The 57671-nt window shown below is 34.4% G+C and carries 46 protein-coding genes and 1 other RNA gene (2 of these 47 running past the window's edge); 18 read left to right on the top strand and 29 right to left on the bottom strand.

What is annotated here, in order from left to right; translation table 11 throughout:
* Nucleotides 1-1335 carry the 3' portion of an alpha-ketoacid dehydrogenase subunit alpha/beta gene (locus tag ACFO3N_RS04370; protein WP_379795494.1) on the top strand. Its footprint begins 1080 nt before the window's first position, so only the last 1335 of its 2415 coding nucleotides appear in the window; the start codon falls outside the window, past its left edge; its stop codon occupies nucleotides 1333-1335.
* A 382-nt stretch (nucleotides 1336-1717) separates the two neighbouring features.
* On the opposite strand, the gene kdsB is transcribed toward ACFO3N_RS04370, so the two are convergent.
* On the bottom strand, nucleotides 1718-2452 hold the full coding sequence (gene kdsB, locus ACFO3N_RS04365; RefSeq protein WP_379795492.1) for a 3-deoxy-manno-octulosonate cytidylyltransferase: 735 nt from the start codon (nucleotides 2450-2452) through the stop codon (nucleotides 1718-1720).
* 3 nt (nucleotides 2453-2455) lie between these two features.
* A complete protein-coding gene (locus ACFO3N_RS04360; RefSeq protein ID WP_379795490.1) occupies nucleotides 2456-2980 on the bottom strand; it encodes a hypothetical protein in 525 nt (174 codons plus the stop codon).
* A gap of 113 nt (nucleotides 2981-3093) precedes the next feature.
* Between ACFO3N_RS04360 and ACFO3N_RS04355 the strand changes: the two genes are divergently transcribed.
* On the top strand, nucleotides 3094-4431 hold the full coding sequence (locus tag ACFO3N_RS04355; protein ID WP_379795488.1) for an outer membrane protein assembly factor BamB family protein: 1338 nt from the start codon (nucleotides 3094-3096) through the stop codon (nucleotides 4429-4431).
* A 458-nt stretch (nucleotides 4432-4889) separates the two neighbouring features.
* Here the strand turns inward: ACFO3N_RS04355 and ACFO3N_RS04350 are convergent, their stop codons facing one another.
* Nucleotides 4890-6299 (bottom strand): ATP-dependent DNA helicase, encoded by a 1410-nt coding sequence (locus ACFO3N_RS04350; protein WP_379795486.1) that lies wholly within the window; start codon nucleotides 6297-6299, stop codon nucleotides 4890-4892.
* A gap of 346 nt (nucleotides 6300-6645) precedes the next feature.
* On the opposite strand from ACFO3N_RS04350, the gene ACFO3N_RS04345 reads away from it, so the two are divergent.
* Complete coding sequence (locus ACFO3N_RS04345; RefSeq protein ID WP_095931550.1) at nucleotides 6646-7467, top strand: DUF3822 family protein; 822 nt, start codon at nucleotides 6646-6648, stop codon at nucleotides 7465-7467.
* Nucleotides 7464-8069 carry an RsmD family RNA methyltransferase gene (locus ACFO3N_RS04340; protein WP_379795484.1) on the top strand — a complete coding sequence of 202 codons (606 nt, stop codon included), beginning with the start codon at nucleotides 7464-7466 and terminating at the stop codon, nucleotides 8067-8069. Before ACFO3N_RS04345 ends, ACFO3N_RS04340 begins: the two co-directional genes overlap by 4 nt.
* Nucleotides 8070-8130: 61 nt before the next feature.
* Here ACFO3N_RS04340 and ACFO3N_RS04335 read toward each other — a convergent pair whose 3' ends face one another.
* The 3 genes from ACFO3N_RS04335 to ACFO3N_RS04325 form a co-directional block, all read right to left on the bottom strand.
* A complete protein-coding gene (locus ACFO3N_RS04335) occupies nucleotides 8131-8808 on the bottom strand; it encodes a hypothetical protein (RefSeq protein WP_379795482.1) in 678 nt (225 codons plus the stop codon).
* Between the two features lie 79 nt (nucleotides 8809-8887).
* Nucleotides 8888-10999: a TonB-dependent receptor domain-containing protein gene (locus tag ACFO3N_RS04330; RefSeq protein WP_379795480.1), complete on the bottom strand. Its 2112-nt coding sequence runs from the start codon at nucleotides 10997-10999 to the stop codon at nucleotides 8888-8890.
* A 32-nt stretch (nucleotides 11000-11031) separates the two neighbouring features.
* On the bottom strand, nucleotides 11032-11919 hold the full coding sequence (locus ACFO3N_RS04325; protein WP_379795478.1) for a hypothetical protein: 888 nt from the start codon (nucleotides 11917-11919) through the stop codon (nucleotides 11032-11034).
* Between the two features lie 136 nt (nucleotides 11920-12055).
* Here ACFO3N_RS04325 and ACFO3N_RS04320 point away from each other — a divergent pair, with 136 nt between their 5' ends.
* The 3 genes from ACFO3N_RS04320 to ACFO3N_RS04310 all read left to right on the top strand — a co-directional run bounded on the left by ACFO3N_RS04320 (nucleotide 12056) and on the right by ACFO3N_RS04310 (nucleotide 14403).
* Complete coding sequence (locus tag ACFO3N_RS04320) at nucleotides 12056-13414, top strand: sensor histidine kinase (protein WP_379795476.1); 1359 nt, start codon at nucleotides 12056-12058, stop codon at nucleotides 13412-13414.
* A 10-nt stretch (nucleotides 13415-13424) separates the two neighbouring features.
* On the top strand, nucleotides 13425-14111 hold the full coding sequence (locus ACFO3N_RS04315) for a response regulator transcription factor (protein ID WP_379795474.1): 687 nt from the start codon (nucleotides 13425-13427) through the stop codon (nucleotides 14109-14111).
* A 97-nt stretch (nucleotides 14112-14208) separates the two neighbouring features.
* Nucleotides 14209-14403: a hypothetical protein gene (locus ACFO3N_RS04310; protein WP_379795472.1), complete on the top strand. Its 195-nt coding sequence runs from the start codon at nucleotides 14209-14211 to the stop codon at nucleotides 14401-14403.
* 61 nt (nucleotides 14404-14464) lie between these two features.
* On the opposite strand, the gene ACFO3N_RS04305 is transcribed toward ACFO3N_RS04310, so the two are convergent.
* Both ACFO3N_RS04305 and rnpB read right to left on the bottom strand, forming a co-directional pair.
* Entirely contained in the window at nucleotides 14465-15715 is a 1251-nt protein-coding gene (locus ACFO3N_RS04305) for a cation:dicarboxylate symporter family transporter (protein WP_379795470.1), read from the bottom strand.
* Between the two features lie 31 nt (nucleotides 15716-15746).
* An RNA gene (rnpB, locus tag ACFO3N_RS04300) (RNase P RNA component class A) lies at nucleotides 15747-16074 on the bottom strand.
* Between the two features lie 124 nt (nucleotides 16075-16198).
* On the opposite strand from rnpB, the gene ACFO3N_RS04295 reads away from it, so the two are divergent.
* Entirely contained in the window at nucleotides 16199-16492 is a 294-nt protein-coding gene (locus tag ACFO3N_RS04295; RefSeq protein ID WP_008467915.1) for an SH3 domain-containing protein, read from the top strand.
* Between the two features lie 166 nt (nucleotides 16493-16658).
* On the opposite strand, the gene ACFO3N_RS04290 is transcribed toward ACFO3N_RS04295, so the two are convergent.
* Both ACFO3N_RS04290 and ACFO3N_RS04285 read right to left on the bottom strand, forming a co-directional pair.
* Nucleotides 16659-17030: a LysM peptidoglycan-binding domain-containing protein gene (locus ACFO3N_RS04290; protein WP_379795467.1), complete on the bottom strand. Its 372-nt coding sequence runs from the start codon at nucleotides 17028-17030 to the stop codon at nucleotides 16659-16661.
* Between the two features lie 7 nt (nucleotides 17031-17037).
* Nucleotides 17038-17514, bottom strand: coding sequence for a BON domain-containing protein (locus ACFO3N_RS04285; RefSeq protein WP_379795465.1), 477 nt, complete (start codon nucleotides 17512-17514; stop codon nucleotides 17038-17040).
* A 184-nt stretch (nucleotides 17515-17698) separates the two neighbouring features.
* On the opposite strand from ACFO3N_RS04285, the gene ACFO3N_RS04280 reads away from it, so the two are divergent.
* A complete protein-coding gene (locus tag ACFO3N_RS04280) occupies nucleotides 17699-17980 on the top strand; it encodes a hypothetical protein (protein WP_379795463.1) in 282 nt (93 codons plus the stop codon).
* Nucleotides 17981-18042: 62 nt separating this feature from the next.
* On the opposite strand, the gene ACFO3N_RS04275 is transcribed toward ACFO3N_RS04280, so the two are convergent.
* From ACFO3N_RS04275 to ACFO3N_RS04260, 4 genes are all read right to left on the bottom strand, one after another.
* Complete coding sequence (locus ACFO3N_RS04275; protein ID WP_379795461.1) at nucleotides 18043-19245, bottom strand: DUF1963 domain-containing protein; 1203 nt, start codon at nucleotides 19243-19245, stop codon at nucleotides 18043-18045.
* A 193-nt stretch (nucleotides 19246-19438) separates the two neighbouring features.
* Nucleotides 19439-19810: a LysM peptidoglycan-binding domain-containing protein gene (locus ACFO3N_RS04270; protein ID WP_379795459.1), complete on the bottom strand. Its 372-nt coding sequence runs from the start codon at nucleotides 19808-19810 to the stop codon at nucleotides 19439-19441.
* A gap of 8 nt (nucleotides 19811-19818) precedes the next feature.
* Complete coding sequence (locus tag ACFO3N_RS04265; protein WP_379795457.1) at nucleotides 19819-20295, bottom strand: BON domain-containing protein; 477 nt, start codon at nucleotides 20293-20295, stop codon at nucleotides 19819-19821.
* 232 nt (nucleotides 20296-20527) lie between these two features.
* A complete protein-coding gene (locus ACFO3N_RS04260) occupies nucleotides 20528-21322 on the bottom strand; it encodes a hypothetical protein (protein ID WP_379795455.1) in 795 nt (264 codons plus the stop codon).
* A 141-nt stretch (nucleotides 21323-21463) separates the two neighbouring features.
* Here ACFO3N_RS04260 and ACFO3N_RS04255 point away from each other — a divergent pair, with 141 nt between their 5' ends.
* The 3 genes from ACFO3N_RS04255 (at nucleotide 21464) to ACFO3N_RS04245 (ending at nucleotide 23953) form a co-directional block, all read left to right on the top strand.
* Complete coding sequence (locus ACFO3N_RS04255; RefSeq protein WP_379795454.1) at nucleotides 21464-22123, top strand: hypothetical protein; 660 nt, start codon at nucleotides 21464-21466, stop codon at nucleotides 22121-22123.
* 61 nt (nucleotides 22124-22184) lie between these two features.
* Entirely contained in the window at nucleotides 22185-23270 is a 1086-nt protein-coding gene (dnaX, locus tag ACFO3N_RS04250; RefSeq protein ID WP_248727475.1) for a DNA polymerase III subunit gamma/tau, read from the top strand.
* Nucleotides 23207-23953: a DNA polymerase III subunit gamma/tau gene (locus tag ACFO3N_RS04245; protein WP_379795452.1), complete on the top strand. Its 747-nt coding sequence runs from the start codon at nucleotides 23207-23209 to the stop codon at nucleotides 23951-23953. Before dnaX ends, ACFO3N_RS04245 begins: the two co-directional genes overlap by 64 nt.
* Before the next feature lie 86 nt (nucleotides 23954-24039).
* Here the strand turns inward: ACFO3N_RS04245 and ACFO3N_RS04240 are convergent, their stop codons facing one another.
* The 6 genes from ACFO3N_RS04240 to ACFO3N_RS04215 form a co-directional block, all read right to left on the bottom strand.
* Nucleotides 24040-24618, bottom strand: coding sequence for an NAD(P)H-dependent oxidoreductase (locus tag ACFO3N_RS04240; protein WP_379795450.1), 579 nt, complete (start codon nucleotides 24616-24618; stop codon nucleotides 24040-24042).
* A gap of 205 nt (nucleotides 24619-24823) precedes the next feature.
* Nucleotides 24824-25384, bottom strand: coding sequence for a Crp/Fnr family transcriptional regulator (locus ACFO3N_RS04235; protein ID WP_379795449.1), 561 nt, complete (start codon nucleotides 25382-25384; stop codon nucleotides 24824-24826).
* Between the two features lie 3 nt (nucleotides 25385-25387).
* A complete protein-coding gene (locus ACFO3N_RS04230; protein WP_379795448.1) occupies nucleotides 25388-25969 on the bottom strand; it encodes a TMEM175 family protein in 582 nt (193 codons plus the stop codon).
* 13 nt (nucleotides 25970-25982) lie between these two features.
* On the bottom strand, nucleotides 25983-26873 hold the full coding sequence (locus ACFO3N_RS04225) for a Ppx/GppA phosphatase family protein (RefSeq protein ID WP_379795446.1): 891 nt from the start codon (nucleotides 26871-26873) through the stop codon (nucleotides 25983-25985).
* A gap of 34 nt (nucleotides 26874-26907) precedes the next feature.
* Nucleotides 26908-28986: a polyphosphate kinase 1 gene (gene ppk1, locus ACFO3N_RS04220; RefSeq protein ID WP_250836703.1), complete on the bottom strand. Its 2079-nt coding sequence runs from the start codon at nucleotides 28984-28986 to the stop codon at nucleotides 26908-26910.
* Between the two features lie 5 nt (nucleotides 28987-28991).
* Nucleotides 28992-29477: a SixA phosphatase family protein gene (locus ACFO3N_RS04215; protein ID WP_379795444.1), complete on the bottom strand. Its 486-nt coding sequence runs from the start codon at nucleotides 29475-29477 to the stop codon at nucleotides 28992-28994.
* Between the two features lie 496 nt (nucleotides 29478-29973).
* Between ACFO3N_RS04215 and ACFO3N_RS04210 the strand changes: the two genes are divergently transcribed.
* The 4 genes from ACFO3N_RS04210 (at nucleotide 29974) to ACFO3N_RS04195 (ending at nucleotide 44045) form a co-directional block, all read left to right on the top strand.
* Nucleotides 29974-30606 carry a hypothetical protein gene (locus ACFO3N_RS04210; RefSeq protein WP_379795442.1) on the top strand — a complete coding sequence of 211 codons (633 nt, stop codon included), beginning with the start codon at nucleotides 29974-29976 and terminating at the stop codon, nucleotides 30604-30606.
* Nucleotides 30607-30659: 53 nt separating this feature from the next.
* Complete coding sequence (locus ACFO3N_RS04205) at nucleotides 30660-41033, top strand: T9SS type B sorting domain-containing protein (protein ID WP_379795440.1); 10374 nt, start codon at nucleotides 30660-30662, stop codon at nucleotides 41031-41033.
* A 138-nt stretch (nucleotides 41034-41171) separates the two neighbouring features.
* On the top strand, nucleotides 41172-42089 hold the full coding sequence (locus tag ACFO3N_RS04200; RefSeq protein ID WP_379795438.1) for a PorP/SprF family type IX secretion system membrane protein: 918 nt from the start codon (nucleotides 41172-41174) through the stop codon (nucleotides 42087-42089).
* A 12-nt stretch (nucleotides 42090-42101) separates the two neighbouring features.
* Entirely contained in the window at nucleotides 42102-44045 is a 1944-nt protein-coding gene (locus tag ACFO3N_RS04195; protein ID WP_379795436.1) for an OmpA family protein, read from the top strand.
* 119 nt (nucleotides 44046-44164) lie between these two features.
* Here the strand turns inward: ACFO3N_RS04195 and ACFO3N_RS04190 are convergent, their stop codons facing one another.
* From ACFO3N_RS04190 to pyrR, 6 genes are all read right to left on the bottom strand, one after another.
* Complete coding sequence (locus tag ACFO3N_RS04190; RefSeq protein WP_379795434.1) at nucleotides 44165-44671, bottom strand: CAP domain-containing protein; 507 nt, start codon at nucleotides 44669-44671, stop codon at nucleotides 44165-44167.
* A 184-nt stretch (nucleotides 44672-44855) separates the two neighbouring features.
* Complete coding sequence (gene pdxH / locus ACFO3N_RS04185) at nucleotides 44856-45500, bottom strand: pyridoxamine 5'-phosphate oxidase (protein WP_379795433.1); 645 nt, start codon at nucleotides 45498-45500, stop codon at nucleotides 44856-44858.
* A 246-nt stretch (nucleotides 45501-45746) separates the two neighbouring features.
* Nucleotides 45747-46652, bottom strand: a complete 906-nt coding sequence (locus ACFO3N_RS04180; RefSeq protein WP_379795431.1) for a ribonuclease Z — start codon at nucleotides 46650-46652, stop codon at nucleotides 45747-45749.
* Nucleotides 46653-46747: 95 nt separating this feature from the next.
* On the bottom strand, nucleotides 46748-47080 hold the full coding sequence (locus ACFO3N_RS04175; RefSeq protein ID WP_379795429.1) for a ribonuclease Z: 333 nt from the start codon (nucleotides 47078-47080) through the stop codon (nucleotides 46748-46750).
* Between the two features lie 272 nt (nucleotides 47081-47352).
* Nucleotides 47353-48279, bottom strand: coding sequence for an aspartate carbamoyltransferase catalytic subunit (locus ACFO3N_RS04170; protein ID WP_029273654.1), 927 nt, complete (start codon nucleotides 48277-48279; stop codon nucleotides 47353-47355).
* A 151-nt stretch (nucleotides 48280-48430) separates the two neighbouring features.
* The gene (pyrR, locus tag ACFO3N_RS04165; protein ID WP_008468864.1) at nucleotides 48431-48970 is read right to left on the bottom strand and encodes a bifunctional pyr operon transcriptional regulator/uracil phosphoribosyltransferase PyrR; all 540 of its coding nucleotides are present in this window, start codon (nucleotides 48968-48970) and stop codon (nucleotides 48431-48433) included.
* A 256-nt stretch (nucleotides 48971-49226) separates the two neighbouring features.
* Between pyrR and ACFO3N_RS04160 the strand changes: the two genes are divergently transcribed.
* Nucleotides 49227-50948 carry a DUF262 domain-containing protein gene (locus tag ACFO3N_RS04160; protein ID WP_379795427.1) on the top strand — a complete coding sequence of 574 codons (1722 nt, stop codon included), beginning with the start codon at nucleotides 49227-49229 and terminating at the stop codon, nucleotides 50946-50948.
* 147 nt (nucleotides 50949-51095) lie between these two features.
* Nucleotides 51096-51269 carry a hypothetical protein gene (locus tag ACFO3N_RS04155; protein ID WP_008468862.1) on the top strand — a complete coding sequence of 58 codons (174 nt, stop codon included), beginning with the start codon at nucleotides 51096-51098 and terminating at the stop codon, nucleotides 51267-51269.
* A 181-nt stretch (nucleotides 51270-51450) separates the two neighbouring features.
* Here ACFO3N_RS04155 and ACFO3N_RS04150 read toward each other — a convergent pair whose 3' ends face one another.
* From ACFO3N_RS04150 to chiA, 3 genes are all read right to left on the bottom strand, one after another.
* The gene (locus ACFO3N_RS04150) at nucleotides 51451-53070 is read right to left on the bottom strand and encodes an ABC-F family ATP-binding cassette domain-containing protein (RefSeq protein ID WP_379795425.1); all 1620 of its coding nucleotides are present in this window, start codon (nucleotides 53068-53070) and stop codon (nucleotides 51451-51453) included.
* A gap of 378 nt (nucleotides 53071-53448) precedes the next feature.
* A complete protein-coding gene (locus tag ACFO3N_RS04145) occupies nucleotides 53449-54249 on the bottom strand; it encodes a TlpA family protein disulfide reductase (RefSeq protein ID WP_379795423.1) in 801 nt (266 codons plus the stop codon).
* Nucleotides 54250-54634: 385 nt separating this feature from the next.
* Nucleotides 54635-57671, bottom strand: partial view of a T9SS-translocated chitinase ChiA gene (gene chiA, locus ACFO3N_RS04140; RefSeq protein ID WP_379795421.1) — the 3' portion only. The gene runs 1700 nt beyond the window's last position; the window shows 3037 of its 4737 coding nt (coding positions 1701-4737); its start codon lies off the right edge, out of view — the gene reads right to left on this strand; it ends in the stop codon at nucleotides 54635-54637.

Below are 57671 nucleotides of genomic sequence, written 5' to 3'. Positions count from 1 at the left end.
ATTATTGAGGATCAAAAAAACCTTCTTACTTTATTAGAACAAATTGCTGATGCAAGCATTAACCATAAAGATAGGATCAAAAAATTAATTTCTGAATTAAGTGCCATTAAAGCGCCACTTAAAAAGGAATTATTAGTTTACGCTAGAAAGATTCTTCGTTTTATCGAAGTTCCAAACAGCAAAGTTCTTTTATCAAATTGGATTACAGATTTTATAGCAGAAACTCAGGAAAAATTTAGCAGTAATTTACATTCTGAATCATCTAAAAATGTATTTTCAGTACAGGAAGTTCTTCCTAAATATGCAGAAAATGCAAAAGCAGATTTAGACGGAAGAATGATTCTTCGTGATAACTTTGATGCTTTATTTGCAAAATATCCTGAAACTTTAATTTTCGGTGAAGATGTTGGAAACATTGGAGACGTAAATCAAGGTCTAGAAGGCATGCAGGAAAAATACGGAGAACTTCGTGTTGCCGATGTCGGAATTCGTGAAGCGACTATTATTGGTCAGGGAATCGGAATGGCATTGAGAGGTTTACGTCCGATTGCTGAAATTCAGTATTTAGATTATTTATTGTACGCTATTCAGATCATGAGTGATGATTTAGCTACATTACAATATAGAACTGTTGGAAAACAGAAAGCACCATTAATCATTAGAACGCGCGGACACCGTTTGGAAGGAATCTGGCATTCTGGTTCTCCAATGGGAATGATTATTAACGCTATTCGCGGAATCCACGTTTTGGTTCCTAGAGACATGACACAAGCGGCTGGTTTCTACAACACTTTGTTGGAATGTGATGAACCTGCTTTGGTTATTGAATGTTTAAACGGATATCGTTTAAAAGAAAAAACGCCACTGAATTTTGGTGAATTTAAAACGCCAATTGGAGTTGTAGAAAGGCTAAGAGAAGGTTCTGATATTACTTTAGTTTCTTACGGATCAACTTTAAGGTTGGTTATGCAAGCGGCTAATGAATTGGCAGAAAAAGGAATTGAGTGTGAAGTTATTGATGTTCAATCTTTACTTCCGTTCGATATTAACAAAGACATCGTAAAAAGTGTTGCCAAAACAAACCGTCTTTTAGTAATTGATGAAGACGTTCCTGGAGGAGCTTCAGCATTCATTTTACAGCAGATTTTAGAAGAACAAGATGCTTACAAACATTTGGATAGCAAACCACAAACTTTAGCAGCAAAAGCGCACAGACCTGCATACGGAACTGACGGCGACTATTTCTCTAAACCTTCTGCAGAAGATATTTACGAGAAAATCTACGATATGATGCACGAAGTAAATCCTTCTAAATTCCCTTCTTTATACCAGTAAAATAAGAATTTTAGATATTAAAAACGCTCCAAGAATTTGGAGCGTTTTTGTTTTTATTTGTCATCCTGAGGAACGAAGGATCACACTAGAAGCTCCGCGTAGAATGTCGCCAATCTTTGTCGGTTTACAAGTGCGATCCTTCGTTCAAGATAACAAGATTGTTTTTTATCAACTTTGTCAAAGTTTAAAACTTTGACAAAGTTCTTTACGTAATCTTTGTCGATTTACGAGTGTGATCCTTCGTTCCTCAGGATGACAAGATTGTGTATATTTACTTCGTGGGCTTCGACTTCGCTCAGCCAGACAAAAACACAAAAATCAGTTTAAATCCGCGTCTTCGCGAAAGCGAATCCGTTAAATCCGCGTTCCAAACTACGGGTAGTTAAATATCTCGCAACATTGCTCGGGCTCTTTCCAAATCCTCGGCCGTATCAATTCCAATTCCAACGTGAGTTGTTTCAACCATTTTGATGCGTTTTCCGAACTCTAAATAACGTAACTGCTCTAACTTCTCAGAAGCTTCTAAAGATTTCATTGGAAGACTGTAAAAGTCTAATAAAGCCTGTTTTCTAAAAGCATAAATTCCGATGTGCTGAAAATATCTCACACCAACATTTTTCTCTCTAGGATACGGAATTACAGATCTTGAAAAGTACAATGCAAACTGCGACTGGTCTACCACCACTTTTACATTATTCGGATTATTGATTTCGTCTTCATTTGTAATTTCACGCATTAGCGAAGCTAAATCAATCTTTTTATCTGAATCATTTTTAAAAACCGATAAAACCTGTTCTAATGGTCCAGCTTCTGTAAAAGGCTCATCACCTTGCACGTTCACTACAATATCAACATCTAGATTTGCAACGGCTTCTGCAATTCGATCACTTCCAGATTCATGTTCTTTAATGCTCATAATGGCTTTTCCTCCATTAGAAACAATTTCATCAAAAATCAGATCAGAATCGGTTACTACAAAAACATCATCGAACAATTTTGTCGAAACTGCTGCTTCGTAGGTTCTCAGAATTATTGTTTTGCCTCCCAAATCCTGCATTAATTTGGCAGGAAAACGAGTTGAAGCATATCTGGCTGGAATTACCGCTATTATTTTCATTTTTTAATTATTTATCAATTTTGAACTTATAGATAAAACTTGACCTTTTTTATCTTGCATTTTTTGAATATCACTTTCTATTGATTGTACTATCTTTTTAGGAAGCCCTTCTATAACATAATCATCCGTATAAAATTCTTTATTATAATACAGTTCCCCGCCTTCATAACTGCTGTCACTAAACGAAAAACAATCTCTTCTTCGATTTTTATACATTATTACAAATCTTCTTTCAAAGTAATACCGGCTCAATGGATACTTTTTTATTTCCACTACATTTCCTAGAAAATTTATTTTTTCAACAGTAATTATTTCTTTTTCAGAATCAATTATAAACTTTAAATTCATTGAAGCTACAAAAGCAATAGCTCCAATAATCAAACAAAATACAAACGTAAAAAGCACTCCTATTATTGAACCGCTAAATGCAAAAAATACAATTATAAGCAATGCAATAATTACAAAAAGTATAAATTCATCTTTTTTAGATGATTGATAAACTTTGACGTTTTCGTTTACTATTTCCATATCAAAACAAATATACTATACATCAAGACCTTTCTAAAATATATTTATAACATATTTCTCAAAGCATTGTATTTTAACATCTTATAAATATTTTTACTTTTATAAGAAAAACCATGAAAAGAAACTTTACTTCTCTCCTGCTCTATTTCTTTTTAATCTTTACTTCCAACACTTTTTCTCAGAACAAAACGCATGTTTTAAATGCATTTTCAAATCGCATTTTTGCTGGAAAAGATTATCAGCCCATACAAGATTTAAAATGGAAATTTAAAACGGAAGGTAAAATCTTTTCTTCTCCAATCGCACAAAACGGAACTGTTTACATTGGTAGCGAAGACGGTTATTTTTATGCTGTCGATGAAAAATCTGGAAATCCGAAATGGAAATTTAAAACGAATGGAGCCGTTCATAGTTCCGTAAGTCTTTACAATGATATTGTTTATTTTGGAAGTTTTGATGGATATTATTATGCTGTGAATACCAAAACAGGAAAAGAAATTTGGCGCTTTAAAACCAAAGGCGAACATTGGTATAGCGAAATCGGAATGTGGGGCATGAAACCAAGTGATTTACTCATGGCTGATTTGTGGGATTTTTATCTTTCAACACCTATTATTTATTTAGACAATAAATCGGCATTAGTAATTTTTGGAAGTAGTGATGGGAATCTGTATGCTGTTGATGCTAAAAAAGGAAGTTTAATCTGGAGTTTCTCCACAAAAACGGCTATACATAGCACTCCTGTTTTAGAAAAAAACACAGTGTATTTTGGCGGATGGGATGGCGTTTTTTATGCTTTGGACTGCAAAACAGGAAAAGAGAAATGGAAATTTTCTACCGAAGTTAAAACAGGTTTTACAGGAATTCAAGCTTCTGCAGCTATTTCCGACGGTATTGTTTATTTTGGTGCAAGAGATCCGTATCTATTTGCACTTGATGCCGAAACAGGAAAAGTAATCTGGAAATACAATGCCGAAAACTCTTGGATTTTGAGTTCGGCTGTTATTAAAGACAATACCGTTTATGTTGGAACATCCGATACTTACGCTTTATTGGCATTGGATGCAAAAACTGGAAAAGAAAAGTACAGATTTAAAGGCAATGGCTACGTTTATTCTTCGCCAGCAATTGCAGGAAATACGATTTATTTTGGTGATTTTTCGGGTAATTTCTTTGACTTAAACTTACTTTCTGATGGAAAAGAATCGCAGATAATTCCAACCGAAAATAGAACTAAATATGCTGCAAGTATTCTTAACAACAATCTTTTAGATTTTGGTTTCGCTGCCAAACAAGCCGATTTATCTAGTTATGCCGAAAACAAAAAGGTGATGGATGAATTTTATAAATTAGGTTCAATTGTTTCTTCTCCATTCATAAGCAATAATGTTATTTTCTACGGAAGTGCAGATGGATATCTGTATGCCTATAATTTGAGAAAAGAAAAATAATCTCTTTGCGAATCTCCGCGTAAATCTTTGTGAGTCTCTGTGTAATAATTATACCGCAAAGATTCTCAAAGGCCTCGCAGAGATTCGCAAAGATTATTACATCAGTCTTACCGAATTCATACTTAAGATCTTGCTAGTAATTTATCCGCATTAAACAGACTTAAATTGTCTGTTTAATCGGTATTCGAAAACGCCGATGAAATCGAATGTAAGTCGTTAAGCGTTGTCATTTTTATTTTTTTTCTGCCACAGATTAAAAGGATTTTCCACAGATTTTCACTCATTTTTAAGTTAAAATGGTGTGATGCTTAATTTTTGTTTCACGCAGATTTTGCAGATTGATCAGATTGTTTGATTGAGTTTTTTAAATTAATAATCCGCTCAATCTGCAAAATCTGCGGGAGAAATTTAAACGCATTCAAAAAATCTTTTTAATCCTTTTAATCTGTGGCAAACAATTACTCTTCAAAGCTCTCGTCTTTAAATCCTATCAAATATAACTTATTTTTAGCACGAGTCATCGCCGTATAAAGCCATCTAATGTAATCTGTATCAATTCCGTTTGGAAGAAATGGCTGTTCGATAAAAACAGTATTCCACTGTCCACCTTGCGATTTATGGCAGGTTATCGCGTAGGAGAATTTAACCTGTAATCCGTTGAAATATTCGTTTTCTTTTACCTTTTGAAATCTTTTATATTTGGTTGGCTCATCTTCATAATCTTTCATCACTTCTTCGTACAAACGATTCGATTCTTCATAGGTTAATGAAGGCGATTCGCTAGTTAAGGTATCTAGAATTAAAACTGTTTCAAAAGGTTTTTGTTCCGGATAATCGACCATTCTTATTTTTACTTTCGCAAACTTAAATCCGTACAATTCTTTGATTCCGAAAAGTTCTAAAACTTCAATAATATCTCCGTTGGCAATAAATCCAGCTTCGTCTGTTTCTTTCAGCCAGAAATAATTGTTTTTTACCACCATCAAAAAATCTCCAACCGAAAGTTCGCTTTCTTTAAATAAAATTCGGCTTCTAATTTGCTCATTGTATTGATTGGCACGTTTGTTAGAACGAACAATAAAAGCAGTATCCTCAATGCTATAATTGCTGTAGGCGGTATTAATCGCATCTTGAATATCGTAACCGTCTGTTAGTCGAACAATGTCTTTAAACTTCTTTACATTAAATTTAAATTCGGTTATGAAACTTTCTTTCAACAATTCGCGTAATTCTGTTGCGTTGTATAAAATTCCTGAACTTTCTTCCTGACGCATTACTTCGTCCAATTCGATATGTTCAATTTCTTTGTCATAATGAATGCCCAAAGTCTGAATATCTAGTGCTGGACTAATATCTAAATTTACTGGAGGCAACTGGGCAGTATCTCCCAAAAGAATCATTTTGCAATTGCTTCCAGAATAAACGTAATTGATCAAATCGTCTAGAAGCGAACCGCTGTCTAATGTACTGTCTGAGATCATCGAAGCCTCATCGACGATAAAAATGGTGTTTTTATGTTTGTTGACTTGCTTGGTAAAGGCTACTCCACCTCCAGAAGATTTCTTCGGGAAATATATTTTTTTATGAATCGTAAAGGCTGGATTATTCGAATAATTGGCGATTACTTTTGCCGCGCGTCCTGTTGGTGCTAACAAAACATATTTTTTATTAATCTCGCTAAGATTATTAACGATAGTAGAAATAACGGTAGTTTTTCCCGTTCCCGCATATCCTTTCAAAACGAAAATCGTGTCGTTTTGGGGTTCGGTTAGAAAGATTGCAATTTTCTGAAAAAAAATATCCTGTTTGTATGTTGGAGCAAAAGGAAATCGCTTTTGTAAAGTACCGTAAAACTGTGCAGAATTCATAAAGTAGTATTGAAATACAAAGGTCGACTTTTTTAATGGCAATGGCAAAATTCAATTGCAATGGCAAAATTCAATATCATTAGTAATTTCAATGGCAAAGTCAAATTAAATATGAAAATTAAAATACTATCTAAAACCTAAATTTAATTACAACCTTAAATAATTGACAATAAACAGAATGATAATATTTTGCTAACTTTCTTGTAATATTAAATTTTGAAATTGCATATTAATTAAGTCTTTTTCATTGATATTGAAATTGACATTGTTATTTTTTTTATTTGTAAGTTTGTGGTCGCTTAAATTCTTTCTTGATTTAAAACAGGTAACGAATTGTAAATCAACTATGTCATTACAAAATACTAACATTACTTCAAAAAATTACAGAAAACTTTCTATTCAGGTTTCACTGACTGGATTTTCATATTGCTGTTTTGATACTTTAAATAATATCATCACTTCTTTTAAGGAAATAAAGTTTGATACTACCAGCAAAACATCGCGAATTGAAGATTTATTCAATGATGCTTTCAAAAGCAATCCTGAATTAAAAAATACTTACGATGAAGTAATGGTTATTCACAATAATAATCTTTCGACTTTTGTTCCGACTGCTTTGTTTGATGAGAATTATTTAGGAAGTTATCTGCAATACACTACAAAAGTGTTTGATACCGACTTTTTTACTTTTGATCAAATTCCTAATTATCAGATGAACTCGGTTTATATTCCGTTTGTGAATATCAACAATTTCTTAATCGATAATGTGGGGTCTTTTGATTATAAACACGCTAACAGTATTTTGGTCGAAAAACTTCTGGATAACTCAAGAAATAACGACGATAAGAAAATGATCGTCAATTTTAATCCAGAAAATTTTGAAATTATTGTAGTGCAAAATCAAAAACTTTTACTGTTTAATTCATTCGAATATAATACTCCAGAAGATTTCATCTACTATATTTTATTTACAGCAGAACAAATGAGCATGAATCCGGAAAGTTTCAAATTAGAATTATTAGGAACTATTTCAGAAAATGATCCGTTTTATGCTATCGCTTACAAATATGTACGCCACATTTCTTTTATGGATGTTTCAAAACTGAAAGAAAGAAACAGCTTTACAACCGCTCAAAATCAAAAACATTATATCTTATTTCAATCATGAGAATCATTTCAGGAAAATACAAAGGACGCCGAATTTTTCCGCCAAAAAATCTACCTGTAAGACCAACGACTGATATGAGTAAAGAAGCATTGTTTAATGTTTTGAATAATCATTTTAGTTTTGACAGTCTAAAGGTTTTAGATCTTTTTTCGGGAACTGGCAATATAAGTTATGAATTTGCTTCGCGCGGAAGTGCTCCCATTACCTCTGTTGATGGCGATTTTGGATGCGTAAAATTTATCAAACAAGTTTCATCAGAATATGATTTTGATATTGCTGCAACCAAAAGCGATGTCTTTAAATTCTTAGAAAATTCTAAAACTACTTACGATATAATTTTTGCAGATCCACCTTACGGATTAGATCAAGCGACTTTTGAAAAGATTGTTTTGACAGTTTTTGAAAGAGGTTTGCTTGAAGATGACGGAATGATGATTATTGAGCATTCAAAATATACAAAACTTGAGCACATGAGTAATTTCTCGTTTCAGAAAAGTTACGGCGGTTCTTTCTTCAGTTTTTTTGAACTAAATTCAACCGATGAGGATGAAGAATTACCACATGATGCTTCTAAAAAAGAATCTGAAGAAGATGAAGGATAAATTTACTTTATTTAAATATAAAAACCCTTGTAATAAATTTTACAAGGGTTTTCTTTTATGACTATTTATTTCCTTTCCTAATACCAAAATAATATGTTAGACCTGCCCCAACTCCTACAGTAGTATAATCAACATTGTTATACGGAAGTCTGTTTAACGTCTTACCAAAATTTATATTGCTTATATCTATGCTTATTGCTATAGAATTTGTTTCTGACACTGGAATCTCCATTCCTACAGAAAGACCAAAGGAATGTTGCCAATCAGCAATCTTTCGGCTTTCATAAAAATTATTTGAAGCATTATTATGATCAATAAATGCATAATTTCCAGTTGCTATTATTCTAGACATATTAACTTTTGGAGTTATGTAGTATATACATGACAGCTCATCTTCATCATCCTCACGACACCAAAAACATATTTTAGGGCCTAAAGAAAAATTTAAACCATAAGCAGACCCAGTATTAATTTCTGTGGTATTAGTATCAAAATCATATTGTTTTTGATCTTTTATTCCCATAAGAGAATAACTTATTGCTATTTCTGGTTTAAATATTGGATGAAATTCGAACTCTGCTCCTCCACCCAGATTTACTATGACGCCCTTTTTGAAATCACTACTAACACTGTAACCAGTAACATTTCCAAAACCTCTAATTGCTTGCGCATTTACAAAAGAAAATGATAACATCATAAGGATTAAAAAAATCCCACCTTTTAAATTATAAAACTTCATTTCTTAATTTTTTTTATTGTTCAATTTTAAAAACCAAACATTCAAAAACCATTCCTAAAACAAAGAATTATCTTACATTTTATCTAATTCTGTTTTCACTTTCATTTACGCTCTTTTGTTTGTATTCGGAATCTCTGATTTTTCCAAAAGAATAACGAACTGCAATAGAAATCTCATTGGCATCGACTAAATATTTAAACCTGGAATGGACATTATTCACCGTAAAAGTATCGGTATAACTTGTCGCTTTAAAAATATCATTGTAATTCAAGGTACAGCTCCAGTTTTTACCAAATGTTTTTGCTAAAGACATATCGACCACAAAATTAGCTTTACGCTCAAAAATCCCATCATTTTGTTTGGTCGTTCCCCAGAAAGAAAAAACGAAACTAAAATCTTTTGGCAATTTGAATGTATTGTTTGAGTAATAATACAGATAAGGTTTTGAAGGATGCAAAAGCGCTGTATCGTCTTCAACCTTGCTTTTTACAAAAATTAGAGAGTTGGTGGTTGTCCAAAATTTATACGTAAACGGAAGCGTGAAATCTATCGTAAAACCCGTTTCTCTTTTAAAATTAATGTCGGTAATCATTAATACATTGGTTTCCTCATTAAAAACAAAACTCGGATTGGTTACGTCTTTGGTCTGATAATAACTCAATTTTAACGTTTTGTCGTGATACTGAAATGAGCTTGAAAGTTCATCTACAAATGCCGGCCCTAAATTTATACTGCTCCCATATAAAAAATACGGATTTATATACGTGGCAATTTGGCTTAAAGCTGAATAATTAGGCCTCACGATACTTTTTGAGTAATTTACATTGATACTTTTTGTGCTGTCAATAGGAATTGTAAGATCGGCCTTGGGAAACAAATTGGTGTAGTTTTTATCTATAGAAGGCGAAACTTGCGTTTTAAACTTGGAATACACATTGGTGTTTTCTGTTCTTAATCCGAATGAAAAATCGATTTTTTTTAGCTTTCCCGAGAACTGAACATAAGCGGCAAGGTTTTCTTCTTTAAAATCATAATCAGAAACTTCGCTTTTACCCTCTTCAAAATCAAAAATGTCAGCGTTTGATTTTGATTTAGCCTTTAAATACAATCCGCCATATTCCAGGCTCATTTCATTTTTGAACTTTTTTTCCAAATCGATCCTTCCAGAAAAAACATCCACATTAAATTTTTGATCTCGGTTTTGCGACAATTTAAAATCGGTTTCATTAAAATTATTTTGCACCAAACTCAACAAATGCTGATTGTAGTTGGAACCCTGAAAACCAATAAACAACTTAGTATCAATAGCTTTTATTTTCTTCGAATAATTGATAAATGAATTCAAGAAATTTTTAGCACTCGAATTATCGCTAAAAGTGAAGACATTATTTATCTGATTCTGATTTTGATTAAAAGTAAATGTGTTGATATCGAAAGTATCATTTCGCATTTTACCATTTATATTAACCGACAAATAATCATCTTCATTTATTTTATAAAACACACCTCCTCCAAAAACATATTCCTTTACATGCGAATTTGCTGTCACATCATAATTGGAGACTATCGAAGCCTTCGGAATTTCATATTCCAAACTATGATTTTCCCACGGATTTCGCAGATTGTAATTAAAATTGGCTTTCCATTCTAATTTATCTTTTTTAAAGCTAGAATTAAAACCCAAATAATTATTGTAATTTCTTTTAAAAGAGGCCACTTCAGAAATTTCGGTTTTAAAACTATCTTTTTTACTTACTTTTCTAGTAATCAAAATTACAGCGCGACCTTCGGCTTCATATTTAGAAGACGGATTTTTAATAATTTCTACTGTTTTAATATCGGCAACAGATAAAGCATTTAAATCGCTTATGGTTCCTTTTTGACCATCGATATAAATTAACGGATTTCCTTTTCCGACAATCGAAATACTTTCGCGATCACTCCCTATTTGAACCGATGGCAGTTTTGAAAGCAAATCAATCGGATTTGGAATTGTACTGTAAACCGAATTAGCAACGTCAATCTTTACATTTCCGTTTGCATTGGTAAACATTTTTTTCTCCTTACTGATTACCACTTCATTTAATTCATTTGAAATCGAATCCTTTTGTGTTTCATTCTGAGCGTTTGCCATAAATGAAAGACAAAAAAGTAAAAGGGTAATAAGCAGTTTTAGTGGCAGATAATTCATTCTTGAATAGGGTTTAGATTAGATATTTTTCGTTAATTAAGAATCCATTTTATAAGATCTTCCCTTTCTATCAAAGTCCAAGAATGCGGTTTTTTATTTCCCTTCGCATCAAATCCTCTGTTTGAAGTCTTTATAAATTCTACTTTTTCTGCTCCTAAATTCAATAATGAATCATATGTTTTTTCTAAATGAAAGGCATTCAACTCTTCGTAAGTTCTTTTTTTGTTCGTCCAATACCATTCTAAATCTGGTTCGCAGTACAATCGAATTTTAATATCTTTTAAGTATTCTATATTTACTTTTGAATCGCTTGAAACCAAATAAGGAGACATTTTTTTATAGGTTTCGATATTAGCTTTTGGATTTCCGAGATCATCGTTGAAGAGCTGTATTAAATATTTTCCTTCTTCAACCGCTTCTTCACTAACATTCTTTTTCACATCCTCTTGTGCGCCATTGTACAGTCTTTCTAAATCTAAAGGAGAATCGACCACAACTAAACCTTTGGGCTGTATGGCATTTTTGGTCTGAATAAGATAATTAGAAAGCAAAAGCGCCAGATTGCCACCGCTCGAAAAACCACCAATAAAAATATTCTCTTTTGCTATTTTATTGCGATCAAAAATTGAATTTAGTGCTAACGAATATTCTTTTTTTTCTGATTCTGACAAATACAATTTCATGTTATAATTCAGCAACAAGGTAGTTATACCTTCCTGTTTTAAGTTTTTAAGAAATCGGGCTTCCTTTTTAGTGTTTTCGATATTGCATGGAAAGCACGGAAATAAAATTAAAACGGCCTTTTGTTTTGGAGCAATATTCAATTCATAATACTTTTCTTTAATCATTCCGTTTGCGTGACCATTCATAAAAAAAAGGAAAGCAATTAAAGCTCCTGAAAATCTTTTCGTTTGTATCATTTTATAAAATTTGGTTTTATGTCGCTGCAAAAATGCTTTGAAAACCCAGTTCTGAAAGTTAATCGTAGGTTAATGCAAGGTTAATCTCCTATTTGTTGGCTAAAAACTGTATTTTTGAAGCGTCATTTCAACCAATATGAAGCAAAGAATCAATTTATTAATCGGATTTTCTGTCGTAGCGCTATTTGTGCTTATGACCGTTCAATGCTATTTAGTAAAGACTGCTTACGAATATAAAGTAGCTCAGTTTCATACGCAGATTAAAAACGAAATTGCTCAAATTACCAATAATTACAGCGATATCGATTCGGCTTTGGTTTCTAAAAAAGAAGTGCTTTACAAAAGCCTTTCAGAAAAATACATGAAAGGAAAAAAAAGTAAATTGGACATTAAAAATGGGGTTTTGAATACGCAATCTCAAAACATCATAACTCAAAAAATCAAGCGAAGATTCGAGAAAGATTTACCCGATTTTAAAATTGATTTTGCCATTGTGCTAAACAAATTTATTCTTTATAAAAACGAACAGGAAGCCGATACAATTTTCTCTGAAAAACCTTTTATCCAGAATAAATTGTATGGAAATCTGGCTTCTTTAAATCATGCCTTTTTAGTAAGAAGTTATGTTGGAACAACAAACGGCACTTTTGAAAATGAGGAATATAAATTATTGACAGAAGATTCGATGTACGTTTCTGTTATAGACTGGGAAATGATTATTCTAAGAAGAATGACGTTTATTCTCATTCTATCTCTTTTATCAATTCTGACTTTAATTACGCTTTTTGTTATAGCTTTAAAAGCTTTAATCAAACAGAAAAAAGTCAGTGATGTAAAAACCGATTTCATCAATAATATTACGCACGAACTAAAAACTCCATTGGCCACTTTGGGGATTTCGACAAAGATTTTAGCGCAGAAAAACATTCGTGACAACGATGAAAATTTCAATTCGATTGTAAATACCATTTCGCGCCAGAATAACCGTCTCCAGAATCTGATTGATCAGGTTATGGCAAATTCTTTGGCTGAAAATGAAATTGAACTGCAAAAAGAAAAAATAGAAGCCGAAGATTTTCTGCTTTCTATCGCAAATGATTTTAAAATTACATTTCCTAAAATCAATCTTAAAACCGATTTTCAGACTGAGAAAACTATTTTGGTTTTGGATAAATTTCATTTAACAACTGCTTTCTTAAATGTTCTCGAAAATGCTGTAAAATATGGATCAAATACAATCACAGTAAAAACAAAAATTGTCGAAAAACAGTTTTCAATCAGTTTTGAAGATGACGGAATTGGAATTGCCAAAAACAAGCAAGCGTTTCTTTTTGATAAGTTTTACCGAGTAGAACAAGGAAACCTGCACAACACAAAAGGTTTAGGTTTAGGATTGTATTATGTTGACCAAATCGTAAAAGCGCATCAGGGCTCTGTAAACGTTAATAGCGATTTAGGAAAAGGAACTCAGTTTACTATTTTATTAAAAGTTTAATCCCTTTATTTTGAAAAGATTACTATTAGCCGAAGACGATTTTGACTTTGCGGCGATTTTAAAACAATATCTAGAATTGCATCAATTTGAAGTAATCTGGGCCGAAAACGGCGAAATAGCTTTGGACTTTTTTAAAAACCAAACTTTTGATATTTGTGTTTTTGATGTAATGATGCCCAAAATGGACGGATTTTCATTGGCTGAAAAAATAATTACCATTAATCCCGAAATTCCATTTATTTTTCTAACCGCAAGAAAGCTAAAAGAAGACAAAATCATTGGTCTAAAACTTGGCGCAGATGATTATATCGTAAAGCCGTTTGAAGTTGACGAATTGGTGCTGCGTTTGCAGAATATTCTAAAAAGAATCGAACAAAAGAGAAGTCTGGACGGAAATAACATAATCGAAATTGGTTCGTATATTTTTGATAATGAACGTCTGACACTTAACAATAAAAATCATGTGCAGCAGCTTACAGAAATGGAAGCTTCTCTTATCGAATACTTATATTTAAACCACAATCAGTTATTAAAAAGAGATCAGATTTTAATGTCGGTCTGGAAAAAAGACGATTATTTCTCCGGACGAAGCATGGATGTTTTTATCAGCAGACTTAGGAAATATTTTAATTCAGATCCGAAAATCAAGATTGAAAGCGTTCGAAATATTGGATTAGAATTTAAAATAGAAAAATAGCATCCTGTAAATCATATAATTTTATATAAGCAATTGTATAACAGCGATTAACTTATTGAAAATTAACTTTGTTAGAGAACTTTTAAATCTAACAATCATGAACCTAAAAAGATTTTTCGGTGGGTTGCTTACAATCCTCGGAATTGTAGGACTTATTTATACGGCAGTTATTTTTGCCGGCACATCTGGAGAAACCAGAGATATAAAATCGCTTATTATTTACGGAATATTAGGAATTGTCTTTTTCATGTCGGGCATTAGTGTGGTGCGAACAACGAAGGACGAATCGTAATTTTAAGTGACAAAGTAACATAGTGCCAAAGATGCAAAGTTCTGATTACTTTGTTACTTTGTCACTCTGTTACTTTGTAACTCAAATCTAACTCTGTAAAATCTCTTTCTGTTTTCGAGATTATTATTGTTGCGACTGTATTTCCTATTAAATTGGTAATCGCTCTGGCTTCGCTCATAAATTTATCCACTCCCAATAAAAAGGCTAAACCTTCAACAGGAATTTTATGCAAAGCTGTTAATGTCGATGCTAAAACAATAAATCCGCTTCCAGTTACGCCTGCTGCACCTTTAGAAGTAATCATTAAAATTCCAATAACCGTCATGATTTCAAAAAAGGTTAAATGCACATCATACAGCTGTGCAATAAAAAGCACCGACATCGAAAGGTAAATTGAAGTTCCATCCAAATTAAAAGAATAACCCGTTGGAATTACCAAACCTACAACCGATTTACTGCAACCCATACGTTCCAGTTTCACCATAATACTTGGCAAAGCAGCTTCAGAAGACGAAGTTCCTAAAACCAATAAAAGTTCTTCTTTGATATATTTTAAAATCGACAAAATATTTATTTTATAATATCTCAAGATGCTTCCTAAAACTAAAAAAACAAAAAGTGCCATAGTCAAATACACACAAAGCATCAGTTTTCCTAACGGAATCAAAGTAGCAAGACCAAATTTCCCAATTGTATAGGCCATTCCGCCAAAAGCACCAATTGGAGCTAGATACATTACATATTTCAAACCGAAGAAAACCACTTTTGAGAATCTTTCGAGAACTAAAATAGTCTGTTCTCTTTTCTGATAAAAATTCAATGCAATTCCGCATATAATAGCAGCCAATAAAACCTGTAAAGTAAAATTGGATAAGAAAAACTGCAACCACGAAAAATGTTCGGAAGCTCCTTTTGTATACTGACTTGCATCGCCAAATGTCAGTCCCGATTTATCAATTTTTCCTGGTTTAAATATATAAGCAACCGCGACACCAATTGCCAATGCAACGGTCGAAACCACTTCAAAATAAGTTAAAGCTTTTACGCCAATTCTTCCCACTTTTTTTAGATTTCCCATTCCCGAAATCCCTAAAACGATTGTCAAGAAAATAATGGGACCAATAAAAAGAGAAATTAGCTGAATAAACTTTTTGCCCAAAAATTCCATCTTCACACCATTTTCTGGAGAAAAATGTCCGAGTAAAATACCCGAAATAATAGCAATTAAAACCCAAAAAGTAAGATTGGTTACAATCGTTCTAAAAAGGCTTCTTTTAGATTTTGAAGAAGAATTTGGAGTGGCAATATTCATGAAAACAAGTTAGATAGTTTCACAAATATATAAAAAATGCAGACCTGTAAGCCGGATTCTGTTCTTGTCTCATTTTGCAACGATACAATACCTTATCATTTATCTAGATCCAGCATTACTACTGGACTCAATCTACCTACCCTTCGGCAACGAACGAGAAGCCCTTAAATGCCGATATACTTGGTATTTCACCGCATAGAGTTTACCTGGTTTCACTACAGCATTACCTGTACATACTTTCTGCTGCACTTGTCCTAATCCCTTTCGGAACCGACGGGCGTTACCCGCTATGCTTCTCTATGGTGTCCGGACTTTCCTCCCTCCCGATGAATCGGGACGACGATAAGGCGGTCTGCGGTGCAAAAGTAGGGATTTAAGCACTAACAATAACGATTTTAAATTTCAGATTTTATGAATTTTATCATAACATTTTAATTTTAAAATAGTTATCTTTAAAAATCTATAATTTAAATTCAGTTTATCATGAAAAGAATGTATCATTACGCAACTGTTTCAAAGGCTTTAGATCAATTGAATGAAAAAGGATTTACGTGCGATTTTAATCGAAATGCAGATGCGATTAAAAAGAATCCTGAGAAATTTGAAATTGTTCATGTGTATCGATACGAGGGTGAGTCAGACCCAGCGGATGAGGCAGTTGTATACGGAATTAAATCGACTTCGGGTAAAAAAGGAGTCTATGTTGCTGGCTTTTCGGCAGATTCAGATCAGGAAACAGCAAAATTTTTATTTGATTTAAGTATTAGGGGAAGGTAGTTTTTAGACGAAAATATCTTTCAAATCAAGTAAAAATAAACTGAAAACAAAAAACATTCAATAATCTATGTCATTCTTAGAAGCTAAATTCCTTTAATTTCTAAGAATGACATAAAAATAAAAATCTTTGTTGCTTTGCAACTTTGAACCTTTGCAGCTAAAAAAATTATGCTATTGGTATTTTCAATTTCCAACCTGGTTTAATCAAATCAGGATTTGAAATAATATCTTTATTCGCTTCAAAAATATCGTTCCATGATATACCGTAAGCTGCAGCAATTTTAGATAACGAATCTCCTCCCTTTACAATATATTCTTTTGTTGCACCTTCTGTAACAGCAATATTCATTACAACATCTGCCGATCTGTATTCAGGATCAATTTTTTCGTACGCATTCCAAAGTTTTTCTTTATCAGCCGCCGATTTCGCTGTACCATCAACATAAAGCACATTATCCTGTTCTCTTACTTGTAAATTAGCAATTCCAATTTCAGTTGCTAAATTTATCACTTCTCTGTATTTATCTTGTAAACTCATATCTTCCCTATTTAATAGTTAATTTATTGTCTACTTTTTTAGGATGCAACTCCTGAATACTTTGCATTAAAGGCTGCAATCTATTTTTTGCAATTTCTCCCGAAAGCGTAACAACGCCACCAACAACAGTTGCACTCACTCCATCGTAAGCATCGACTACTTTACTGACAGCTTTATCCAAATCGGTATCCGAATTAATAATAACAGTCGCCGCCGCAGGTTCTTGATTGGCTCTGGCGAGTTCGCAGGTATTGACAACAGATTTTACACCTTTGGTTGCTCTTACGCTTTTTTCAATATTTTTCTTGAACATTTCGTCGTCACAAATACCTGTAATTGTAGCCACACCTTCATGTACGGCAACTTGGATATCTGGATCATTTATTTTTTCATTAACTGCTTTTTCAATATCAGCATCGTTAGGTTTACAGGATACCAAAGCAACAGTAAGGCACATTCCTAATAAAATGGATCTCATTTTCATAATATTCTCTTTTAGTAATTTACATTTCTAAAATTAAAGAGATTAATTATCAAATGATTATAGGATATTGTGATTAGATTTATATGTTTTCCAGTAAAAATTCATATTTCAAATACGGATTACCATAAAATGATTTAAAGAGACAAACTTAACTTTCGAAACAATAATTTTAAATTTTTATAAAATGGCAAATTTTAAGCGAAGTGATTTAACACTTATTTATTCCTGGACTGCATCTGTTGAAAATGACAATGCAAAAATTACGGGAGAACCCGACAGTACACTACTTAGTAGACATGAGGGCTATGAAGTACTCCCATTCCTTAATCGTTACATGACAGCTAAAGGCTGGACAACATTATCAACTTTTAACAAACTGGAAAGATCTTTACGTAATGACTTACCAAGTGATGTAAGAAGTCACGCAAATGTAAAAAAATGGCTGAACAATAATTTCGAGTCATAAAAAGAAAAGTCGCTCAATGAGCGACTTTTTTTAATTATACATATAATCTGAATCATGGAAAATTAAGAACAATCCCAATAACTTTCAATACTCTTTTCTCCACAATTTGTACATATATAGTAATAGATATTCCCCCCATCCCCAATCATTATACCATGATCAGACCAATTAACTGGGTTACTATAATCAAATATATTTCTATTTTCTCTGTCATCACTTGAAAGCTGAAATAAAAATTCTTTAATTCTACCACATTTACATTTAGGGTAATATGACTCTTGAATAAAATTTGGATATCCTCCAATTTTTGTATCTGGTTTGGTGATATACTTTTCTATTTGCAGATTGCCTAGTTTAAATTTAAAATTATCATCTAGTTTTGCTAAATCTTCTTCTTTGTAATCATCATAATATGGATAATCAAACACTTTCAAGGGTTTTAAATAACAATCAGGAACTTCTTTCTCAATATCTTTTAAGTTAATACCAGTCTTCTTAAATATCTTATTTTGTACACATTCGACTTCTGAATAGTAGTGAAACATTTTATGATCAGAACGGGAATTTGTATACGAACTTCTACACTTGTTGCTAGGACAACGAAAAAGCTGAAAAATATTAGTATTTGAAGGAAAATAAAATTCAGGAAAATCTCTTTTGTAAATTTGAAAAACAAAATTTAAAGAACTTTTGCATACATTACATTTTGGATATGCTGTAAAAGATTCCATATTTGGATAACCTCCAAACTTACTTTCTTTCCAACTTATCTCATGTCCCGATTTTCGTGGCTGTAATAGCGTTGTACTCTTTTTGTATTTTTCCAGTATAGATACAGTGTCTTCTATAAAGAATGTGTCTTGATCTGATTTATTTTTGGATTCTATAATTTCATCTATGTCCTGAGAATCTTTATAATATTCCGATTGAGAAAAATTTAACCATTTAGGTCTAAATTTTGTACAATAATCTGCGCCAAAAAGAAACATAGCGAGCGCAGGAAAAATTAGAATTATGCTAACATATATTCTCCTCTCTCTTCTGACATTTCTAGTATGAGCTTCGTAGATATTAGTCTGATTGTTCAAAATTATAATTAATAATACTCCAATCATTAAGGCCAAAACTCCAAGAATTATCCAATAATAAGTTTCAGTTATTCCTATACCTCGATTTATTAAAAAATCATAAAGCCAATATACTATCAATGTAATCGAAACAAACCTAATTGTTTCTGTAATTCTAATTATCTGCTTCCCTTCCATTAATGCTCAAAATTTAAAGGAATCAAAAATAGTAAACTTTTTACTACAAAATAAAATATTTACAGTTTAAAAATTAAAAAGATAACCAACTTTAAATAATTGTAATCACATAAAATGAGAATAGATTTTGCGATTAAATCACAACAAAAAAGTCCATCACTTAGATGGACTTTTGCAACACACATAAGTAAAATTATGCTGTTGGTATTTTTAATTTCCAGCCCGGCTGTATGATGTCTGGATTTTTAATAATGTCTTTATTGGCTTCGTAAATAGTCTGCCATGAAACACCATGCGCTTTTCCTATTTTTGATAAAGAATCGCCACTTACAACAGTATATTCTGTCGAAGCTCCTTCAGAAACTTCAATATTCATTACTACATCAGCCGATCTAAAATCAGGATCTATTTTTCCGTAAGCAGCCCAAAGTTTTTCTTTATCATCTGCAGATTTTGCTGTTCCGTCAACATACAGCACATTATCTTGTTCTCTTACTTGCAAATCAGCTACTCCTAAATTAGAAGCTAAATCTGTTAACTCTTTGTATTTATCTTTTAAACTCATAACATCAATTATTTAATAGTTAATTTGTTTTCTACTTTTTTAGGCTTCAATTCCTGAACACTTTTAATCAAATTTTGCAATTGACTTCTTTTGATATCACCAGTAAGTGTAACCACGCCATCTTTAACTGTTGCCGTTACACCGCTGTACGTTTTTACTACCTCATTTACCGAAGTGGTTAAAACTGCATCGGGATTAATTTCTACAGGAGCCGCAACTACAGGTTCTGGAGCAGCAATCTCACAATTGTTCACGACCGATTTAACACCTTTTATTCCTTTTACAATACTTTCTGCATTTTGTTTGAAAGCATCATCTTTACAAGTACCCGAAATAGTTGCAACACCTTTCTCTACAGTTACTGAAACTCCAGGTAAATCGCTTAATTTTGCAGTAATTTCCTTTTGAATATCTGCATCTTTAGGTCCACAAGCCACTAATAAAAAAGCAAAACTCATTCCTAATAACATCGATTTAATTTTCATAATGATATCTTTTTTAAATTAATTAATCTTCTAAGTTAACGAATAAATCAATCGGATATTACAAAATAATCTTACATTTTTAAATATTATTGATTTCTTAAAATTAGCTCATAAAAAAAGTTTTGAATCTTACAATTCAAAACTTCTATGATTTCACAAAACACAAATAACTATTTATCAATCAATTACCAATAACAAAGATAAACCTCTAAATAGTTACTTTGCCCAAGCTTTACATTTTACCGTATTGCTGTTGTTCAGAAAAATAGATAATAATTGTTTTTCCGTTCTTTTTATATGGGTAAAACAATTCATAATTTCCTTTACGAGAACTATATCGCAATTCCTCACTATTTTTAGTAAAAACCTCATTCAGGTAAGCTCTTTCTTCTTTAGTCGTCTTATAAATATAATTTACCTTTTTTGGCTGTATGCTATCATTTGAGTCTAAACTTTCATTATAATAGGGATTAAAACCAAGAAAAACAGGCGAATCTTTAATAGAATCTTTTACAATTAAGGTTACACTCGGAAAGTTTTTATCTGTTTCAGACAAAACTCTTAAAATACCAGTGGTTTCCTTGATATATGCTTTAGAAAAAGTATAATTCAGAAGTTTATCACTATTTGACTTATTTGATTCTATGATTGATTTTGCAGAATCAATTAGCATTTTTTCTTTTTTAGAAGAAGTTAGATAATTACCTCCAAAAAGAATAATTAAAATTAGTGGAAAAATTAAAAGCAAAGTCAAAACCTTACGTCTAGTCGATTTGACATTTACTTCGTCTTCAGTTTTTCTTTCGGCAATTCTTGTCAAATTAAACATGAGATTCACTATAAGAGATCCTGCCATAAGAGCAAGAATTCCGAGAATGCTTAAATAAAAACTTTCGGTCATATTTTCTCTAAATACTTTTAACCCGAAAACTTCAATTACGATAAAAGTAAAAACCCAATACAATAATAAAAGTATAGACGTAATCCCGATAATATTGCTTAATCTGACAATTTGTTTTGCGTTCATGAATTATAAAAATTAAATTTTTTGGAAATAAAGCTATTTTAGTTTCGGATTAAAAATAGTACATTTTTTATTACAAAAATTCAATTTAGAGACGAAAAAATAAGCACAAAAAAGATTATTATTGTATTCAAAACTAACTTTATGAAATTAAACCCTATTCTGATTTTTTCATTTATTTTGATTTGGAATAATTGTTTCGCGTGCGATTGCAAACCTCCCGAAAAAGAAACATTGGTAGAAGATGGATTAAGAAAATCGGAGATTGTTTTCTATGGAGAAGTTATAAAAGTTGATACTGTTCTACAAACGTATACTTTCAGAATAATAGAGTTGTTTAAAGGAAAAAGTAAGTCCCAATACATTAACGGAAAAAACTTTTCTAGCTGTTCTTTATTCCCGCAAACAAAACAACTTTGGATTGTATATGCGGAATATCAAAATGATAAAATGATCGATATCGGTCTCTGCTCGCCAAGTAGAGGATTTATGCCTTATGAAAGTAATTATCCGCCACCACTACCTAAAAACATATATTCAAACACTGGTGACAAACAAATACAATCCTTATTTGAACAAGTTTATGAACTACAATATGAAAAGAATAATTTGACAGATTGGATTTATCAATTAGAAAAGTTGCGCGCTTATAAAAATGCTCAAAAAGAAATTTCTGATAAAGAAAAAACAGAAACAAAATTGGAAACTTACAGTCAATATATTATCATTTCTTTGATTGTCAACATCGTATTATTTCTGAGTTTACTCTTTGTTATTTTGAAGAAAAAGAATTTCGCCAAATAACTAAAATCGGTTTTAAACAACGAAACAAAAGTCATATATTTGCTATCGAATAAAAAAGAATATGGAACAATTTGTAGTATCGGCACGTAAATATCGCCCGCAGACCTTTAAGGATGTTGTGGGGCAAAAAGCCATTACCAACACTTTGTTGAATGCTATAGAAACCAATCACTTAGCTTCTGCTCTTTTATTTACAGGACCACGTGGAGTTGGTAAAACTACTTGTGCGCGTATCTTGGCTCGAAAAATAAATCAGCCTGGATATGATGATCCTACTGAAGATTTTGCATTTAATGTTTTTGAGCTAGATGCTGCTTCAAACAACTCGGTTGATGATATTCGTAACCTTATCGATCAGGTTCGAATCCCACCTCAGACTGGACAATACAAAGTATATATCATTGACGAGGTCCATATGTTGTCTTCGGCCGCTTTTAATGCTTTCCTTAAAACATTAGAAGAACCGCCAAAACATGCTATTTTTATTTTAGCAACAACAGAAAAACATAAAATTCTTCCAACGATTTTATCTCGTTGTCAGATTTTTGATTTTAAAAGAATTACAGTAAAAGATGCTAAAGAACATTTGGCAGATGTTGCTGAAAGTCAAGGAATCGTTTTTGAAGATGATGCACTCCATATTATTGCTCAAAAAGCAGATGGTGCAATGCGTGATGCTTTGTCTATTTTTGACCGTGTAGTTTCTTATTGCGGAACAAATTTAACACGTCAGGCTGTAACTGAAAACCTAAACGTTTTAGATTACGAAACTTATATTTCGATTACCGATTTACTTTTAGAAAATGAAATTCCGAAGCTTTTATTGGCTTACAACGATATTCTTGCAAAAGGTTTTGACGGACATCATTTTATTGCTGGTTTGGCTTCGCATTTTAGAGATTTATTGGTAAGCAAAACACCTTCTACTATTGCTTTATTAGAAGTTGGAGAACAAGCGCAGCAAATGTATGCCACTCAATCGCAGAAATGTTCTCAAGAATTTTTATTAAAAGGAATTGACATTGCAAATGATTGCGATTTAAAATACAAATTAAGTCAGAATCAACGACTTTTAGTTGAATTATGCTTGATGCAATTGGCCTCTATCAACTTCGATGGAGAAAAAAAAAAGCTGAGCAATTCATAATTCCGCCCGTTTACTTTAAAAACGGAGGCTATTCTATAGTTGAAGTTTCAAGTGTAAAACCCCAAACTCCAAGTTCGGAAGAAAAAAATAATGTCAATGCTAATTCAAATAGCAATGATAATCCTGTTGCTGTAAATATTTCAAATACAGCTCAAACTCCTGTTGAAACTCCAAAAGTTCAAACTCCAGAAGTTCCAAAAGCAGACACAAGCGGCGCTCCTAAAGTTTCTGCTTTTTCTCTTGCTAGTATCCGCAAGAAAAAAGAATTGGAAGCTAGCACAAAATCGTATGTTAAACCATCTTCTGTTTTGCCAACTGAAGAGTTTAACGAAACCGATATGCGTCTTCATTGGAACAAATATGCGGAACGCTTAGGTCAAAAAGGGCTTAAAATCATGGAATCGATTCTATTGATTAGTGATCCTGTTTTGAACGGTACAACAATTTCTTATGAATTGCCAAACGAAGGTTCAAAACTAGAATTTGAAAGTCAAATGAACGCTTTATTAGGGCATTTAAAAGGTCATTTACACAATCACGATATTACTATTGAAGTAATTGTAAATGAACAGGCTGAAATGAAACGAACTTACAACAACCAGGATCGTTATAATCGTTTCTTAGAAATCAATCCAAACATCGAGCTTTTGCGTTCAACATTTGGATTAGATTTGAAGGATTAATTTTTTTTAATAGCCACAAATTCACGAATTTTTCTTTTTAAATTCTATTTTTTTTCTATTTCATGTTATTAAAATAATTACTCAAATTATTTATTTTTGAACCCTAAATTGTAAACTTTATCTAGCCACTTTTTTCTTTGTTCATCATTCGAGCCTTTTACAATTCCGATGTAGCTTACTTTAACTGGTTTTACGCCGCAGAATTCTAAAGTAGATTTTTTTAGTTGATTAACACTTGGACTTCCAAAAAAGAAACGATAATACCAGCTTGGCTGATCTAGGGTTGTAATGATGTGAGCTGTTTTGCCTTTTAATAATTTATCCCACCAAACTGAATTTTCACGGTATTGAAAAGCCATTCCAGGCAAAAATAATCGATCGATAAACCCTTTCGTTATCGCTGGAAGTCCGCCCCACCAAACGGGATGAATCCAAACTAGATGATCTGCTCTTTTTATTTTCTCCCAAGATTCTAATAAATCTGGTTCTAAATCGGTTCGTTTTTGATAACCGAATTTAAGATTTGGGTTGAAGTTTAAATTGGCAATTGTGATGGTTTCTACTTGGGCACCAGAAGCAATTGCGCCTTTTTGATAGGATTCGGCAATTCCGAAATTGAAGCTTTCGTCATTTGGGTGTCCGTTTATTATTAGTATTTTTTTCATCTGAAAATGTTTTATCAAAAATACTATTAGTATACTTTCTTTTACTAGACAAATGTCCCATTCTTTTTTTTTCACGCAGATTTTGCAGATAAAGGAGATTTTGAAGACTGTCAAGATTTGCGCAGATTTTAATATCAGAATAAATAGAATTAAAAAAAAATCTGCTTAAATCATTTTAAATCTGCGTGAAACAAAAATTCAAAGTTTATAAAATAGCTTTACGAATTCGACTTAAATGTCTTGGCGTAATTCCTAGATAAGAAGCTAAATATTGCAACGGAATTAACTGAATATACTTTTGATGATTCTGGCGAAGTTCTTCGTAACGCTGTGCTCCAGATAATTTCTGAAAAGAAATCATTCTTTTATGCAGGCTTACAAATTCTAATTCGGTTAATTTCCTGCCTGTTTCCTGCCAATTGAGTCCTGATTGATAGAGTTTTTCTAAAGCTTTTCGGTCTAGAATTTGCAATTCTGTATCGGTTAAAGCTTGAATATTTTCTTCTGCTTTTTCTTCGGTAATAAAACTGGCAAAAGAAGCCATAAATTCATTTTCGAAAGCAAAACAATTGGTAATTTCGTCTCCTTTATGATTGACAAAAAAGGAACGGAGAATTCCTTTTTCTATAAAAACTATTTCGTTGCAAACCTGATTTTCAGTCAATAGAAGTTCTCCTTTTTTCAATGTTCGAAATGTAATTAAATCGTCTAAAAGACTTAATTCGTCAGCAGAGAAATCTTGAATGGACTGAAAAACAGATTTCATAAATTATTCATTTGAAGCAAAAATATTCTCGATTCTTTTGTCTGGAATAAGCCATAACATTGCCACTGTAAAGTAAGCGGCTCCAGAAATCCACTGATTGTAAAATGCAGTAACAATTCCGATTACATATAAAACTAAAGAGATTTTTCCTTTATAATCTTTTTTAAGCACCTTTCTTAAAGCAGAATCTTTTCCTTCGCTGCACATAATGGTGTATTGCAAAATAATGTAGGAGATTGCAGAAAGAAGCAGCACAACGCCATACATTGTCATTGCAGCCTTTTCAAAATTATGTTCTCCCATCCAAGCGGTAGAAACAGGGATTAAAGAAAGCCAAAACAAAAAATGCAGATTGCTCCATAAAATTTTCCCGTTTACCCTTAATAATCCATGAAGCAAATAGTGGTGATTATTCCAGTATATTCCAACATAAATAAAGCTCAAGATATAACTTAAAAACTTCGGTATAAGCGGTTTTAAATCTGCAAATTGATGTCCTTCTGGCGCTTTAATTTCCAAAATCATAATCGTAATAATGATTGCCAAAACGCCATCACTAAAAGCTTCTAGTCTGCCTTTATTCATTAAAAAAATAGTGTTAAATTTTACCGTAGTACATTGCTTTTACGATACCGTCAGAAAGTCCGATTTTAGGAACATAAATCTGGCGCGCACCACTCCATTTCATCGCATTCAGATAGATACGAGTGGCATGGATAATTACGTCGGCACGGTCAGAATTTAAGCCTAATTCGGCAATTCTCTGTTCGTAAGTCAACGAATTTAAAAATGCATACTGCGAGTTAACATAAATGTACGAAAGCGGTTTTTCTTGCTGTTTTCCAGACATTTTAAACAACTTATTGATGTTTCCTCCAGAACCTATCAGCGTAACCTCTTCATAATCGGCTGTATTGGTTTTAATCCATTTTTCGATTTCATCCCAAACCACATCGTGAACCATATTGTTCAATAAACGAACGGTTCCTGCTTTGAAAGACCTAGAGGTAATCATTTTTCCGTCAGAGAATAAGGTAAACTCGGTACTTCCACCTCCAACGTCAACAAAAAGATACGTTTCATCTGATTTAATTAAATGATGCAAATCTGTAGAAGCAATAATTGCGGCTTCTTTTTTACCGTCGATGATCTCGATTTTAATATCGGCTTTTTTCTTAATTAAAGCCACCACTTCTTTGGCATTATAGGCTTCGCGCATTGCAGAAGTTGCAAATGCCATATAACGTTCTACTTTATGTACTTTCATCAAAAGGTTGAATGCTTTCATGGCATCAACCATTCGATCTATATTTTCTGGTGAAATTTCTCCAACTGTAAAGGCATCTTGTCCTAAACGAATTGGTACACGAACAAGGGAACTTTTGTTAAACTGCGGTTCTTTGCCTTCTTGTTCCACAACGTTAGCAATCAAAAGCCTCATGGCATTCGAACCGATATCTATCGCTGCAAACTTCCTAATATTAATCATGCTCACTTTATGATTTGAAAATTGGTATTTATTATTAATTTACTTTTTGAGGAACCTCTTCTAATATTGCTACTTTATTCTGATAATATTTATAGGTTTCAAATTGTGCTCTAAATGGGGCATGATGATTTTTCGGCTTATATTTATTATCTAATTTATATGAATGATATCTTACTTTTACGTTTCCTTTCCACGCAATATTAAAGTTATCGATCAATTCTTTCTTAATTTCAAGGTCATAAATTGGACAAGTTACCTCTACTCTTCCGTCAAGATTTCTAGTCATAAAATCGGCAGACGAAATGTATACTTCAGTTAAACCTGCATTTCCAAAAATATAAACTCTCGAATGCTCTAAGTAATTGTCTACAATACTTATTGCTTCTATATTTTCGCTCATCCCTGGAATTCCTGGAATTAAAGAGCAAATTCCTCTTACTTGAAGCTGGATTTTTACTCCTGCATTACTTGCTTCGTATAGTTTATCGATCATTTTAAAATCAGATAAACTATTCATTTTTAATTTGATATGTGTTTTTCTACCAGCAAGCGCATGCAGAATTTCACGATCGATCAGTTTTATAAATTTAGTTCTTGTATAATGAGGAGAAACAATTAAATGCTTGTATCTGTGAACTCTATAATTGATATCGAAAAACTCAAATATTTTTGAGGTATCTTTTAGTATTCCTTGATGGCAAGTTAAAAGCGTTACGTCGGTATAAATTTTGGCTGTAGATTCATTGAAGTTTCCAGTTGAAATAAATCCGTAACGGCGGTTTTTACCTTCTTCTAATCTTTCGATTACACAAATTTTACTGTGAACTTTTAATCCTTTAATACCAAAAATAAGTTCAATGCCTTCTGTCTGCATTTGTTCTGCATAAGAGATATTCGAAGCTTCATCAAAACGTGCCTGAAGTTCGATTTGCACTACTACTCTTTTACCATTTTTAGCCGCATTTATTAGAGAACTAATTACTTGCGAATTTTTAGCTAAACGATACAAGGTTATTTTGATGCTTGTAACTTTTGGGTCTAAAGCAGCTTCACGTAAAAATTTGGTCAAATAAGAAAATGACTGATAAGGTGCATGAACTAAATAGTCTTTTTTACTGATTTTTTCTAAAATACTACCTTCTAAACTTAAACCTGGAACAGGCATAGGCTCATTTGGTTTGTATAATAAATCGTATCTGCCAAGGTTTGGAAAACTCATGTAATCGCGACGATTATGGTATCTTCCTCCAGGAATTATACTATCTGTTTCTACAATTTTCATTTTATCTAAGAAAAATTGAAGTGTGTCTTCTTCAATTAAATTATCGTAAATAAAACGAACAGGCTCTCCAATACGACGGTCTTTTACAGAAGAAGCGATTTTTTCGAGCATACTTTTACTCAAATCACTATCTATATCTAATTGTGCGTCGCGGGTAATTTTGATCATGTGCGCAGAAACGCTCTTATAATCAAATATGTTAAAGATGTTTTTCAGTTTGAAACGAATAACATCATCAATTAAAATAACATATTGTTTTTCATCATCAGAAGGAAGGACAACAAACCTGTTTATGGTTTTTGGAATTTCTATTAAAGCATAGCGAACCTCATCATTTGCCAATTCTAAACGAACAGCCAAATAGCCTAAAGTGTCTTTAAGAATTGGGAAAACGGCTAGATCATTTAAAATAATGGTTACTAACTCTGGACTTAATTTTTGGTTATAAAAGTCTTTTAAGAAACACTCTTGTTTTGGTGTAATCTGTGTTTCGTTTATAATAAAAATATTCTCAGACTCAAGCTCTGCTTCAATATTGCCTAGAATACGTAAACTTTCAGATTGTTGCTGAATTACGATTTCGGTAATATCTTTAATCAATTGATGCGCAGAAATACCGCCTAAATATTTTTCGCCAGAAATACCTGAAAGGCTTAATCGCCGAATGGCTGCATATCGAACTCTAAAAAATTCGTCTAAATTGTTTGAAAAAATTCCAACAAAACGCAGTCTGTCTAAAAGTGGCACCGTATTATCTGCAGCTTCTTGAAGTACTCTTGCATTAAACGCTAACCAGCTTTTTTCTCTATCGATATATTTCTGTTCGTACACTGTTATTATTTTAAATCTTTGGGGAAAATAGTTTTATGTGTTTTGCCCTTATGGATCGTATCCCAGCTTTCGGCATCAAATTGCAATGATACAAAGCCCGAAGTTGGAACATTTTCTATAAAAACATCCCCAAATTTATTAACAAAATTTGTAATAGCCTCGTTATGTCCGAAAAGAATAACGCTTTCAAAACTATTATCACACGATTTAATAACTTTTTCGAGTTGTTTTTCATCGAAAGTGTATAGATCGTCTCTAAAAATTATACTTTCTAAAGGATAAGATATGTTTTGCGCAAAAATTAAAGCAGTTTCTGAGGCTCTCGCAGCTGTACTGCTCCACATTATATATGTTTTAGGAAGATACTCTGAAATATTTAATGAAACATCATGCGCGTCTAAGATTCCTCTTTTCATTAAAGGGCGATCAAAATCTTTCAGCGGTGCTTCCCAACTAGATTTGGCATGACGAATTAAAATAAGATTTTTCATAAACAGCAGAATTTAAAAACCTGAATTGCAGGCTATTTTTAATTAAGTTCTAATTTACAAAAGAAATTTTAAACCTTCTCCTTTTTTTATTTCTGTTAACATTATAACTAAATTTTAACAAGAATAAACAATTCGCAATATGTTAACAATTGCCAAATCATAGAAATCCAAAAATTACATTTTATGTACTTCATCTATAAAATTAGTATTTAGTCGATAATGTGACAGTTCGCAATATTTTAACTAAATATTTGATTATTAGTTATTTATAATATTTCAAACAAACCAATTCTCGCTAATAAAGCAAAAAAATGTACGAAAAAATTTCACTTTTTAGAGTTAAAAAAAAATGTTTTTGAGTCAATTTTTGATAAAAAAACAACACTTCAACGAGTTTTTAGGTTAGTTATAGATAAAAAAATAATATTAGAAAAACTCTAATATAACTTTGATTCTGTTAAAATTTCATAAATACTTTAAAACTAAATCTTAAGTTATGAAAACAAAATCTACTCTTGAAAAAGCAGTAAAATTTGTAAGCAATTGTAAGTTTATTTTTTTCTCGAAGAAAAATATCTTTAGCAAAAACATTTTTAATCTGCTTTGCTTATTAATTACTTCAGTTGCGTTTTCGCAATCTGGTTCGTGTAATTCTGAGATAACTATTGACGGAGAGAATTATCAAAAGTACAATGGTTTTGAAGTTTCGTTTTTACTGCAGGTTAAAAATACTGGAAGTAATACGGATACTTATCAACTGTCTGCTGAGAACTTTTCAAATTTTGCAGAAAACCCAGATGGCAGTACTACAAAAAGCAATGTTTTAATGAATAATAGGCTGGAGAATAAAAATTATGCTCCGCTGAATAAAACACTCACCCTTGCACCTGGAGAAGTTGCAGAATTTTATGTCAAACTAAATTTAGCTGATCTCTCTTCGCTTGATCAATGGAACGGCACTGCGGTCACAGCAACTTCTACTACATGTCCTGACAGTAAAAGTCAAACTGTTGTGCATACTTATATTCCACCAAAAAAGACAAAGGGAATTGGCTTTACTGCGCCAGTATTAGATTTAAAAAACAATACAACTCCCAAAACATTTAGTGCTTTTTACTACTCTATGTAGGTGCGAATCGTTTTCAGTTAGTTAAAATATTACATCAATATTAAATTTTTAATATGAAAAACTTTACTTTCGAAAAAAGAATAAAAATCCTTCTAAGTTTTCTATTAAGCATTTTGTTTCTTAATGTTTATGCTGGAGAAGGAAGCAAACAAACAACTCCTGACATTAATCATAGGGCTTCACTTGCGATAAACAATAGCACTTATGGAAGTTTTGGTAGATATGGTTCGACAGATGCACAGAGATTGTACATTAGAATTCAAAATCCAAATAGCGAAAAAGTATATTTAGGTTTTAGTAGAGCTAGAAGATCAAGTCCAACTGGAACTGAAATTAATTCTAGATTTAGAATCATAAGACCTGATGGAAGTGTAGCATATGCAAACTACACTTTGGATGGTACCTCATCGAACATAAACGGTACTGAAAGCCAAAGACTTGCAAGAGCTCAAAATGGTCCAAATGGTATCGACGGAGTGACTTCTGCTGGATATACACCTATAGTTTTTAATCCAAATGGCATGCCTGCCGGTGATTACTATATCGAATTTGAGAGCACAACTGATGGTAGCAGTACCGAAATTTACTATAACTATTACGATATTACAGTTGCCAATAGTTCAAACAAATCAATTCCTGGACGTATTTATTCAAAACGTTGGGCTTTTGCAATGGATGATGTTGAAACTGATTTTAATGGTGCTTTTTATGTTTTCGCCCCAGATAACGGTTCTACAACTGGAGCTGTTACTCAAAACGGTTTTGTAAATAAAATTAATTTTAATGGTGCTGGTTTTAGACCTTGGTATTTTAATGTGGCTTTTAATAATACAGGCCCTGGAAATTCAGGAAATGCGGCTAATGATCAAAAAAGTATTTACAACGCACCGAATGCTACACAAATGAGTCCGAAATATGAGGTTTTCTTAAATGATCCTGATATTAATATATGGAAAAATGGAACTTATAACGGCAATATCCAAATTAACGGTATTACCAATTGTGGTATTGGTGAAAGTAACATAAACATCAGTGTTTTTAAAAGTGGAACTATCGAAATACTTCTTGACTTTAACGGTGGAGATGGAATTTATACTCCAGGCACAAAAGATGTATTAACTACCCAAACTGTTACAGCATCTGGAGCTCCTCCTTATGCCGTAAGTGTTCCTTGGAATGGAAAAGATGGTTTAGGAAACACTATAGCACAAGGCACCTCAATACCAATAGTAGTTACTTTTGGACAAGCTGCTTTCCATTTCCCGATATATGATGTAGAAGAAAATCAATATGGCTTCTCTTGTACTACGGTTAGACCTGCGGCTCCATCTGGATATGTTTTAAAATTCTATTGGGATGATAGCAACATTACTTATACTGGAGGTACTTTTGACTCAAAATTAAATCTTACTGGCTGTACGCCAAACGGTACTCCTCCAAGCAATTGCCACAGATGGAATGGGTTTAATGATAATAATAATGGTTCTCCTCAATATGGAAATTTAAATACCATAAACACTTGGTGGTATGCCAATCGAGACTTTGTAACTTCTAATATCGTTTTACCTCCATTTTACACTGTTGCTCTAGGAACAACAAGCAATGTTACTTGTTTTGGTGGTAATGATGGTAAAATTCAGATTAATGTAACAAACGGAACTGGTCCGTTTAAGTATTACATTAACGGAGAAACAACTGTAAATACTTTACAAAGTTTACCTGCTGGAACTTATAACATTAAAGTTGTTGATGCAAATGGTTGTTCTGCAAATATTAATGGCGTTGTCATTACACAACCTGCTACCGCAGTAACTGTTGCCAAAACCTCTCAAACTGATGTGTTATGCTTTGGAGCTTCAACTGGAGCTATTAACATAACAGCCACTGGAGGTGTGGGACCGTATACTTACGATTGGGCCGATCTTGCAGGAACAACCGATCCTGAAGACAGAACTGGACTTATTGCCGGAACATACACCGTAACCGTAAAAGATTCTAAAGGATGTACTTCTGCGCCTCTTACTGTGACCATAACACAATCAGGTTCTGCAGTAGCGGTCGCTAAAACTTCCCAAACTGACGTATTGTGTTTTGGCGCTTCAACTGGAGCTATTAACATAACAGCTTCTGGAGGTGTAGCACCTTATACGTACGATTGGGCTGATCTTGCGGGAACAACTGATCCTGAAGACAGGACTGCATTGCCTGCAGGAACTTATACCGTAATTGTAAAAGATGCCAACGGATGTTCTGCAGCGCCTCTTGCCGTTACAATTACACAGCCTGCTTCAGCAGTAGCCGTAGCTAAAACGTCTCAAACTGACGTATTATGCTTTGGATCTTCAACAGGGGCAATCAACATAACAGCTTCTGGAGGTGTAGCGCCATATACTTACGACTGGGCTGATCTTGCAGGAACGACTGATCCTGAAGATAGAACAGCATTGCCTGCAGGAACTTATACCGTAACTGTGAAAGATGCGAACGGATGTTCTGCCGCGCCGCTTTCTGTAACCATAACACAGCCTGCTTCAGCAGTAGCCGTGGCTAAAACTTCCCAAACCGATGTATTGTGCTTTGGCTCTTCAACAGGAGCCATCAACATAACAGCTTCTGGAGGTGTAGCGCCTTACACTTACGATTGGGCTGATCTGGCGGGAACCAATGATCCTGAAGACAGAACTGGACTTATTGCAGGAACTTACACCGTAACTGTGAAAGACGCAAACGGATGTTCTGCCGCTCCGCTTTCTGTAACTATTACACAGCCTGCTTCAGCAGTAGCCGTAGCTAAAACTTCCCAAACCGATGTATTGTGCTTTGGCTCTTCAACAGGAGCCATCAACATAACAGCTTCTGGAGGTGTAGCGCCTTACACTTACGACTGGGCCGATCTGGCGGGAACCAATGATCCTGAAGACAGAACAGCATTGCCTGCAGGAACTTATACCGTAACCGTGAAAGACGCAAACGGATGTTCTGCCGCGCCTCTATCTGTAACCATAACACAGCCTGCTTCAGCAGTAACCGTTGCCAAAACATCTCAAACTGATGTATTATGTTTTGGAGCCTCAACTGGAGCTATTAACATAACAGCCTCTGGAGGTGTCGGACCTTATACTTATGACTGGGCAGATCTTACAGGAACCACTGATCCTGAAGACAGAACAGGGCTTATTGCCGGAACTTATACCGTAACCGTAAAAGATTCTAAAGGATGTACATCTGCGCCTCTTACTGTGACAATTACACAATCAGGTTCAGCAGTAGCGGTCGCTAAAACTTCCCAAACTGATGTATTATGCTTTGGAGCTTCAACTGGAGCCATCAACATAACGGCTTCTGGAGGTGTAGCGCCATATACTTACGACTGGGCTGATCTTGCAGGAACTACTGATCCTGAAGACAGAACAGCATTGCCTGCAGGAACTTACACCGTAACCGTGAAAGACGCAAACGGATGTTCTGCAGCTCCTCTTGCCGTTACAATCACACAGCCTGCTTCTGCAGTGGCCGTGGCTAAAACTTCACAAACTGACGTATTATGTTTTGGAGCTTCAACAGGAGCCATCAACATAACAGCTTCTGGAGGAGTTGCGCCTTACACTTACGACTGGGCTGATCTTGCAGGAACGACTGATCCTGAAGACAGAACAGCATTGCCAGCAGGAACATACACCGTAACCGTGAAAGATGCAAACGGATGTTCTGCCGCACCTCTTGCCGTTACAATTACACAGCCTGCTTCAGCAGTGGCCGTAGCTAAAACGTCTCAAACTGATGTATTATGTTTTGGATCATCAACAGGAGCCATCAACATAACAGCTTCTGGAGGTGTAGCGCCTTATACCTACGACTGGGCCGATCTTGCGGGAACCAATGATCCTGAAGACAGAACTGGACTTATTGCAGGAACTTACACGGTAACCGTAAAAGACGCAAACGGATGTTCTGCAGCTCCTCTTGCCGTTACTATAACACAGCCTGCTTCTGCAGTGGCCGTGGCTAAAACTTCACAGACAGATGTATTGTGTTTTGGCTCTTCAACAGGAGCGATTAACATAACAGCTTCTGGAGGTGTAGCGCCTTATACGTACGACTGGGCTGATCTTGCGGGAACTAATGACACTGAAGACAGAACTGCATTGCCTGCGGGAACTTATACTGTAACTGTAAAAGACGCAAACGGATGTTCTGCCGAACCTCTTGCCGTTACAATTACACAGCCTGCTTCAGCAGTAGCTGTAGCTAAAACGTCTCAAACTGATGTATTGTGCTTTGGAGCATCAACAGGAGCCATCAACATAACAGTTTCTGGAGGTGTAGCGCCTTATACGTATGACTGGGCTGATCTTGCGGGAACGACCGATCCTGAAGACAGAACAGCATTGCCTTTCGGAACTTATACCGTAACCGTGAAAGACGCAAATGGATGTTCTGCCGCACCTCTTTCTGTAACCATTACGCAGCCTTCTTCTGCAGTAGCCGTAGCTAAAACTTCTCAAACTGATGTATTGTGCTTTGGAGCTTCAACAGGAGCCATCAACATAACAGCTTCTGGAGGTGTAGCGCCTTATACGTATGACTGGGCTGATCTTGCGGGAACTAATGATACTGAAGACAGAACTGGACTTATTGCAGGAACTTATACTGTAACTGTAAAAGATGCAAACGGATGTTCTGCCGCGCCTCTTGCCGTTACAATTACACAGCCTGCTTCAGCAGTAGCCGTGGCCAAAACGTCTCAGACTGACGTATTATGCTTTGGCTCTTCAACAGGAGCCATCAACATAACAGCTTCTGGAGGGGTTGCTCCTTACACTTACGACTGGGCTGATCTTGCAGGAACTACTGATCCTGAAGACAGAACTGCATTGCCTGCAGGAACTTATACCGTAATTGTAAAAGATGCAAACGGATGTTCTGCCGCGCCTCTTGCCGTTACCATTACACAGCCTGCTTCAGCAGTAGCCGTAGCTAAAACGTCTCAAACTGATGTATTGTGTTTTGGCTCTTCAACAGGGGCTATCAACATAACAGCTTCTGGAGGTGTCGCGCCTTACACTTACGACTGGGCTGATCTTGCAGGAACTACTGATCCTGAAGACAGAACTGGACTTATTGCTGGAACATACACTGTAACTGTAAAAGATGCCAACGGATGTTCTGCAACGCCACTTTCTGTAACTATTACACAGCCAGGTGCTTCTTTATCATGCTCTGTTATACAAAATAAACCAGTAACTTCTAATGGCTTAAGCAATGGTGAGGCAACTGTATCTCCAATTGGGGGTACTCCTACTTACACTTACTTATGGGATAATGGCGAGAATACACCTAAAGCAGTAGCTCTAAATGCAGGAACACATAGCGTAAAAGTTACGGATGCAAATGGCTGCTTTACAGAATGTACTGTTTTAATTACAGAACCTAATGTCCTTTCATGTAGTATTTCGCAAGATAGCGCTGTAAAATGTTATGGAGGGAATACTGGTAAAGCGACGGTAACAGCTGTGGGCGGTAACGGAGAGTATACTTACCTTTGGGATAATGATGAAACAACTGCACAAGCAGTTGCTTTAACAGCAGGTTTACATTCTGTAAAAGTTACTGACAAATTAGGATATACTACAACATGCGAAATAACAATTGGTCAGCCTCAAGCTCCTTTAAGCGCAACAACAACGCAAGTTAATGTAGCTTGTGGAGGTGGAACAACAGGTTCTGCAACTGTTATACCATCTGGCGGAACAAGTCCTTACACTTACTCTTGGGATACTAATCCTGTTCAGACAGATGCTACAGCTACAGGACTAAAAGCTGGAACTTATAATGTTATGGTTAAAGATGCTAACTTATGTACCATCGTAAAAACTGTAATTATTATTGATGGAGATTCCGTTATACCTGTTATAGATCCGCTACCTTCAGTTTCTACTATCAATTGTCCAGCAGAGCCAGTTTTTGCGCAGGCAACAGCAACTGATGACAACGGAACTATCTCTTCATTGACTTATGAAGACACTACTACAGAAGGAAATTGTGCCGGAACTTATACCAAAACAAGAACATGGATCGCTAAAGATGCTTGTGGAAATGTTTCACTTCCTGTAAGCCAAACCATAATTGTGCAAGACAATTCTGCTCCAACTTGGACAACTCAAGCCGCATCTTTAGACAAAACTATAGAATGCAGTGACGAACAGGCTTTAGCAAATGCTCAATCTTTATTCCCAATAGCTAATGATACTTGTGACAGTGATGTTTCTAATATCACTAAAGTAAGCGGACAGTTTGTAGCTTCTGAAGGATGTGGAAACGCAGGAACTTACACCAACAATTGGACTGTAAAAGACGATTGCGGAAATACTTCTGAAACTTTCACTCAAATAATTACTATTCAGGATACAACTGCACCAACTTGGACAACTCAAGCCGGATCTCTAAATGCAACTTTAGAGTGCAGCGATACAGAAGGACTTGCTGCGGCTCAGGCTCAATTCCCAACAGCTTCTGACTTATGCGATACTGATGTTTCTAACATTACTAAAGTAAGCGGACAGTTTGTAGCTTCTGAAAACTGTGGAAATGCTGGAACTTACACCAACACTTGGACTGTAAAAGACGACTGTGGAAATACTTCTGAAACTTTCACTCAGATAATTACAATTCAGGATACAACTGCTCCAACTTGGACAACTCAAGCCGGATCTCTAAATGCAACTTTAGAGTGCAGCGATACAGAAGGACTTGCTGCTGCTCAGGCACAATTCCCAATTGCTTCTGACTTATGCGATACGGATGTTTCTAACATCACTAAAGTAAGCGGACAGTTTGTAGCTTCTGAAAACTGTGGAAATGCTGGAACTTACACCAACACTTGGACTGTAAAAGACGACTGTGGAAACACTTCTGAAACTTTCACACAGATAATTACAATTCAGGATACTACAAAACCAGCTTTCGTTGGCGAATTACCTTCGAATATTACGGTTTCTTGTGATGCAGTTCCAGAGCCATTCAATATGGAAGCTTCTGATAATTGTAACGGAGACTTGCCAATTGTTTTTAGTGAAACTAAAAGCGATATTAAAAACGAATGTGGTACAGAATATACCTTAACTCGCAACTGGTCAACAAGTGATTGTGGAGGAAATTCAATTTCTTATACTCAAATTATCACAGTAAGAGATACAACACCTCCAACAGGCACTGCACCAGCAGATGTTGCTAATCTGCAAAATGCTGCAGACATTCCAGCAGGAAGTCCAGAAGACATTAAAGATGCGGCTGATAACTGTAGTGGAACTGTAAATATTACTGTAAATGACACTAACAATGGAGGAACTGGATGTAATGGAGAATCTTACATTTTAACCAGAACTTATACCCTAACAGATTGTGCAGGAAATAAAACTGAATTGGTACAAACTTTTACAGTTGAAAACAAAGTTTCTGTGAGCGGTATACCTACCAATGTAAGCTGTAAAGGAGAAAGCAACGGTTCAATAGCTGTTACTAGCAGTCCTGGAGCTACTGTAGTGATTACAAACCAAAATAATGAGGTAGTTGGAAATACTAATTTACCAGCTGGAACATATACACTTACTGCAGCATCTGTAGTAAATGGCGAGAATCAAACTTGTACAGCAACTGCAACAGTTGTGATTACAGAACCAGATTATAGAGTTAAAATATCTGGACAAATCATAAATGTAGATACGAATGCTCCAATTTCAAATGTGCCTGTGACATTGATTCCTCAAGGAACAACTACTGGTCCAATACAAATGCGTATTACTGGTGCTGATGGAATGTACAGCTTTACAGGAATGCCTGCTGGAAGCTATTTGGTACAAGTTCAAGATGCTAATTTAAATAGTGCCCATCAATTATATCCTGTTGATTCAAGCTTGTTCTTTACTACTCTTGAAGAATGTGCTTTCCAAGTTCATAACTTTGAATACGGAAAATCGAACCTTCCAGTTCTTGGGGATTATGTTTGGTATGATCTTAACAATAACGGAATTCAAGATGAATGGTACGATGCCAATAATGATGGAGTGGTTACCAAAAACATTCCAGATTCAAATGGTTCTATTGATTATAGCCAATGGGAATGGATTGACCTTAACGGAGACGGAAGCTATACTGGCCCACAAAACAATGGCGAATTAAATGCCGCAGGTTTTGGAAATGCGTTAAGTGCCAATGTAATAATCGATGGTCCAAACGGATATCATGAAGAAGTTATAGTGGGTATCGAAGGATTCTGGAGAGATCGTCCAGAGACAGCAAATCCTTATGGAGACTATGCGATCAAATTGGTCAGAGATGCCAACTTTGATGCCGTGGCTGCTGCTTTAGGAGCAACTGGTTTAGTAAAAGTTCTTCCATCAATATCTGGAAAAAACATAACTGCTAAAACAAACAAATCGCAATTGCATACCGTTTGTAAAACAACAACAGACAGTGGTTATGTCGTAACGGTAACTCCAGAAGATTTAGTTCATTTAGATGCCGACTTTGGTGTAAGCTGTAAAGATTATAAAGATATTGTTGCCAATGATGATAGTGCTGGTCCAATTGCAGGTGTAAATCATACTACAACTAATGTATTAAATGTATTGCCAAATGATACTTTAGAAGGAAATGCCATAACTGCATCTGATGTTATCATTACAACTGTAACACCAAACGAGTTTTTACAATTAAATCCTGATGGTTCTGTTGATGTACTGCCAAATGCTCCTGTGGGAACACTATCATTGGTATATCAAATTTGCGAAGCCGATCAGACAGATAACTGCGACACTGCAACAGTTACAGTTACAATTGAAGCTCCAGTAATGACTGTTACAGCAACTTCAATATGTGTTAATGATGTTCCATATATTGATTATGTAGTAACAGCAGTAAACTTCATTCCTGCAAATGGTGTAACTATTGCTTGGGCAGACAGCAACAACAATGTCGTAACAACAATGAACAATTTACCATTAAGTGGTCGTGTATTGTGGCCAGGAGCGGTTGTAGACGAGCAAGGAAAAGGAATCGATTGGCCAGGCTGGATTTTTGAAAACAACAGATGGATTGAAGGAGCAGATGGATTTGAGAAATTACGTCCAACTACCAATGTAACTTTCACTGTTAATCCAAGTGAGACTATTACAATTAGTTATCCGCCTGCAGATCCTTATTGTACTGCAAGACCAACATTTGCAATAGTGGCTAATGATGATACTCCTGCACCAATAACAGCAAGTGCAACGCAAACTACTGTAGGGAACGTTTTAACTAACGATACATTAAATGGTAGCCCAGTAAATATAAATGATGTAACACTAACAACCACTATTCCGGATCCAAAAGGTTCAATATCTATTAACCCTGATGGAACTATAAGTGTTGCACCAAACACTCCAGGCGGTACTTACACTTTGACTTATCAAATCTGCGAAAAAGCTGATTTTGGAAATTGTGATACCGCAATTGTAACAGTAGTAGTTCTTGATCCGCCAGCACCACCTACTCCAGTAGTAGCGAATGATGACAACTTCAATAATATTGGATGTAATTCTTTTGGATTAGTAGGCAATGTATTGAGCAACGATGTAAAAGGAATAACTCGCGCATCACTTGAATTAGTAAACTTTACACTTCTTACAGAAGGTAACAATACTAAAACAGATCCAAACATTACTATTGACAATTCTGGAAACGTAAATGTATCCAGCCTAACACCTGCCGGTACTTATACTTATAGCTATAGAATCTGCGATAAATTAAGTTCTGAAAATTGTGACACCGCAACGATTACTATTATAGTAGTTCCAAATGGTGTTACTGAAACCAGATCGACAGCATGTAACGATGATTCAACATTGGTTAACTTAAGCAGCCTACTTCCTGAAGGAAGCCCTACAACAGGAGTTTGGCAAGATAAAAACAATACCAATGCGTTACAAGGAGGCATTCTTAATCCGTTTGGTTTAGCATTAGGCAATTACATTTTTGAATATGTAATAGCAGATCAAAACTGTCCAAGAAGCATAGTTTTAAACATGGAAATCAATGATGATTGTAAAGTCTTAGCTTGTGGTGATGTGTTAGTGCATAATGCTTTCTCTCCTAATGGTGATAACATGAACGATTTCTTCAAAATTGACAATATTGATGAACTAACTTGTTATCCAGGCAATACTGTTGAAATATATAATCGCTGGGGAATTCTAGTTTTTGAAACTTCAAATTATAACAATACAACAAATGCTTTTGATGGAACTTCAAGAGGAAGAACAACTGTTAAGCAATCTGACGGACTACCAACTGGAACCTATTTTTACATTATTACGTATAAATCTCTAGATGGAAACAACAATGTTCAAGATCATAAACTAGACGGGTATTTATATTTATCTAGATAGCAATTAGAATACGCTGCAAATAAATATTTGCAGCGTATTAAAAAATCTATAATTTTTTTGATTAATTCCAAAACACAATTAATTAAAAAACAATGATTTAAATAGTCAATAGTAATTATTAAATTAATAAAATCTACTATGAGAACAAAATTATTTTTCTTCGTCATTCTGTTAGTTACATGTTCAGGTTATGCACAGCAAGATGCGCAGTACACACAGTACATGTACAATACAATAGCCATAAATCCTGCCTATGCAGGTTCCCGTGGAGTATTTAGCGTATTTGGCCTTTACCGCACCCAATGGGTTGGTCTTGATGGAGCGCCAGAGACCAGCAGCTTCTCAATCAATACGCCAATAAACAACAGCAGATTAGGCATTGGAGCTTCATTGGTCAATGACAAAATTGGCCCTACAAATGAAAACAACATCTCCGTGGATCTGTCTTACACCATTCAGACCTCTGCAGATTTTAAGCTTTCGTTTGGTATTAAAGGAACGGCAAATATCTTCAATTTAGATGTAAACAAATTAAATCCTGCAGATCAGGGAGACCCTCAGTTTCAGGATTTAAATAGTAAATTCTCTCCAAACGTTGGAGCTGGAGTCTACTGGCATTCTGACAAAGCATACATTGGTTTGTCAGTTCCAAACTTTATTGAAACAAACCGTTACGACGACAATGATGTTGCTATTTATAAAGACAGAATCAATTACTACTTAATTGGAGGTTATGTATTCGATCTTGACAAATACCAGTATATAAAATTTAAACCCGCTGTTTTAACCAAAATGGTTCAAGGGGCACCATTGCAAGTAGATCTATCTGCGAATTTTATGTTCTATGATAAATTTATGATTGGTGCGGCCTACAGATGGAGCGCTTCATTAAGTGCTATGGTTGGATTTCAGATCACAGACGGACTTTATTTAGGTTACGGCTATGATCGGGAAACCACCAAATTGAACAATTACAATTCAGGTTCGCATGAGATATTCCTGCGTTATGAATTCTTCTCCAACAAAGGCAAAATGACAACCCCTCGTTTCTTCTAAAAATAAGGCATCATGAAAAACTATACACTACTTTTCGCTGCAATAATAGGCGCTTTTTCATTCGGCAGCTATGCCCAGCAGGCAAAAATAAATGCTGCAGACAAAAAATATGACAGCTACGCCTATGTCGATGCAATAAAGACTTATGAAAAAGTTGCGGCCAAAGGCTACAGATCTGAAAACATGTTTAAAAAACTGGGAAATGCCTATTATTTTAACTCAGATTTCCAGAACGCGGCTAAATGGTATGGCGAATTATTTGCCATGAATCCTAATCCTGAGCCAGAATACTATTTTAGATATGCGCAATCCCTAAAATCAACTGGAGATATGACAAAGGCCAATAAGCTCTTAGAAGATTTTAATGCCATTTCAAAAAATGACAATAGAGGAAAACTTTATAAAGAAGATCTAAACTATCTGGATCAGATAAAAGCAAATTCTGGGAGGTACCAGATAGAAGACGCAGGCATTAATAGCAAATACTCCGATTACGGGTCATTTGTATACAGCAACAAAATTTACTTTGCATCTGCTAGAGATACGGGAAATTTTGTGCAGCGCAAACACAAATGGACAGGAGAATATTTCACCAATATTTATAATGCTGATCTGGATCCCGCAACGGGAACCGCATCAAAAGTGAATAAATTTAAATCGGCTATTAATACCAAATTTCACGAAGCTTCTCCTGTTTTTACAAAAGACGGAAAAACAGTCTATTTTACCAGAAACAACTATATTGACGGCAAAAAAGGGAAGGACGAAAGTAAAGTCACCTTAATCAAGCTTTACAAAGCGGAGCTGGGAAAAGACAATAAATGGACTAACATTGTCGAGCTTCCATTCAACAGCAATAATTACAGCACAGCCCATCCGGCTTTGAGCCCAGATGAGAAAACGCTTTATTTTGCTTCAGACATGCCAGGATCTTTTGGAGAGTCAGATCTGTATAAAGTAACTATAAATTCAAATGGCGGTTATGGCCCTCCGCAAAATCTCGGAAACACGATTAATACGGAAGGAAAAGAAACGTATCCTTACTTAACTTCTGAAAACGAGATTTATTTTGCGTCTGACGGACATCCGGGTCTGGGAGGATTGGATGTTTTTGTCGCCAATATTGACAATAATGGAAAAGTAAGCAACATTCAGAATGTTGGGGCAGATGTCAATTCTTCAAAAGATGATTTTGCGTACATCATTGATCCTGAAACAAGAAGAGGATTTTTCACTTCCAACAAAGAGGGCGGACAGGGTTCTGATGACATCTACAGGTTCTTAGAAACCAGAAGGCTAAAATGCATCCAACAGCTGTACGGAATAATATCGGATGCCGAAACAGGAGTTGCGCTTCCAGGAGCAAAAGTCACTTTGTATGATGACCAGATGAACATTAAAAACTCTGCCGTTGCAGACGGTTTCGGATTATACACTTTTGATGTTGAATGCGGAAAAACCTATTTCGTAAGAGCAGAAAAACCTGAATTTGCTACAAAAGAAGTAAATATAACCATAGACAAAACAAGCGGCAAGACCAATCTTCCGATTGCACTTGAAAAATCAACTTGCAAGGTTACAGTCGGTGATGATTTAGGAAAATGTTTCGGAATCAAAATGATTTATTTTGATTTGGATAAATCAAATATTAGAACAGAAGCGGCGTTGGATCTAGAAAAAATACTCGTTGTTTTAAACGATAATCCAAGCATGAAACTGGATATCCGCTCGCACACAGACAGTAGGGCATCGCACCAGTACAACGAAGCGTTATCTGACCGTCGAGCCAAATCAACCATTCAGTGGCTCATTAAAAACGGAATAGCCCCAAACCGATTAACCGGAAAAGGATATGGCGAAACAGAATTGGTTAATAAATGCGCAGACGGCGTCCAATGTACAGAAGAAGAACATCAAGCCAACAGACGAAGCGAATTTATTATTACTGCTTTATAACCTAAAAAAAACACATAAACAAAAAAGCTGCCTTTATGGCGGCTTTTTTAAATTTAAAAAGTCGTTGCAATTCTATGAATCCCAACGACTTCTAAAAAACCAACCTGTTCAATATATTTTTAAAGCTTCACAAATATGTTAGTGTAGTATTTTTTTCCTGTAGCTGGATCTGTTGTTACAGATAACCCAAAATGAGTATAATCGCCAACTATATTTTCTTTGTGTCCTGGACTATCAAGCCAAGCTCTCACAGCGGCCTCTGGGGTTTTATAATTGTAGGCAACATTCTCTCCTACTCTTTTAGCTCCCAATACATTAGTCATATTAGTAGACCTAGCAACAAAATCGTTATGATCTACAACATTATTCTGAATCATATATTTATTATGCTCTTCACATTTATAAGATATATGATTAATTCTTTCCAGAGAATTTAAACCAATACTCAAACGGTATTCGTTTATTAATCTCATCGTCTCTATTTCGGTATCGTTGTAGGTGTAATTTGCAACAAGTGTTTCTGTTGGAGTAGAAGTTTCCAAGCCAGCTTCAGCGGAATCAGCAGAACATGCGTTCATTGCGACAAGAATCGCAATGAACAACATGGTGCGCATAATCTTTTTCATAATCATCAGCATTTTAGCGGTTTAAAGTAAATGTTGGGGCAAATCCTTTAAATTTATCTTTGAATAAATTCGTTCGTATTATTGTATACCAAACGTATTCAATTTACCGTTAAAGTGCAAAATTAATCGATGAAATGCATTTATTTTTTTATTTATTATGTAAAATTCTTACGTAAAACTACTTTTAAGAAGACAACCTTTCAATCTTCCAAGAAAAATCTGACTGGCTCGTGTAGCGAATTCTATCATGAAGTCTATTCGGTCTTCCCTGCCAAAATTCAACTTGTAATGGAGTTACAATATAGCCTCCCCAATTTTCGGGTCTGGGAATTGCTTTTCCTTCAAATTCAGTTTCTAGTTTTTTTAAGTTTTCTTCTAAAAAAGTTCTGGACGGAATCACTTCACTTTGCTTTGAAACAATCGCTCCAAGCTTACTGCCATCAGGACGAGAATCAAAATAATTATCTGAAATAATCTCAGATGTTTTCTGAGCTATTCCTTTTATAATAACCTGACGTTCCATTTCTTGCCAAAAAAAAGACAAACAAATATTTGGGTTGGCTTCTATTGCTTTTCCTTTCTCAGAATTGTAATTGGTATAAAAGATAAATCCTTCTTCCGAAAACTTCTTCAATAAAACTACACGAGCCTTTGGAAAACCATCCAATCCAATTGTAGAAACCGTCATGGCATTCACCTCCCCGCTTCCTCCAAAATCTTCAACCTCATGAAACCATCGGTTAAAAAGATTGATTGGATCTTCGGGGATACTACTTTCTAGCAATTCGCTTTTCTCGTAAGATTTTCTATAATTACTTAAATCGTTCATGACTTATGATTTTAGATTGTTGATTATTGTTTCAAGTTTCAGGTTTCAGGTTCACGGAATCTGAATATTAGATTGTCACACTGAGCGAAGTCGAAGTGCTTTTATAAATAGAACTTGATTTGCAAACGTGGGCTTCGACTTCGCTCAGCCTGACAAACGTAAAATGTTAAACCTGAAACAACCACATAAAAACTCATTCCCTTAGAACCTCAGCATCTCAGCATCTCAGAACCTTAGAACCTTAAATTAAAACTCAAAACTACGTCCATCATCTCCCAAAAGCACATTTGGGAAAACCGTTTCGGCTTCTTCTTTAAAACGCTCAATTCCGTCGTAACGTGTTGAATAATGACCTAAAATTAATTGTTTTACATTGGCTTTCAATGCAATATTGGCCGCTTCTTTTGCTGTAGAATGCAATGTTTTTTCTGCCAGTCTTGCTTCAGATTCCAGAAACGTAGACTCATGATATAAAATATCCGTATTCTCTATAATCGGAATGATCTCTTCGTTGTAAACCGTATCAGAACAGAAGGCATAACTTTTTGTTGGCGGCGGATCAAAAGTCAATTTTTTATTTTCAACTACAGTTCCATCATCAAGTGTGATATCACTTCCATTTTTAATTTTCTGATAATAAGCCACATGAATATCATAACGCTGAACTGCTTCAATATCTAGTTTTCTTTCATCTGGTTTTTCTTGAAACAGAAAGCCATTGGTATAAACACGATGCTTTAACGGAATCGTTTTTACAACAACTTTTTTATCTTCAAAAATAACTTCACTTTCTTTTGATTCTAATTCGTGGAAAAACAAAGAATAAGTTGTCCAAGATTCCGTCAATTTTAACTGAAGAAGAATTAATTCTTTAATTCCTTTTGGACCATAAACATGTAAATCGGTTGTTCTTCCCAAAAGAGAAAAAGTAGAAATCGTCCCAATTAATCCATACAAATGATCTCCATGAAGATGGGAAATAAAAATGTGATTAATTTTTGAGAATTTAATCTTATTCTTTCGAAGCTGAACTTGAGTTCCCTCTCCACAATCAATCAAAAACAATCGGTTTTTAATTTCTAGAACCTGTGAAGTCGGATTAGTAAGTGTTCTCGGAGTTGCGGCATAACAGCCAAGTATAGTAAGTTTCATTTTTGATTTTAGATTTTAGAATGTAGATTTTAGATTGACAAAACATTTTAGATTTAGCATTCAAAAATCTAAAATCTAAAATCAGAAATCTAAAATTAAAACCCCAGGTCTCTTTCGATTTCTTCCATTTCGATAATATCATGCGCTTCCAAAAGTGAAGGAACCACCGCTAATTTATCTGAAATAGCGTTAAAATCAAGATCGATTGCAACTATAACAAAAGATTTTTTTGCTTTTTTATGAAGCTTAGAAAGTGGTAAAAAAGCTTTCAAGTCTTTTTCTGTAATTGCTGCATCAGCTGATAAATCGATTATAATATTTTGTTTTTCAAAGGTTTTAAACTGTTGCGTCACTTTTTCCAAGAAAGCGTTTACATCTCCTTGAGTATCTTTAATCGTAACGGTATGTCCTTTTTGATCTACTTTCATTTTTATAATTTGTGGGGGCTTGTATTTTATAATGCTAATTTAGTAAGTTTTTTTGTTGTTTCAAGTTTCAGGTTTAAAGTTTGAGGTTTCACGTTTCACGTTTGTCAGGCTGAGCGAAGTCGAAGCCCAAGTTCGCAAAGCACATTTCGTTTTTAAAAAACAATTCATTCAATGCAACACTCATTTCAAAACTGAAAACTGCGACTGCGACTGATCACTAAAAAACTTAAAACTGAACACTAAAAAACTGAACACTGACCACTAAAAAAAACCTACTGTATCTTAGAAGCCAGCAAATAAATAACCGCCATTCTAATCGCAACTCCATTCTCCACCTGATTCAAGATCACCGAATGATCAGAATCTGCCACTTCAGAAGTAATCTCTACTCCTCTATTAATTGGTCCTGGGTGCATGATTACGATTTCTTTTCCAAGTGAATCCAAAAGCGGTTTATCCACTCCGTATTGCTGGGCGTATTCGCGTGTCGATGGGAAAAAATTCACATCCATACGTTCGTTTTGTACACGAAGCATATTCGCAACGTCACACCATTCTAGCGCTTTACGCAAATTCGGTTCAACGGTAACACCAAGCGATTCAATATATCTCGGAATAAGCGTTTTTGGTCCGCAAACTTTTACTTCTGCGCCTTGCATCTGCAAAGCATATATGTTGGATAAGGCTACTCTCGAATGCAGAATATCGCCTACAATAACTACTTTTTTTCCAGCAACATCACCTAGTTTTTCTCTGATCGAATAACTATCCAATAAAGCTTGTGTTGGATGCTCGTGCGCTCCGTCTCCGGCGTTTACGATACTGGCTTTGACATTTTTAGATAAAAAATAAGCCGCTCCGGGATTAGAGTGGCGCATTACAACCATATCAACTTTCATCGAAAGGATATTATTTACAGTATCAATCAAGGTCTCTCCTTTTTTAACCGATGACTGAGCTGCAGAAAAACTGATTACATCAGCAGATAAACGTTTCTGCGCTAATTCGAAAGAGAGTTTGGTTCTTGTACTGTTTTCGAAGAAAATATTGGCAATGGTAATATCTCGTAATGAAGGAACTTTTTTAATCGGTCTATTAATGACTTCTTTAAAATGATCTGCCGTTTCAAAAATCAGGTTAATATCATTCTCATTGATATATTTTATTCCTAATAAATGATTTACGCTTAATTCTTTCATGTTTAATGTTTAACTGTTTATTTGTTTAATCGTTTAATCGTTTGCTTTGCGATTAAACAGTTAACCGATTTAACGGTTCAACTTTTTATATTTTTAATTGTCTAATCATTGAGTTTCTCCGATTAAACAATTAACCGGTTAACCGATTAAACTAATTTGTCACTAGGTGAACAACATCTTCACCATCATTTTCTTTCCAGCTTACAATTACTTTTTCACCATTAATAGCATCTACCTGACGACCTCTATAATCGGGTTGAATTGGTAAATGACGGCTGAAACGTCTATCAATTAAAACCAATAATTCAATTTCTGAAGGTCTTCCAAAAGATTGAATGGCAGTTAACGCCGAACGAATGCTTCTTCCTGTAAACAAAACGTCGTCAATAAAAATGACTTTTTTGTCTTCGACTATAAAATTGATTTGGGTTTTATTGGCTTCAAGCGGTTTATCAGTACGACGGAAATCATCTCTAAAAAAAGTGATGTCCAGATATCCTAAAGAAATTTCAGGAACCTTGTATTCGTTTTCTAATATTTGTTTTAAACGTTCAGCTAAAAAAACGCCTCTTGGCTGAATTCCAACTAAAATAGTTTCAGAGAAATCAAGATGTTTTTCGATTAACTGACAAGCCAAACGATGGAGTATGATAGTAACTTCTTTCGAATTAAGTAATACTTTTTGACTCATAAGCGATTGTAATGTTTGGTTGCGCAAATATACGGAATCTGATTTTATTTGTTGGGGTGTTGAGAGGGGAAATATTTAAGCATTTAAAGAATAACTCTTATTTTTGAAATCGAATAATAACTATAATAAAATTTTACTTCTTAAGTATATTTTAAATTTTAAAGTATATTTTAGCATGAAAAATTGTGTGATAAATTCTCACAAGATATCATTCAATTATAGTTACGCAATAACAACCATATTTTAAATCAATCATATGAATTTCACAAGACCCGAACTATTGTCGCTTTATGATTTGCTAACAAATAGATTATTTCAGATACCTGATTATCAAAGAACATATAGTTGGCGCAAAAAACAAAGAAGGGATTTATTTAATGATATAATTAAAATTAGAGAAAAAGACAAAGAACATTTCATGGCAACTTTAGTGTGCCTTTCTAAAAATAAAAGGCAAATTGGAGGAAGTAGATTCGATGTTCTAGACATAGTTGATGGTCAACAAAGAATTACATCTTTAATAATATTACTTAAATCTTTATGTTTTATGCTCGAAAGCGGAAATAAAGAAGAAAAGGATATTGCTGATGATTTAAAAAAACTTTTGGTAAAAGAAAAAGATGAAACAATAATTTTATTACAAACTAATCACGACACATCAAATGTATTTTCTGAATACCTAAGAAACAATTCGAAACCTAGCATTTCAGATCTTAGCATTGAAGCTGAAAGAAACTTAAGTGATGCATTCTCCGAAAGTGAAATATTTGTAAAGTCTTGGGGAGAAAAATGGGGATTATCTTCTCTTTATCAAATAATTATGGATAAACTAAAATTTATCCTCCATATAATTGAAGACGAAGGAATTGTTTACACAGTATTTGAAGTTCTAAATAGTAGGGGTTTAGATGTAGATTGGTTAGACAAATGCAAAAGCTTACTTTTAGGAATTGTCTACGAAGTCACTGAAGACAAATCAACTATTAATTCCACAATGATTGAACTCCATACAATATGGAGCAATATTTATAGGACAATAGGTCTTAATGAAATTCATGGTGACGAAATTATACGTTTCGCAGCAACTTTACTAAATCAAAATAATTTATCAAAATCACTAAGCGCACAGGAATCACTCGATTTTATTCGAACATATTGTGGAGATAAACCTCGCAAAGTAGTTTATGTTTCTAATTGGTTATTAAAAGTATCAAAAGAGCTTTTAATAATTAGACAAAATCCTTTTTTAGATGCTGTCACTAAAATATCTCACGTTAGATTACTAAAACTAGCAATTGAATTACGTGAAGATTTTTCTGAAGATGAAAAGAAAGAACTTAGAATAATATGGGAGAAAGTTTCATTTAGAATATTTGGAATTGCTGGAAAAGATAGCAGATCAAAAGTTGGCGAATATGTAAAATTATCTCAAAACATATTTAGAAAACAACAAATTATTAATGAGCAAAAAATTGCTTTTCCTAAAGATGATATAAAAAGAGCTATCAAAAATCTAGGTTCAGAATTTGAAATTTCAGAAATCATTCGTGAGATCAAAGACAAAGATTTGTATGAAGCAAATAATTGGAAGGATGAGTTAAGATATTTTTTCTATAAATACGAAACTTATTTGAATGCTAAAAAAGGTTATAATTTTCCAGAAATTGTTTGGATACACATATGGAAAAGCAGTTTAAATCAAACCATTGAGCACATTTACCCACAAAGCCCTAGTTCTAATTGGCAAAAATTGCCTCCTAATAACATCCATAGATTGGGTAATTTAACTATTGTAACTCCCGAAATTAATAGTGAAGCATATAATAAATCATTTATAAATAAAAAAGTTGCATACAGAAAAGAAAATCGCCTTTTATCTCTACAAAAAATTGTAGAAGAATATGATGAATGGGACATTAAAAATATTGAAAGGAGAGAAGAAGAATTGATTAATTGGGCTATCGCAGAATGGGGATAAAAGATTACAACAAATTATAATCTAATTTAAACTCATTAAAAACACATTTAATACGATCCAAATCCTAAAACATTTCCAAAAAATTCTATAACACATTTTGCCTATTCCTGAAGTAATTTTAAGTATCAATTTAAAACATCAGAAGTCATGCAAAATAAAATACTAAGATTGTTAATGGTATTCGTAATACTGTTTTCATTTACAAGCTGTGAAGTTATTGGAGACATTTTTAAAGCCGGAATGGGATTCGGGATTTTTATCGTAATTTTTATTATTGCGATTATTATCTGGATTTTCGCTAAAATGTTCGGCAGTAAATAGTAGAAAAATAAACAAATAAAAAATCCCAAATTCCAAATTAAACTTGGAGTTTGGGATTTTTTTATGGGTATAGAACTTTGTCAAAGTTTTAAACTTTGACAAAGTTGTAAAGTCAAAGATTGTAAATTGGAATTTGGAATTTCAATAATTGGAACTTACAATTTATTGGAATTTCAAAAAATTAAAGATTGTACATCTTCTTTCTTTGTTCCTGAATTTTTTCATCATCAAGATATTCGTCAAATGTCATGTAACGATCGATAACTCCGTTTGGCGTCAATTCTACGATTCTGTTACCAACAGTTTGCGCGAACTCGTGGTCATGCGTTGTGAAGATTACAGAACCTTTAAAGTTTTTCAATGAGTTGTTGAAAGCCGTAATAGACTCCAAATCTAAGTGGTTTGTTGGTTCGTCAAGCATTAAAACGTTTGCACGCTCCATCATCATTCTAGACAACATACAACGTACTTTTTCTCCTCCAGATAAAACTCTAGACGTTTTTAAAGCTTCTTCTCCAGAGAAAATCATTTTCCCTAAGAAACCTCTAATAAATACCTCATCACGCTCTTCTTCTGTTTTAGCGTACTGACGTAACCAGTCAACTAAAGTCAAATCGTTTTCGAAGTACTTGTGGTTTTCAGCTGGTAAATACGCTTGGTTGGTTGTAATTCCCCAATCGAAGTTTCCAGCATCTGCTTTTTGTTCGTTGTTTAAGATTTCGTAGAAAGCAGTTGTAGCACGTGAATCTTTAGAGAAAAGAACGATTTTATCGCCTTTTGCCATATTCAGGTTAATGTCTTTGAATAAAACTTCTCCGTCTACAGAAGCTGCTAAACCTTCTACATTCAAAATCTGATCTCCAGCTTCACGATCCTGATCGAAGATAATCGCAGGATAACGACGGCTTGAAGGTTTAATTTCTGAAATATTTAATTTCGAAATCATTTTTTTACGAGAAGTTGCTTGTTTCGATTTCGCCACGTTTGCACTAAAACGACGAATAAATTCTTCCAACTCTTGTTTCTTCTCTTCTGCTTTTTTGTTTTGCTGCGCACGCTGTTTTGCCGCTAATTGGCTAGACTCGTACCAGAACGTATAGTTTCCTGAGTAGTGATTGATTTTTCCGAAATCAATATCAGAAATATGTGTACAAACCGCATCTAAAAAGTGACGGTCGTGAGACACCACAATTACAGTATTTTCGTAGTTTGCCAAGAAGTTTTCTAACCAAGCGATTGTCTCGAAATCCAAATCGTTGGTAGGCTCATCCATAATTAGCAAGTCAGGATTTCCAAAAAGTGCCTGTGCCAAAAGCACACGTACTTTCATCTTTCCTTCCATATCGGCCATTAAAGTATAATGATCTGCTTCTGTGATTCCTAAGTTAGATAACATTGCAGCAGCATCAGAATCGGCATTCCATCCGTTCATTTCTTCAAACTGAACTTGTAACTCCCCTATTCTGTCTGCATTAGCATCATTATAATCTAAATAAAGTTCATCCATTTCTTTTTTAACAGCGTACAGAACTTTATTTCCCATTAAAACGGTTTCCAAAACAGTATGCTCATCGAACATGTTATGGTTCTGGTTTAAAACCGACATACGTTTTCCTGGTTCTAAATGAATGTGCCCAGAAGTTGGGTCCATATCGCCTGAAATAATTTTTAGAAATGTAGATTTTCCAGCACCATTGGCTCCAATAACGCCGTAAATATTTCCGTGAGTGAATGTGGTATTTACTTCGTCAAACAAAATTCGTTTGCCAAATTGAACTGATAAATTATTGACTGTTAACATGAATGTCTTTTTAATTAATTTGGTGCAAAAGTACGGAAAAAGGTTCAGAGTTGCAAAGGTGCAAAGGGACTAAGTTTTTTATGCTGGTGATGAGAGGTTCTCGCAGAGTCGCTAAGGCGCAGAGTTTTGTTTCACCAAATTGATTACTACGTAATCTTGTCATTTCGAGGAACGAGAAATCTTTGCGAGTAGCTCCGCAACAAAAAAACAATCTTTGTATAGTTTCTTGTGGAAATTTCTCGTTCCTCGAAATGACAAAAAATGAGGTTACTTTGTCGATTAACTAGTGCGATTTCTCCTTTCAGTCGAAATGACAAAAATGAGGTTACTTTGCCATAAAACTTTGCGACTTCGCGACTTTGCGAGATTAATTAAAACTTACAATTTACTTTCCTTCGCCAAAGCCACTTCAAGACTTTCAAAATTAGGAAGCACTTTAGCAATCATTCCTTCTTTGTTTATTATAAAATGTGTTGGGAAAGAATTCAATTGCAACGATTCATTCATATATTCTTTCATATCAGGAATTACAGAATAGGAAAGAGGTTTTATAGCTAAAAATGTTTTTAATTGTTCTGCTGAATCTTCGGCTAAACTCATAAAAACAATATCGTTTCGATCTTTGTATTCTGAAACTAATTTATTTACCTGAGGAAATTCTCTAATGCAAGGCGTGCAGTGAATGTACCAGCATTTGATCACAATGATTTTTCCTTTCATGGATTCGTTGCTAACCAGATTTCCGTCTAAATCTTTAAATGAAAATTTTGGAAAAGCGGTTCCTTCCATTTTGTAGTTTTTATAAGCATCAAAACCAATTTGATTGATGGTCGCTTTTATGCTTGAATCTGTTTTTGGTTGAATTTTAAATAGCTTATAAACATACATATTTGCTTCTGATTTCAATCGAACTGGAATGAAATTTCCATTTGCCAGCTGATCTAAAAAAGCTTCTTTTGAGATTTCTTTTGAAGATGAATCAAGTGCAGTGAAATCTCTCGAAAGCATAATTCCTTTATTATAAACCGACCATTGCTCGTAGGTTTTCTGAATTTGTAAGGGATCAACTTCTGGATTTCCGAATTTATTTTGAGCTGTACTTATTGTGAAAATAAAGAGTAGTGCAATTAAGCTAGTGAATTTCTGCATGGATTCTGAAACAATTGTATTTGATCTCAAAAATAGTGAAAGTTTTTTAACCGCAATCTCGATAGCTATCGGGAGCGAAGGTATACGCAAAGTTCGCAAAGGGTTTCTCGCAGATTTAGCAGATTTTTTATTAATCTATCTAAAAAATTAAGTAAAAAAATCCGTTTTAATCTGCGTCTTTACGAAGTAAATCCGCCTCATCCGTGTACTATATTGAGTTATTAGTCCATTTATGGAAAGTCATAAAAAAACCTGGCAGTAAAACTACCAGGTTCATAATGCGCATCTTTAGGCAAAAACCAAATAACAAATTACCTAAAGTCGCATTTTTTAGAAATAAAATAGATTAAAACATAAATAACCAAACTCAATTTTAACCGTCCCGTTTTTTATTTCTAAATTTTCAATTCTTTTTTTAGTTTAAAAAGTTCATTACTTTCAATGACTTTTTATGTCCAGCTTTATCTGTTACGATCACGACAAAAATTTGTCTACTAGCAAAACTTGGACTATGAAGCAATACTTCTTTGTTGTTTTGAATATTTCTAGAACTTGTAACAGTTTGTCCTATCGTATTGAATACATCAACCTGAGCAATGTCTTCTGTTTCATTAGATACTGATAAGGTATTGTTTCTAAAATAGGCAACAGTCGTATTGCTTTCTGCTGAAATATCTTCAAGAACTAATGTTTTTGCTGTGGCTTGCGATGCAAAATAAGCTGCGTACGCTTTAGACAATTCAGATGAATTACCGCAAGAAGAAGCATCCCAGTTTACAGACCAAGTCATTAAACCTCTTAAAGAAGGATATGGTCCGCCTGGCTGCATAGTGTATGTTCTTCCTGAGAAATTCGTTCCGTTTCTTAAATAATCCATAGCATTAATTCCTTCTGTCGGAGTCAAATAACCGCTACCTGCTGCACTCGGACAAGCTGGTAATGCAATAAGAACTTTTGAAGCTGGCAATCCATCAAAATGCATTCCTGTTGAAGCAATGTTATACCCTTTTATGATCATATCCGTTAAGGCTGTAACCATGTTTGCTTTTTTAGCCGTGCCATAATATTGACCATCTAATCCGTTTTCTCCTCCTGTATTATACAATTGTACCGCTAGCAAATCTAACTCGTTGCGTAAGTTTTGAATAATTGGCAAGAACGAACCAAAAGTATCTGTATAAGTAGTATATCCTCCTTGTACATATTGTGTTTCTGGCGCCGCAGTCAATAAAAATCCAGGGCCATAGTAGGCTTTTAATTCTTTGAAAGCATCAACTACGTTTTTCAATCTTGGATAAGCAGAAATACCCGCATACGAAATATCTCTTAAACCTCCTGCGCTAAAATTCATCGATCCGCCTTCAAAATCAATATCAACTCCATCAAATTGATACTCGTCGATGATTGCTTTTAGACCATTAACAAAAATATTTTTCTGAGTTACATTGTCTAAAACAACATGACCATTTTGACCTCCAATAGAAACAATAACAGGAACACCGCTATCTCTTAAGGCTTTTATATCGTTTTTCAACAACTGTTTATTGAAAACACCATTAGTCAAATATCTCGCATCGTTTGTTGTTAGTATTGGTGTGTAACCATCGCGATTAACCGTTTCTACGAAAGAATAATCAACTACATTAAATTTACTTCCCACCATTTGAGAAAAATATAAAAATGGAGCAGCAGTATTTTCCCAAGAATGTGCGTATCCTAAAATAATTTTAGATGGAAGCGGAATAAATCTATTACCACTTATCGTAGCAATTTTAATAGTATTGTTTAATGTAGTTACCGCAGCTTTATTATCGGTTGCTTTAATTACAATTGGATAATCCTGATATGCAGTTGGTGTAAAATTATATGTATACCTATTATTTGTTCCTGCTGTCATATTAAATGTGCCTCCATTTATTGTAATGGTAACACCAGAAACTGTTCCGTCACTATCAACCGCTGTAACTGAAATTGGCACAGCTTGGAAAGAACTTTGGTATACAGTAGTATTTGATGGTGAATTCCAAGTGATTACAGGTAATGAATTTGGACAATTTGCACCTGAACAATTTAATGTAAAAGTATATGTTTTTGAATCTGTTGTTCCGTTTGATGCGGTAGCTGTAACAGTTAAGGTATGAGAAACTCCAAACTGATTTGCTACTGGTGTCCAAACCGCTGTATAAGTTCCTGAAGAATTGGTCGCGCTTATGCTTTGTCCGTCTAAACTAAATACAACAGATGAAATTGTAGTGGCATCTGTAGCACTTAATCCAACACTGGCAACAAAGTTAATTGCCGAACCTAAATTTATAGCAATTGCCGAAGCTGTTGGTGCTGTAATAGCAACCACTGGCTTAGTTACAACCGTTGTTTGTGTATTAAAATTATAAACTGTTGGCGTTGTAGGAACAGCAAAGTTTGCCAGATTATTTGGGTAATAAGCTACTTCTCCGTTTTGCCACGAATTTAATTTCAAGCTTAAAATTTGCGTATAACCTGCTACAACTGAATCATCAAAAGCGTAATTTCCTGATGCATCTGTTGTCGCTAGAACACTTTTCCAGTTGTGTGTATTGTCTGTCCAAGGCACCACCAATTCCACTTTTGCATTCGCTACAGGCGTTGAACCGTTTTTCACCGTTCCGCTGATTAAGTTTGTAGCTGCCGCTAATGCTACTCTAGCCGTTGAACTTGTATTAAAGTTGTACGTTGTTGGACTTGCAGGAACTGCAAAATTGGCTAGATTATTTGGATAATAATTAACTTCTCCGTTTGACCAAGTATTTAGTTTTAAACTTGTAATAGTTGTATAACCGTCTATAACTGAATTATCAAAACTGTATTTCCCTTGTGCATCTGTGGTTGCCAGAACACTTTTCCACGGATGTGCATTATCTGTCCAAGGTAAAACCAATTCTACTTTCGCTCCTGAAACTGGAGTTGTTCCGTTTTTAACTGTTCCGCTAATTTTACTTGAAGTCGTTGCAACATCTTGAGCAAAGTTTAATGTTTTATTGGCATTCAAATTAGAATAAACTGTCGACGCCGGTGTAAATGTCTGTCCTGTTAAAGCTGCAGTTACAGTATAATTTCCGCCCGAAGCTAAAGTCAATGAATATGCCCCACTTGAATTAGTTGTTGCCGTAACATTTCCTGCTGTAGAAGCCGCCGTAACGGCTACGCCAGAAACTGCAGTACTTCCGTTAAGAACTGTTCCGCTTACGGTGTACGTTACAACCGCTGCGCCTTGAGTGAAATTCAACGTCTTGTTGGCATCAATTGCATTGTAAACTGTTGAAGCTGGTGTATAAGAAAATCCAGATTTTGAAGCTGTAACCGTGAAGTTTAAACCTGCTGTTAAACCTGCAACGCTGTAAGCCCCACTTGCATTTGAAACTGCTGTCAAAGTTGTGCTTCCAGAAACTGCTGAAACGGTTACACCAGAAACT

This window comes from Flavobacterium chungangensis (assembly GCF_042654045.1).
Lineage (GTDB): Bacteria > Bacteroidota > Bacteroidia > Flavobacteriales > Flavobacteriaceae > Flavobacterium > Flavobacterium chungangensis.
Note: the sequence above shows the minus strand (reverse complement) of the source record. Positions and strands in the feature narration are given on the sequence as shown.

What these genes read in the sequence shown, in the direction of transcription:
- ACFO3N_RS04270 (WP_379795459.1), bottom strand. Translation starts at nt 19,810, where the DNA reads ATGAGTTTAAAAGATAAATACAAAGAGTTAACAGATTTAGCTTCTAAT.
- ACFO3N_RS04230 (WP_379795448.1), bottom strand. Translation starts at nt 25,969, where the DNA reads ATGAATAAAGGCAGACTAGAAGCTTTTAGTGATGGCGTTTTGGCAATC.
- ACFO3N_RS04280 (WP_379795463.1), top strand. Translation starts at nt 17,699, where the DNA reads ATGGCAAATTTTAAGCGAAGTGATTTAACACTTATTTATTCCTGGACT.
- ACFO3N_RS04320 (WP_379795476.1), top strand. Translation starts at nt 12,056, where the DNA reads ATGAAGCAAAGAATCAATTTATTAATCGGATTTTCTGTCGTAGCGCTA.
- ACFO3N_RS04205 (WP_379795440.1), top strand. Translation starts at nt 30,660, where the DNA reads ATGAAAAACTTTACTTTCGAAAAAAGAATAAAAATCCTTCTAAGTTTT.
- ACFO3N_RS04180 (WP_379795431.1), bottom strand. Translation starts at nt 46,652, where the DNA reads ATGAAACTTACTATACTTGGCTGTTATGCCGCAACTCCGAGAACACTT.
- ACFO3N_RS04360 (WP_379795490.1), bottom strand. Translation starts at nt 2,980, where the DNA reads ATGGAAATAGTAAACGAAAACGTCAAAGTTTATCAATCATCTAAAAAA.
- ACFO3N_RS04355 (WP_379795488.1), top strand. Translation starts at nt 3,094, where the DNA reads ATGAAAAGAAACTTTACTTCTCTCCTGCTCTATTTCTTTTTAATCTTT.
- ACFO3N_RS04265 (WP_379795457.1), bottom strand. Translation starts at nt 20,295, where the DNA reads ATGAAAATTAAATCGATGTTATTAGGAATGAGTTTTGCTTTTTTATTA.
- ACFO3N_RS04325 (WP_379795478.1), bottom strand. Translation starts at nt 11,919, where the DNA reads ATGATACAAACGAAAAGATTTTCAGGAGCTTTAATTGCTTTCCTTTTT.
- ACFO3N_RS04150 (WP_379795425.1), bottom strand. Translation starts at nt 53,070, where the DNA reads ATGTTAACAGTCAATAATTTATCAGTTCAATTTGGCAAACGAATTTTG.
- ACFO3N_RS04285 (WP_379795465.1), bottom strand. Translation starts at nt 17,514, where the DNA reads ATGAAAATGAGATCCATTTTATTAGGAATGTGCCTTACTGTTGCTTTG.
- ACFO3N_RS04225 (WP_379795446.1), bottom strand. Translation starts at nt 26,873, where the DNA reads ATGATTAATATTAGGAAGTTTGCAGCGATAGATATCGGTTCGAATGCC.
- ACFO3N_RS04340 (WP_379795484.1), top strand. Translation starts at nt 7,464, where the DNA reads ATGAGAATCATTTCAGGAAAATACAAAGGACGCCGAATTTTTCCGCCA.
- ACFO3N_RS04345 (WP_095931550.1), top strand. Translation starts at nt 6,646, where the DNA reads ATGTCATTACAAAATACTAACATTACTTCAAAAAATTACAGAAAACTT.
- ACFO3N_RS04260 (WP_379795455.1), bottom strand. Translation starts at nt 21,322, where the DNA reads ATGAACGCAAAACAAATTGTCAGATTAAGCAATATTATCGGGATTACG.
- ACFO3N_RS04275 (WP_379795461.1), bottom strand. Translation starts at nt 19,245, where the DNA reads ATGGAAGGGAAGCAGATAATTAGAATTACAGAAACAATTAGGTTTGTT.
- ACFO3N_RS04255 (WP_379795454.1), top strand. Translation starts at nt 21,464, where the DNA reads ATGAAATTAAACCCTATTCTGATTTTTTCATTTATTTTGATTTGGAAT.
- ACFO3N_RS04210 (WP_379795442.1), top strand. Translation starts at nt 29,974, where the DNA reads ATGAAAACAAAATCTACTCTTGAAAAAGCAGTAAAATTTGTAAGCAAT.
- ACFO3N_RS04330 (WP_379795480.1), bottom strand. Translation starts at nt 10,999, where the DNA reads ATGAATTATCTGCCACTAAAACTGCTTATTACCCTTTTACTTTTTTGT.
- ACFO3N_RS04155 (WP_008468862.1), top strand. Translation starts at nt 51,096, where the DNA reads ATGCAAAATAAAATACTAAGATTGTTAATGGTATTCGTAATACTGTTT.
- ACFO3N_RS04305 (WP_379795470.1), bottom strand. Translation starts at nt 15,715, where the DNA reads ATGAATATTGCCACTCCAAATTCTTCTTCAAAATCTAAAAGAAGCCTT.
- ACFO3N_RS04215 (WP_379795444.1), bottom strand. Translation starts at nt 29,477, where the DNA reads ATGAAAAATCTTATTTTAATTCGTCATGCCAAATCTAGTTGGGAAGCA.
- kdsB (WP_379795492.1), bottom strand. Translation starts at nt 2,452, where the DNA reads ATGAAAATAATAGCGGTAATTCCAGCCAGATATGCTTCAACTCGTTTT.
- ACFO3N_RS04310 (WP_379795472.1), top strand. Translation starts at nt 14,209, where the DNA reads ATGAACCTAAAAAGATTTTTCGGTGGGTTGCTTACAATCCTCGGAATT.
- ACFO3N_RS04350 (WP_379795486.1), bottom strand. Translation starts at nt 6,299, where the DNA reads ATGAATTCTGCACAGTTTTACGGTACTTTACAAAAGCGATTTCCTTTT.
- ACFO3N_RS04335 (WP_379795482.1), bottom strand. Translation starts at nt 8,808, where the DNA reads ATGAAGTTTTATAATTTAAAAGGTGGGATTTTTTTAATCCTTATGATG.
- ACFO3N_RS04195 (WP_379795436.1), top strand. Translation starts at nt 42,102, where the DNA reads ATGAAAAACTATACACTACTTTTCGCTGCAATAATAGGCGCTTTTTCA.
- dnaX (WP_248727475.1), top strand. Translation starts at nt 22,185, where the DNA reads ATGGAACAATTTGTAGTATCGGCACGTAAATATCGCCCGCAGACCTTT.
- ACFO3N_RS04245 (WP_379795452.1), top strand. Translation starts at nt 23,207, where the DNA reads ATGCTTGATGCAATTGGCCTCTATCAACTTCGATGGAGAAAAAAAAAA.
- pyrR (WP_008468864.1), bottom strand. Translation starts at nt 48,970, where the DNA reads ATGAGTCAAAAAGTATTACTTAATTCGAAAGAAGTTACTATCATACTC.
- ACFO3N_RS04290 (WP_379795467.1), bottom strand. Translation starts at nt 17,030, where the DNA reads ATGAGTTTACAAGATAAATACAGAGAAGTGATAAATTTAGCAACTGAA.
- ACFO3N_RS04175 (WP_379795429.1), bottom strand. Translation starts at nt 47,080, where the DNA reads ATGAAAGTAGATCAAAAAGGACATACCGTTACGATTAAAGATACTCAA.
- ACFO3N_RS04190 (WP_379795434.1), bottom strand. Translation starts at nt 44,671, where the DNA reads ATGAAAAAGATTATGCGCACCATGTTGTTCATTGCGATTCTTGTCGCA.
- ACFO3N_RS04170 (WP_029273654.1), bottom strand. Translation starts at nt 48,279, where the DNA reads ATGAAAGAATTAAGCGTAAATCATTTATTAGGAATAAAATATATCAAT.
- ACFO3N_RS04295 (WP_008467915.1), top strand. Translation starts at nt 16,199, where the DNA reads ATGAAAAGAATGTATCATTACGCAACTGTTTCAAAGGCTTTAGATCAA.
- pdxH (WP_379795433.1), bottom strand. Translation starts at nt 45,500, where the DNA reads ATGAACGATTTAAGTAATTATAGAAAATCTTACGAGAAAAGCGAATTG.
- ACFO3N_RS04240 (WP_379795450.1), bottom strand. Translation starts at nt 24,618, where the DNA reads ATGAAAAAAATACTAATAATAAACGGACACCCAAATGACGAAAGCTTC.
- ACFO3N_RS04235 (WP_379795449.1), bottom strand. Translation starts at nt 25,384, where the DNA reads ATGAAATCTGTTTTTCAGTCCATTCAAGATTTCTCTGCTGACGAATTA.
- ACFO3N_RS04200 (WP_379795438.1), top strand. Translation starts at nt 41,172, where the DNA reads ATGAGAACAAAATTATTTTTCTTCGTCATTCTGTTAGTTACATGTTCA.
- ACFO3N_RS04160 (WP_379795427.1), top strand. Translation starts at nt 49,227, where the DNA reads ATGAATTTCACAAGACCCGAACTATTGTCGCTTTATGATTTGCTAACA.